This is a genomic window from Noviherbaspirillum humi (genome assembly GCF_900188095.1).
In the GTDB taxonomy this organism is placed as follows: domain Bacteria; phylum Pseudomonadota; class Gammaproteobacteria; order Burkholderiales; family Burkholderiaceae_D; genus Noviherbaspirillum; species Noviherbaspirillum humi.
Genome location: NZ_FZOT01000003.1, coordinates 172242 through 227354 on the forward strand (window position 1 = coordinate 172242; position 55113 = coordinate 227354).

General features: G+C 64.9%; 56 protein-coding genes and 2 tRNA genes (2 of these 58 running past the window's edge). 26 read left to right on the forward strand and 32 right to left on the reverse strand.

Annotated elements, in window-relative coordinates; genetic code table 11:
* Positions 1-4141 carry the 5' portion of a HAMP domain-containing protein gene (locus tag CHB88_RS07240; RefSeq protein WP_089398643.1) on the reverse strand. It extends 2162 nt beyond the left edge of the window, so only the first 4141 of its 6303 coding nucleotides appear in the window; the start codon lies at positions 4139-4141; its stop codon lies off the left edge, out of view.
* Between the two features lie 244 nt (positions 4142-4385).
* On the opposite strand from CHB88_RS07240, the gene CHB88_RS07245 reads away from it, so the two are divergent.
* From CHB88_RS07245 to CHB88_RS07260, 4 genes are all read left to right on the forward strand, one after another.
* Positions 4386-6008, forward strand: a complete 1623-nt coding sequence (locus tag CHB88_RS07245) for a response regulator (RefSeq protein WP_245844802.1) — start codon at positions 4386-4388, stop codon at positions 6006-6008.
* A 122-nt stretch (positions 6009-6130) separates the two neighbouring features.
* Entirely contained in the window at positions 6131-6475 is a 345-nt protein-coding gene (locus tag CHB88_RS07250; protein ID WP_245844803.1) for a hypothetical protein, read from the forward strand.
* On the forward strand, positions 6475-6732 hold the full coding sequence (locus tag CHB88_RS07255) for a DUF5985 family protein (RefSeq protein WP_089398645.1): 258 nt from the start codon (positions 6475-6477) through the stop codon (positions 6730-6732). Before CHB88_RS07250 ends, CHB88_RS07255 begins: the two co-directional genes overlap by 1 nt.
* 10 nt (positions 6733-6742) lie before the next feature.
* Positions 6743-7000, forward strand: a complete 258-nt coding sequence (locus CHB88_RS07260; protein ID WP_089398646.1) for a DUF5985 family protein — start codon at positions 6743-6745, stop codon at positions 6998-7000.
* Positions 7001-7093: 93 nt separating this feature from the next.
* Here CHB88_RS07260 and CHB88_RS07265 read toward each other — a convergent pair whose 3' ends face one another.
* The 3 genes from CHB88_RS07265 to CHB88_RS07275 form a co-directional block, all read right to left on the reverse strand.
* Complete coding sequence (locus CHB88_RS07265) at positions 7094-8881, reverse strand: histidine kinase famiy protein (protein ID WP_089398647.1); 1788 nt, start codon at positions 8879-8881, stop codon at positions 7094-7096.
* 327 nt (positions 8882-9208) lie between these two features.
* Positions 9209-9523, reverse strand: a complete 315-nt coding sequence (locus CHB88_RS07270; RefSeq protein ID WP_245844805.1) for a hypothetical protein — start codon at positions 9521-9523, stop codon at positions 9209-9211.
* A gap of 52 nt (positions 9524-9575) precedes the next feature.
* Positions 9576-9872, reverse strand: coding sequence for a hypothetical protein (locus tag CHB88_RS07275; protein WP_089398648.1), 297 nt, complete (start codon positions 9870-9872; stop codon positions 9576-9578).
* Between the two features lie 382 nt (positions 9873-10254).
* On the opposite strand from CHB88_RS07275, the gene CHB88_RS07280 reads away from it, so the two are divergent.
* Positions 10255-10521, forward strand: coding sequence for a hypothetical protein (locus CHB88_RS07280; RefSeq protein ID WP_176442361.1), 267 nt, complete (start codon positions 10255-10257; stop codon positions 10519-10521).
* Between the two features lie 130 nt (positions 10522-10651).
* Here CHB88_RS07280 and CHB88_RS07285 read toward each other — a convergent pair whose 3' ends face one another.
* Positions 10652-11077 carry a hypothetical protein gene (locus CHB88_RS07285; protein WP_143131160.1) on the reverse strand — a complete coding sequence of 142 codons (426 nt, stop codon included), beginning with the start codon at positions 11075-11077 and terminating at the stop codon, positions 10652-10654.
* Positions 11074-11358, reverse strand: coding sequence for a hypothetical protein (locus tag CHB88_RS24285; RefSeq protein WP_143131161.1), 285 nt, complete (start codon positions 11356-11358; stop codon positions 11074-11076). Before CHB88_RS24285 ends, CHB88_RS07285 begins: the two co-directional genes overlap by 4 nt.
* A 16-nt stretch (positions 11359-11374) precedes the next feature.
* Between CHB88_RS24285 and CHB88_RS07290 the strand changes: the two genes are divergently transcribed.
* Complete coding sequence (locus CHB88_RS07290) at positions 11375-12877, forward strand: alpha/beta hydrolase family protein (protein WP_176442362.1); 1503 nt, start codon at positions 11375-11377, stop codon at positions 12875-12877.
* An 89-nt stretch (positions 12878-12966) separates the two neighbouring features.
* On the opposite strand, the gene CHB88_RS07295 is transcribed toward CHB88_RS07290, so the two are convergent.
* From CHB88_RS07295 to CHB88_RS07305, 3 genes are all read right to left on the reverse strand, one after another.
* The gene (locus CHB88_RS07295) at positions 12967-14148 is read right to left on the reverse strand and encodes a D-alanyl-D-alanine carboxypeptidase family protein (protein WP_089398651.1); all 1182 of its coding nucleotides are present in this window, start codon (positions 14146-14148) and stop codon (positions 12967-12969) included.
* A 567-nt stretch (positions 14149-14715) separates the two neighbouring features.
* Entirely contained in the window at positions 14716-15381 is a 666-nt protein-coding gene (locus tag CHB88_RS07300; RefSeq protein WP_089398652.1) for an endonuclease III domain-containing protein, read from the reverse strand.
* Between the two features lie 223 nt (positions 15382-15604).
* Positions 15605-15680, reverse strand: a tRNA-Glu gene (locus CHB88_RS07305).
* Positions 15681-15994: 314 nt separating this feature from the next.
* Between CHB88_RS07305 and CHB88_RS07310 the strand changes: the two genes are divergently transcribed.
* A complete protein-coding gene (locus tag CHB88_RS07310) occupies positions 15995-16258 on the forward strand; it encodes a hypothetical protein (protein WP_089398653.1) in 264 nt (87 codons plus the stop codon).
* Between the two features lie 3 nt (positions 16259-16261).
* On the opposite strand, the gene CHB88_RS07315 is transcribed toward CHB88_RS07310, so the two are convergent.
* The 6 genes from CHB88_RS07315 to CHB88_RS07335 form a co-directional block, all read right to left on the reverse strand.
* A complete protein-coding gene (locus CHB88_RS07315) occupies positions 16262-16936 on the reverse strand; it encodes a hypothetical protein (RefSeq protein WP_089398654.1) in 675 nt (224 codons plus the stop codon).
* A gap of 51 nt (positions 16937-16987) precedes the next feature.
* Entirely contained in the window at positions 16988-17215 is a 228-nt protein-coding gene (locus CHB88_RS07320; RefSeq protein ID WP_089398655.1) for a hypothetical protein, read from the reverse strand.
* 99 nt (positions 17216-17314) lie between these two features.
* Positions 17315-17683: a hypothetical protein gene (locus tag CHB88_RS07325; RefSeq protein WP_089398656.1), complete on the reverse strand. Its 369-nt coding sequence runs from the start codon at positions 17681-17683 to the stop codon at positions 17315-17317.
* 145 nt (positions 17684-17828) lie between these two features.
* Positions 17829-20582, reverse strand: coding sequence for a sensor domain-containing protein (locus tag CHB88_RS07330; RefSeq protein ID WP_089398657.1), 2754 nt, complete (start codon positions 20580-20582; stop codon positions 17829-17831).
* Positions 20579-20734, reverse strand: a complete 156-nt coding sequence (locus CHB88_RS25105) for a hypothetical protein (RefSeq protein ID WP_176442363.1) — start codon at positions 20732-20734, stop codon at positions 20579-20581. The genes CHB88_RS07330 and CHB88_RS25105 overlap by 4 nt, the downstream gene beginning before the upstream one ends.
* Before the next feature lie 460 nt (positions 20735-21194).
* Positions 21195-22328, reverse strand: coding sequence for an aromatic ring-hydroxylating oxygenase subunit alpha (locus CHB88_RS07335; RefSeq protein WP_089398850.1), 1134 nt, complete (start codon positions 22326-22328; stop codon positions 21195-21197).
* A gap of 197 nt (positions 22329-22525) precedes the next feature.
* Between CHB88_RS07335 and CHB88_RS07340 the strand changes: the two genes are divergently transcribed.
* A complete protein-coding gene (locus tag CHB88_RS07340) occupies positions 22526-23479 on the forward strand; it encodes a LysR family transcriptional regulator (RefSeq protein WP_176442364.1) in 954 nt (317 codons plus the stop codon).
* 46 nt (positions 23480-23525) lie between these two features.
* Here CHB88_RS07340 and CHB88_RS24290 read toward each other — a convergent pair whose 3' ends face one another.
* The gene (locus CHB88_RS24290; protein WP_176442365.1) at positions 23526-23870 is read right to left on the reverse strand and encodes a CzcE family metal-binding protein; all 345 of its coding nucleotides are present in this window, start codon (positions 23868-23870) and stop codon (positions 23526-23528) included.
* Positions 23871-24061: 191 nt separating this feature from the next.
* Here CHB88_RS24290 and CHB88_RS07350 point away from each other — a divergent pair, with 191 nt between their 5' ends.
* Together CHB88_RS07350 and CHB88_RS07355 are read left to right on the forward strand one after the other, a co-directional pair.
* Entirely contained in the window at positions 24062-25216 is a 1155-nt protein-coding gene (locus CHB88_RS07350) for a DUF2863 family protein (protein WP_089398660.1), read from the forward strand.
* A 472-nt stretch (positions 25217-25688) separates the two neighbouring features.
* Positions 25689-26267: an NnrU family protein gene (locus CHB88_RS07355; RefSeq protein WP_089398661.1), complete on the forward strand. Its 579-nt coding sequence runs from the start codon at positions 25689-25691 to the stop codon at positions 26265-26267.
* 247 nt (positions 26268-26514) lie between these two features.
* On the opposite strand, the gene CHB88_RS25110 is transcribed toward CHB88_RS07355, so the two are convergent.
* Entirely contained in the window at positions 26515-26652 is a 138-nt protein-coding gene (locus CHB88_RS25110; protein WP_176442366.1) for a hypothetical protein, read from the reverse strand.
* A 14-nt stretch (positions 26653-26666) separates the two neighbouring features.
* On the opposite strand from CHB88_RS25110, the gene CHB88_RS07360 reads away from it, so the two are divergent.
* A complete protein-coding gene (locus CHB88_RS07360; RefSeq protein WP_143131163.1) occupies positions 26667-26903 on the forward strand; it encodes a hypothetical protein in 237 nt (78 codons plus the stop codon).
* Between the two features lie 211 nt (positions 26904-27114).
* Positions 27115-27375, forward strand: a complete 261-nt coding sequence (locus CHB88_RS07365; protein ID WP_089398663.1) for a hypothetical protein — start codon at positions 27115-27117, stop codon at positions 27373-27375.
* 241 nt (positions 27376-27616) lie between these two features.
* On the opposite strand, the gene CHB88_RS07370 is transcribed toward CHB88_RS07365, so the two are convergent.
* Positions 27617-28540 (reverse strand): LysR family transcriptional regulator, encoded by a 924-nt coding sequence (locus tag CHB88_RS07370; protein WP_342745492.1) that lies wholly within the window; start codon positions 28538-28540, stop codon positions 27617-27619.
* A 103-nt stretch (positions 28541-28643) separates the two neighbouring features.
* Here CHB88_RS07370 and CHB88_RS07375 point away from each other — a divergent pair, with 103 nt between their 5' ends.
* Together CHB88_RS07375 and CHB88_RS07380 are read left to right on the forward strand one after the other, a co-directional pair.
* The gene (locus tag CHB88_RS07375) at positions 28644-29621 is read left to right on the forward strand and encodes a Bug family tripartite tricarboxylate transporter substrate binding protein (RefSeq protein ID WP_089398664.1); all 978 of its coding nucleotides are present in this window, start codon (positions 28644-28646) and stop codon (positions 29619-29621) included.
* 39 nt (positions 29622-29660) lie between these two features.
* Positions 29661-30599, forward strand: a complete 939-nt coding sequence (locus CHB88_RS07380) for a 2-hydroxyacid dehydrogenase (RefSeq protein ID WP_089398852.1) — start codon at positions 29661-29663, stop codon at positions 30597-30599.
* A gap of 39 nt (positions 30600-30638) precedes the next feature.
* Here the strand turns inward: CHB88_RS07380 and CHB88_RS07385 are convergent, their stop codons facing one another.
* The 3 genes from CHB88_RS07385 to CHB88_RS07395 all read right to left on the reverse strand — a co-directional run bounded on the left by CHB88_RS07385 (position 30639) and on the right by CHB88_RS07395 (position 33918).
* Positions 30639-31466: a transporter substrate-binding domain-containing protein gene (locus CHB88_RS07385; protein ID WP_089398665.1), complete on the reverse strand. Its 828-nt coding sequence runs from the start codon at positions 31464-31466 to the stop codon at positions 30639-30641.
* A gap of 94 nt (positions 31467-31560) precedes the next feature.
* A complete protein-coding gene (locus CHB88_RS07390) occupies positions 31561-32832 on the reverse strand; it encodes an MFS transporter (RefSeq protein WP_089398666.1) in 1272 nt (423 codons plus the stop codon).
* 30 nt (positions 32833-32862) lie between these two features.
* Positions 32863-33918 carry a LysR family transcriptional regulator gene (locus CHB88_RS07395; RefSeq protein WP_089398667.1) on the reverse strand — a complete coding sequence of 352 codons (1056 nt, stop codon included), beginning with the start codon at positions 33916-33918 and terminating at the stop codon, positions 32863-32865.
* Positions 33919-34092: 174 nt separating this feature from the next.
* On the opposite strand from CHB88_RS07395, the gene CHB88_RS07400 reads away from it, so the two are divergent.
* From CHB88_RS07400 to CHB88_RS07410, 3 genes are all read left to right on the forward strand, one after another.
* On the forward strand, positions 34093-35706 hold the full coding sequence (locus tag CHB88_RS07400) for an FAD-dependent monooxygenase (protein WP_245844806.1): 1614 nt from the start codon (positions 34093-34095) through the stop codon (positions 35704-35706).
* 111 nt (positions 35707-35817) lie between these two features.
* Complete coding sequence (locus tag CHB88_RS07405) at positions 35818-36777, forward strand: Bug family tripartite tricarboxylate transporter substrate binding protein (RefSeq protein WP_089398669.1); 960 nt, start codon at positions 35818-35820, stop codon at positions 36775-36777.
* 172 nt (positions 36778-36949) lie between these two features.
* Positions 36950-37147 carry a hypothetical protein gene (locus CHB88_RS07410; RefSeq protein ID WP_089398670.1) on the forward strand — a complete coding sequence of 66 codons (198 nt, stop codon included), beginning with the start codon at positions 36950-36952 and terminating at the stop codon, positions 37145-37147.
* 183 nt (positions 37148-37330) lie between these two features.
* On the opposite strand, the gene CHB88_RS07415 is transcribed toward CHB88_RS07410, so the two are convergent.
* Entirely contained in the window at positions 37331-37639 is a 309-nt protein-coding gene (locus tag CHB88_RS07415; RefSeq protein ID WP_089398671.1) for a hypothetical protein, read from the reverse strand.
* A gap of 526 nt (positions 37640-38165) precedes the next feature.
* Here CHB88_RS07415 and CHB88_RS07420 point away from each other — a divergent pair.
* Positions 38166-38573 (forward strand): DUF2721 domain-containing protein, encoded by a 408-nt coding sequence (locus tag CHB88_RS07420; RefSeq protein ID WP_089398672.1) that lies wholly within the window; start codon positions 38166-38168, stop codon positions 38571-38573.
* A gap of 50 nt (positions 38574-38623) precedes the next feature.
* Here CHB88_RS07420 and CHB88_RS07425 read toward each other — a convergent pair whose 3' ends face one another.
* From CHB88_RS07425 to CHB88_RS07435, 3 genes are all read right to left on the reverse strand, one after another.
* The gene (locus CHB88_RS07425) at positions 38624-38953 is read right to left on the reverse strand and encodes a hypothetical protein (protein WP_245844807.1); all 330 of its coding nucleotides are present in this window, start codon (positions 38951-38953) and stop codon (positions 38624-38626) included.
* A gap of 104 nt (positions 38954-39057) precedes the next feature.
* A complete protein-coding gene (locus CHB88_RS07430) occupies positions 39058-39594 on the reverse strand; it encodes a DUF924 family protein (RefSeq protein WP_089398674.1) in 537 nt (178 codons plus the stop codon).
* 178 nt (positions 39595-39772) lie between these two features.
* On the reverse strand, positions 39773-40096 hold the full coding sequence (locus tag CHB88_RS07435) for a hypothetical protein (RefSeq protein ID WP_089398675.1): 324 nt from the start codon (positions 40094-40096) through the stop codon (positions 39773-39775).
* A 395-nt stretch (positions 40097-40491) separates the two neighbouring features.
* Between CHB88_RS07435 and CHB88_RS07440 the strand changes: the two genes are divergently transcribed.
* Entirely contained in the window at positions 40492-43695 is a 3204-nt protein-coding gene (locus tag CHB88_RS07440; protein ID WP_089398676.1) for an amidohydrolase family protein, read from the forward strand.
* Positions 43696-43963: 268 nt separating this feature from the next.
* The gene (locus tag CHB88_RS07445) at positions 43964-44149 is read left to right on the forward strand and encodes a hypothetical protein (RefSeq protein ID WP_089398677.1); all 186 of its coding nucleotides are present in this window, start codon (positions 43964-43966) and stop codon (positions 44147-44149) included.
* A gap of 93 nt (positions 44150-44242) precedes the next feature.
* On the opposite strand, the gene CHB88_RS07450 is transcribed toward CHB88_RS07445, so the two are convergent.
* From CHB88_RS07450 to CHB88_RS07460, 3 genes are all read right to left on the reverse strand, one after another.
* Entirely contained in the window at positions 44243-44833 is a 591-nt protein-coding gene (locus CHB88_RS07450) for a hypothetical protein (RefSeq protein WP_089398678.1), read from the reverse strand.
* Between the two features lie 191 nt (positions 44834-45024).
* Positions 45025-45357: a type 1 periplasmic-binding domain-containing protein gene (locus CHB88_RS07455; RefSeq protein WP_089398679.1), complete on the reverse strand. Its 333-nt coding sequence runs from the start codon at positions 45355-45357 to the stop codon at positions 45025-45027.
* Positions 45354-46592 (reverse strand): flavin-dependent oxidoreductase, encoded by a 1239-nt coding sequence (locus CHB88_RS07460; protein WP_089398680.1) that lies wholly within the window; start codon positions 46590-46592, stop codon positions 45354-45356. The genes CHB88_RS07455 and CHB88_RS07460 overlap by 4 nt, the downstream gene beginning before the upstream one ends.
* A gap of 542 nt (positions 46593-47134) precedes the next feature.
* Here CHB88_RS07460 and CHB88_RS07465 point away from each other — a divergent pair.
* The gene (locus CHB88_RS07465) at positions 47135-47605 is read left to right on the forward strand and encodes a hypothetical protein (RefSeq protein ID WP_089398681.1); all 471 of its coding nucleotides are present in this window, start codon (positions 47135-47137) and stop codon (positions 47603-47605) included.
* Between the two features lie 193 nt (positions 47606-47798).
* Complete coding sequence (locus tag CHB88_RS07470; protein WP_089398682.1) at positions 47799-48989, forward strand: MFS transporter; 1191 nt, start codon at positions 47799-47801, stop codon at positions 48987-48989.
* Between the two features lie 16 nt (positions 48990-49005).
* Here CHB88_RS07470 and CHB88_RS07475 read toward each other — a convergent pair whose 3' ends face one another.
* Positions 49006-49440, reverse strand: coding sequence for a MarR family winged helix-turn-helix transcriptional regulator (locus CHB88_RS07475; protein ID WP_176442367.1), 435 nt, complete (start codon positions 49438-49440; stop codon positions 49006-49008).
* A 261-nt stretch (positions 49441-49701) separates the two neighbouring features.
* Between CHB88_RS07475 and CHB88_RS07480 the strand changes: the two genes are divergently transcribed.
* Both CHB88_RS07480 and CHB88_RS07485 read left to right on the forward strand, forming a co-directional pair.
* Complete coding sequence (locus CHB88_RS07480; RefSeq protein WP_089398853.1) at positions 49702-50748, forward strand: cupin domain-containing protein; 1047 nt, start codon at positions 49702-49704, stop codon at positions 50746-50748.
* A gap of 9 nt (positions 50749-50757) precedes the next feature.
* Complete coding sequence (locus CHB88_RS07485) at positions 50758-51456, forward strand: fumarylacetoacetate hydrolase family protein (protein WP_089398684.1); 699 nt, start codon at positions 50758-50760, stop codon at positions 51454-51456.
* A 371-nt stretch (positions 51457-51827) separates the two neighbouring features.
* Here the strand turns inward: CHB88_RS07485 and CHB88_RS07490 are convergent, their stop codons facing one another.
* Positions 51828-53081 carry an MFS transporter gene (locus tag CHB88_RS07490; protein WP_089398685.1) on the reverse strand — a complete coding sequence of 418 codons (1254 nt, stop codon included), beginning with the start codon at positions 53079-53081 and terminating at the stop codon, positions 51828-51830.
* A gap of 274 nt (positions 53082-53355) precedes the next feature.
* Between CHB88_RS07490 and CHB88_RS07495 the strand changes: the two genes are divergently transcribed.
* The gene (locus tag CHB88_RS07495) at positions 53356-53625 is read left to right on the forward strand and encodes a hypothetical protein (RefSeq protein ID WP_089398686.1); all 270 of its coding nucleotides are present in this window, start codon (positions 53356-53358) and stop codon (positions 53623-53625) included.
* Between the two features lie 94 nt (positions 53626-53719).
* On the forward strand, positions 53720-54352 hold the full coding sequence (locus CHB88_RS07500) for a CDP-alcohol phosphatidyltransferase family protein (protein WP_089398687.1): 633 nt from the start codon (positions 53720-53722) through the stop codon (positions 54350-54352).
* Between the two features lie 125 nt (positions 54353-54477).
* Here CHB88_RS07500 and CHB88_RS07505 read toward each other — a convergent pair.
* Positions 54478-54553 (reverse strand) — tRNA-Ala (locus tag CHB88_RS07505).
* Positions 54554-54681: 128 nt separating this feature from the next.
* Positions 54682-55113, reverse strand: the final stretch of a protein-coding gene (locus tag CHB88_RS07510) for a hypothetical protein (protein ID WP_089398688.1). The gene runs 894 nt beyond the window's last position; 432 of the gene's 1326 nt are visible here — the last part of the coding sequence; its start codon lies beyond the right edge, outside the window — the gene reads right to left on this strand; it ends in the stop codon at positions 54682-54684.

Sequence of the window (55113 nt, forward strand, 5' to 3'; positions counted from 1 at the left end):
GTTCCACCTCCTGGTTCTTGCGCTCCACCTCGCTGTTCTGCTCCGACAGCAGGCGCGCCTTTTCCGCCAGCTCCTGGTTGGTCTGCTGCAATTCCTGCGCCAGGCGCTGCGACTGGGTCAGCAGGCTTTCGGTGCGGCTGTTGGCCTCGATGGTGTTGAGCACCACGCCGATGGATTCCATCAGCTGGTCGAGGAAGTCGATGTGGGTCAGCGTGAAGCGGTCGAGCGAAGCGATCTCGATCACCGCCTTCACTTCCTGCTCGAACAGGATGGGCAGCACCACGATGTTGGTCGGCGGCGCCGCGCCGAGGGCGGACGACACCATGATGTAATCGCGCGGCACGTTGGTCAGCCAGACGCGGGTCTTCTCCACCGCGCACTGGCCGACCAGGCCTTCGCCCGGCCCGAAGGAATCCGGCACCTTGCGGTTGGAACGGTAGCCATAGCTGGCGATGCGGTTCAGGCGCTGGGTCTGGTTTTGCGAATCCATCATGTAGAACACGCCGTGATGGGCGGACACCAGCGGCGCCAGCTCCGACAGGATCAGACTGCTCACCGTCTCCAGATCGCGCTGGCCCTGCAGCAGGCGGGTGAAGCGCGCCAGGTTGGTCTTCAGCCAGTCCTGCTCCGCGTTCTTCTGGGTGGTTTCCTTCAGGTTGCGGATCATCTCGTTGATGTTGTCCTTCAGGTCCGCCACCTCGCCGCTCGCCGCCACCTGGATCGAGCGCGACAGGTCGCCGCGCGTCACCGCCGTCGCCACCTCGGCGATCGCCCGCACCTGGGTGGTGAGGTTGGCCGCCAGCTGGTTGACGTTCTCGGTCAGGTCTTTCCAGGTACCGGAAGCGCCCGGCACGCTGGCCTGGCCGCCGAGCTTGCCTTCCACGCCCACCTCGCGTGCCACGGTGGTCACCTGCTCGGCGAACACTGCCAGCGTGTCGGTCATCTCGTTGATGGTATTGGCCAGCGAGGCGATCTCGCCCTGGGCCGCCACCGTCAGCTTCTTCTTCAGGTCGCCGTTCGCCACGGCGGTCACCACGCCGGCGATGCCGCGCACCTGCTCCGTCAGGTTGGCCGCCATGAAGTTCACGTTCTCGGTCAAGTCCTTCCAGGTGCCGCCGACGCCCTTCACCTGCGCCTGGCCGCCGAGCTTGCCTTCGGTGCCCACCTCGCGCGCCACCCGCGTCACCTCCGAGGCGAACGAGGACAGCTGGTCCACCATCACGTTGATCGTGTTCTTCAGCGCGAGAATTTCGCCCTTCACGTCAACCGTGATCTTTTTGGAGAGGTCGCCGTTGGCCACCGCCGTCGTCACTTCCGCGATGTTACGCACCTGGTCGGTGAGGTTCGACGCCATGAAGTTCACCGAGTCGGTAAGGTCCTTCCAGGTGCCGGAAGCGCCGGGCACGAAAGCCTGTCCGCCGAGGCGGCCTTCGGTACCCACCTCCCGCGCCACCCGAGTCACCTCGGATGCGAACGAACGCAGCTGGTCCACCATGGTGTTGATGGTGTCCTTCAACTGCAGAATCTCGCCGCGCACGTCCACCGTGATCTTCTTCGACAGGTCGCCGTTGGCCACGGCGGTGGTCACGTCGGCGATGTTGCGCACCTGCGAGGTCAGGTTGCCGGCCATGGAGTTCACCGAGTCGGTCAGGTCCTTCCAGGTACCCGCCACGCCCGGCACGTTGGCCTGGCCGCCGAGCTTGCCTTCGGTACCCACTTCCCGCGCCACTCGCGTCACTTCCGATGCAAACGAGGACAGCTGGTCCACCATCACGTTGATCGTGTCCTTCAGCTCCAGAATCTCGCCCTTCACGTCGGCGGTGATCTTCTTCGACAGATCGCCGTTGGCCACCGCCGTCGTCACCTCTGCGATGTTCCGCACCTGGCCGGTGAGGTTCGAGGCCATGAAGTTCACGTTGTCGGTGAGGTCCTTCCAGGTACCCGCCACGCCAGGCACGTTGGCCTGGCCGCCGAGCTTGCCTTCGGTGCCCACTTCACGGGCCACCCGCGTCACCTCCGAGGCAAACGAGGACAGCTGGTCCACCATCACGTTGATGGTGTCCTTCAGCTGAAGAATCTCGCCCTTGGCATTCGCGGTGATCTTCTTCGACAGGTCGCCGTTCGCCACCGCCGTCGTCACTTCCGCAATGTTCCGCACCTGACCAGTCAGGTTGCCGGCCATGGAGTTCACCGAGTCGGTGAGGTCTTTCCAGGTGCCGGCCACGCCCGGCACGTTGGCCTGGCCGCCGAGTTCGCCCTCGGTGCCCACTTCCCGCGCCACCCGCGTCACTTCCGAGGCGAACGAACGTAGCTGGTCCACCATCACGTTGATGGTGTCCTTCAATTCGAGAATTTCGCCTTTCGCATCGGCGGTAATTTTCTTCGACAGGTCGCCGTTCGCCACCGCTGTCGTCACCTCGGCGATGTTTCGCACCTGGCCGGTCAGGTTGCCGGCCATGGAGTTCACCGAGTCGGTCAGGTCCTTCCAGGTGCCGGCCACGCCGGTCACCTCCGCCTGGCCGCCGAGCTTACCCTCGGTGCCCACTTCCCGCGCCACCCGCGTCACCTCCGATGCGAAGGAGGACAGCTGGTCCACCATCACGTTGATGGTGTTCTTCAGCTGCAGAATCTCGCCTTTCGCGTCGGCGGTAATCTTCTTCGACAGGTCGCCGTTGGCCACGGCCGTCGTCACTTCCGCAATGTTCCGCACCTGGCCGGTGAGGTTCGAGGCCATCGAGTTGACGTTGTCGGTGAGGTCTTTCCAGGTGCCGCCCACGCCCGGCACGTTGGCCTGGCCGCCGAGCTTGCCTTCGGTGCCCACCTCGCGCGCCACCCGCGTCACCTCCGAGGCGAACGAGGACAGCTGGTCCACCATCACGTTGATGGTGTTCTTCAGTTCCAGGATCTCGCCTTTCACGTCGGCGGTAATTTTCTTCGACAGGTCGCCGTTCGCCACCGCCGTCGTCACGTCGGCGATGTTACGCACCTGGCCGGTCAGGTTCGACGCCATGAAGTTCACATTGTCGGTGAGGTCTTTCCAGGTGCCGGCCACGCCCTTCACCTGCGCCTGGCCGCCGAGCTTGCCCTCGGTGCCCACTTCACGGGCCACCCGCGTCACCTCCGATGCGAACGAAGACAGCTGGTCCACCATCACGTTGATGGTGTTCTTCAGCTGCAGAATCTCGCCTTTCGCGTCGGCGGTGATCTTCTTCGACAGGTCGCCGTTGGCCACCGCCGTCGTCACCTCCGCGATGTTCCGCACCTGGCCGGTCAGGTTCGAGGCCATCGAGTTGACGTTGTCGGTGAGGTCCTTCCAGGTGCCGGAAGCGCCGGGCACGAAAGCCTGGCCGCCGAGGCGGCCTTCGGTGCCCACCTCCCGCGCTACCCGCGTCACCTCCGAGGCGAAGGACCGCAGTTGGTCCACCATGGTGTTGATGGTGTCCTTCAATTGCAGGATCTCGCCGCGCACGTCCACCGTGATCTTCTTCGACAGGTCGCCGTTGGCCACCGCGGTGGTCACGTCGGCGATGTTTCGCACCTGCGAGGTCAGGTTGCCGGCCATGGAGTTCACCGAGTCGGTCAGGTCCTTCCAGGTGCCGGCCACGCCCGGCACGTTGGCCTGGCCGCCGAGCTTGCCGTCGGTGCCCACTTCCCGCGCCACCCGCGTCACTTCCGATGCGAAGGAGGACAGCTGCGATACCATGGTATTGGCGGTGGTGGCCGAGCGCAGGAACTGACCCTTGAGCGGCCGGCCATCGACGTCCAGCATCATGGTCTGCGACAGATCGCCCTTCGCCACCGCGCCGATGACCCGCGCCATTTCAGTGGTCGGCCGCACCAGGTCGTCGATCAGCACGTTGACGGAATTGACCAGGGTGGCCCAGCGCCCGCCCACCGGCGGCGTTTCGCAGCGCTCGGACAGGCGGCCGTCGCGGCCGACGATGCGGCTGACGCTGACGATATTGCGCGCCATCGCCTCGCTGTTTTCCATGATTTCGTTCAGCGTATCGGCAATCTTGCCATCCAGGCCGGCGAGGTCGGACGGCATCCTCACCGAAAAATCGCCTTTTTTCAAGGCCATCAATGCGGCGAGAAGCTGGCGGGAATCGAGCATTTGCGGGAGATCGGAGACGGTATTCATCGGGATAGGGGGCGTGATCGCGCCGCATCGCCGCTGGATTCGGCCACGTGTTTCGCCTGAATGCCAACGGTCTTGCCGCGCTTTGATTCCGGACAAATTGGGAAAGCCGCAATGGTAGCAATGCCTGTCACTGCGCAAGCATTGCCTTTTTTGCGTTAGATCAATGTTGCTTCGCTTTCATGCCACCATGCCGGCGGACATTGCTAGCCTTCGCAGTTGCTTCCAATCCCACGGCTTTTTGTTTGTGACCAATCAAAACCTTCCGAATGTACTGGTGGTCAATGACGACCCCGGCAGCCTGATCGGCCTGGTCGGTCTGCTGTCGCAATGGCAACAGGAACTCAACTTCCAGGTCTTCTCGGCGCGCTCGGGAGAGGAAGCGCTGCGCCACGTGCTGATGCACGAATTCGCCGTCATCCTGCTCGACGTGAACATGCCGAGCATGAGCGGCTTCGAAACGGCGGAAGCGATCCATTCGCGCAAGGCGTCGGCCTCCACCCCCATCATCTTCGTCACCGCCTACTCCGCGGACGAGATGAACCGGCTCAAGGGGTATGAACAGGGCGCGGTGGATTATTTGTTCACCCCCATCATTCCCGAGATCCTGAAAGCGAAGGTCGGCGTATTCGTCGCGCTGGCGCGCAACAAGCTTGAATTGAAGCTGCAAGCCAAGGTGCTGGACAAGAAAACCCGCGCGCTCACCGCCATCAACCAGCGGCTGGAAGCCGAGATCGACAAGCGGGAAATCGCCGAGCAGAAGAACCGGACGACGGAAGAATTCCTCGCCATGCTGGGCCATGAGCTGCGCAATCCGCTGAGCGCCATCAGCAGCGCGGCGACCCTGCTGAGCATGGACGGCGTCAATCATGCGCAGTCGACCAAGGCGCGGCAGATCATCCTGCGCCAGAGCGGACAGCTGACCCGGATCGTCGACGACCTGCTGGACCTGAGCCGGGTCATGTCGGGACGCATCACCCTCGCCAAGCGGCCGCTCGATTTTTCCAAGCTGGTCCATGCCTGCCTGGAGACGCTGGTGTTTTCCGGCAGGACGCGGGATTACCAGATCAGCATCCATACCGACATCGTTTTCGTGGACGCCGATCCGACCCGCATGGAACAGGTGATCACCAACCTGCTGGACAATGCGATCAAGTACACCCCGTCCGGCGGCGAGATCGATATCGAGCTGCGTTCGACCAACGAGGACGTCACCCTGTCGGTGCGCGACTCCGGCATCGGCATGTCGGCCGACCTGCTGCCGCGCGTCTTCGATGTGTTCGTGCAGGGCGAGCGGACGCTGGACCGGCCGCAAGGCGGCCTGGGCATAGGACTGTCCCTGGTGCGCCAGCTCGTGACCATGCACGGCGGGTCGGTCGAAGCCAGGAGCGACGGCATCGGGCGCGGCAGCACGCTGTTCATCCGCCTGCCGCAGATCTACCACCAGGCGGAAGCGCCCGAGGCAATGCCGGAGAGCGAATCCCCGGACACCTACCGCATCCTCATCATCGAGGACAACGTCGACGGGCGGGACATCATGTCGATGCGGCTCTCCTCCCTCGGCCATGTGGTCATCACCGCCGGGGACGGACCGAGCGGCATCGAGCTCGCAGCCAAGGAAAAACCGGATGTGATCCTGCTCGACATCGGCTTGCCCACGATGGATGGCTATTCGGTCGCCAAGGCCCTGCGCGCCAATCCCGCCACCTGCCACATGAGGCTGATCGCGCTGACCGGCTATGGCCTCGAGGAAGACCGCATCCGGTCGATCGAAGCCGGCTTCGACCTCCACCTGGTGAAGCCGGTCGATCATGAGCGGCTGCTGAAGGCCATCACGGCCAGTCCGGCGAAAGCGGCCCAGTTTCTCTGATCCTTCGGGCGATCGCATTCCCGCTTCACCCCGAATTGCCCTGTTCCACCCATGATTGCATGCCTTGATGTACCGGGAAAATGACCAGCAACAGCATCCCGGATGACGTAAGACGATTCATTGTGAATACCGTGCCCTCGATACCCCACCTGGAGGCGATGCTGCTGCTGCGCGACCGGCGACAGCCCTGGCCGGTGGCCAAGGTTGCCGAAAGGCTTTACACCACGGAGCAGAAAGCCAGGAAGCTCCTGTCGGATCTCGTCAGGAAAGGGATCGCCAGAGCGCGCGAGGGAGACCCCGACGCCTTCGAATACGCGCCAACCCCGGCCCAGCTGGGCGCCGTCATCGATGGCCTGGCGCGGGCTTATGCCACCCACCTCGTGGAAATCACCCATCTGATCCACGCCAAGAGCGCCAACCGGGCGCAGCGCTTTGCCGATGCCTTCAAGTGGCGGGAGGCGGGCTGATGGGCGCGATCGTCTATCTCCTCTGCGCCGGCACCGCCCTGCTCTGCACATTCCTGCTGCTGCGGGCCTACCTGCGCAAGCGCGCGCGCCTGCTGTTCTGGAGCGGGCTGTGCTTCGCCGGCCTGTCGATCAACAACCTGGTGCTGGTATTGGACCGGATCGTCTTCCCCGAGATCGATCTCTCCTTGTGGCGGCTGCTGGTGGCGCTGATCGCGATGCTGCCGCTGCTCTACGGCTTGATATGGGACGAGGAATGAGGAGGACACCATGAATCAGATGCTGGCAGGCGCCATTGCCATGGCCTGGCTCATTCCCGGCGTCTTCTTCCTGCGCTTCTGGACCGTGACGCGGGACAGATTCTTTCTCTTCTTCGCCGCCGCCTTCATCATCGAAAGCGCCAACCGGGTATTCTTCTGGCAGCAGGCGGACATCACCGAAGACCTGCAACCGTATTACCTGATCAGACTGGCCGCCTATGTGCTGATCCTGATCGCCATCCTCGACAAGAACCGCAAGCGCGACTGATGCCGGCGGGCCGCGGCCCGCTCTCTCCAGGCTCGACGGCGGCGCGTGCCGACCTTGACGCTTGCTGCAGAGCGAACCGCCGCTGCGAGCCCTTCACCCTTCATGACGGAAATCGCGCACCGGATTCCTGGGCGGATGGGCTTCGAGCTCGCTTCGCACCCGCTCCGCCAGGTCGGCGAATCGGAAGGGCTTGGGCAGAATGTTGAGCGGGCCTTCCGGAGCGGAACGCCCCCCGCCGGCAAGGGAAGCGGCGCCTGAAACGCTCGACAGGTCATCCATGTAGCCGGTGGCGATCAGCACCGGGATGTCCGGCTGCCGTTCCCGCACCCGCTGCATGAGCTGCAAGCCGTTCATCCCGCCCGGCATGATGACGTCGGTGAAGAGCAGGTCGACATTGCCGTACCGGTCGAGCAGGCCCAATGCTTCCTCGCCGCTGGCGGCGGCCAGCACGCGGTAGCCGAGCGACTGCAGAAAGTTCTGCGACAGCTCGCGGATGTCCTGGCTGTCGTCCACCACGAGAATGGTCTTGCGCTCCAGGATCGCCTGCACGTTCCAGTTCGGTCCGTTGCCCGCCTGCTGATCGGCCAGCCGTTCGGCCGCCATCTCGAATGCCGAGCGGTCGGACACCGGGAAGATCATGCGGATGGTCGTGCCCTTGCCCATCATGCTGTCGATTTCCAGGCGTCCATGGGATTGCTGCACGAAGCCGTGCACCATGGCCAGGCCCAACCCCGTGCCGGGACCCTTGGTGGTGAAAAAAGGTTCGGTCGCCCGGCGTGCCACTTCCGGCGCCATGCCCTCCCCTTCGTCGATGATGCAGATGACGACGTACACCCCGGGCTGCAGGCCATGCGCATCGATGCGTTCCTTGTCGGTCAGCACCGAGGTGCCGATCGTGACCCGGCCGCCCTGGGGCATGGCATCCCGCGCGTTGATCAGCACATTCAGCAGCGCCATTTCCAGATGCGTGGGATCGAGTTCGCAGGAGGGCACGCCCGGCTTCAGGTCCAGATGCAGGTCGACGCGCTCGCCCAAGGTCCGGATCAGCATCTCGCTGAACTCGACCACCAGCGCATTCAGGTTGACGCGCTTCGGTTCGAGACGCTGCTTGCGGGCGAAGGTCAGCAGTTGCTGGGTCAGCTTGGAAGCCTTTTCGATGGCCGACTGCGCGCGCTCGATGGCCTTGACGGCCCCTTCGTTATTGCCCTTCAGCAGTTCCAGCGCCATTTCCTGGTTGCCGGATGCCACCTGCAGCAGATTGTTGAAGTCGTGCGCCAGGCCGGCGGTCAACTGGCCGATGGCTTCCATCTTCTGCGCCTGCAGATACGATTGCTCCGATACCCGGCGGCGGGTGATGTCGAGCTGGGAAGCGAAGTAGTAGAGCAGCTTGCCGTTCTGATCGAAGATCGGTCCGATGAAGAGCGCGTTCCAGAACGGTTTCCCCGACGCCTTGTAGTTCAGGATGTCGACCGCCACCGCGCGCTGTTCCGACAGCGCACTGCGCACTTCGGCCACCGTCGCCGGATTGGTTTCCTTGCCCTGGAGGAAGCGGCAGTTGCGGCCGATGACCTGCCCCTCTTCATACTCGGTCAGATCGAGGAAGGCCCGGTTCACGAACACGATGGGATTGTCCGGCTGGTTGGGGTCGGTCACCACCATCGGCATGCGCGTCATCTGCACGGCGGCGAAGAAGATATTGCCGCGGTCGCCCAGGCCTGGCTCGGTGATGAAGCTCGTCTGCCAATGCCGCATCCCCGGATTGCCCATCGGACTGAAGCTGTTGCCTTCTACCTCGCCGGCAGCGGGAATGCCGGCACTTTGTCCTTCGCCCTGCTCGTCGACAGGCTTGTCGCCGATATCTTTTCCACTGCCAATTGCCATTGTTTCGCCTTGACCACTTCTCTAATTAACTCTTTCTACGACCGTGATGCGTGCAGCAAGTTTTTTGCAAAAGCGGAATCATAGCGAGCAGCGTGGCGAGATGCCGCATGAGAATCGACACAAAGATGGCAAAAACCCGTCCCGTTGATTTCCATCAATCGATTCCAGGCAAAGGGAAGAGGGTTTATTGGCGGCTTTACGGACAGCAAGGGGTTACGGGCGAAGCAGGCTCATTAGCTCGAGCCGGTCACTGCATGTTCCCGACTGGCTTCCGTGGGAAGAAAGCCGATGCGGGGCGGAGTCGCATGCGCCCCGCCCGCGCTGTCATCAGCCGAAGTTGATGTTGTTGTGGCCGCACTGGCTGGGGGCGACGTTGGCAGTGGTGCCGCAGACGAAGGCGGCGTTGTTGCCGTTGTTGACCACGGTGTTCTGCTGCTGGCCGAGCTGCTGGCTGGCGTTGAAGGTGGTGGCCGACTTGTCCAGCGACACGCTCGGGCCGCCGTAGGACGGGGCGCAGTAGGACGGCATGGCCGGCAGGCAGGAAGGCATGCTCCAGCCGCAGCCGCCGACGACGGCGGACAGGGCGTCGGCGCCGAGTTCGGTGGTGGCAACGGGCAGGTCTTTGAGGATGAGGGTTTTCATGATGGCTCTCCTGGGCTGATGCGTGAATGGGATTAAGGGTGTAGGGGGTGGATCAATGGAAGTTGATGTTGTTGCTGCCGTTCTGGGTCGGGGTGACGTTGGCCGTGATGCCGGAGGCAAAGGCGACGTTGTTGCCGTTGTTGACCAGGGTGCCCTGGCTTTGCTGCAGCTGCTGGGAGGCTTTGAAGTCCAGGCTCTTCATGTCGAAATCAAAGCTCGGGCCGGCGTAGGACGGCAGGCAGCCGACCGGAATGCAGCTGGCAAAGCCGGTGCCGCCGGAAACTGCCGCCATGGATGCGGCGTCGAGTTCGGATTCGATATGCAGGTCTTTGAGGATCAGGGTTTTCATGTCGGTTCTCTCTTCGTTTGGATGGTTGGGATGGCGAGTGTTGTTGTCTCACTCGGGGTTCTCTATTGCAGCGACCGTGCCAGCCCGCGCCGGCCCCTGATTGATAGGGCCAAGTCATTGAATATTCGAAGTTTTTCAAGGGCGCGTTCCGAGCGCCGACGAAAAGTGCAGTGGCGGGCGGCGCTCGTCTGTTGGTCGGGCGCCCACAGGCGGCTGGCGGATGTTGGCGTGCCAGCGCCATGCGATCCGCACGATGCAAGCGACATGACAGGCGGACAAGCTTGAAGACGCCTCTGCCGCAGACGCTATTTCCTCATGGAACTAAGCGCCCATCCGCGACTCTGATGGCTCTCGATCACTGAATCACTGAAGAGGGAAATGCATGGTTCTCGGCGTAATACGAAACAGGAAAGACTCGAAGCGGCGCGTGCCGGTCCATATCTTCGATGCCGGCATCGGATACCGGATCGAAGCCTGGGTAGTGGGCGAACGCATCTCCGAAGTGGAAGTATCAAAGCATGCGGACAACGGCGACCTGTGGATCATCGTTGAACATGGTCAGGTTGGCGCCGGCGAGGCCTTCGTCAGCGCGCAAGCATGGAACGCGCGCTATCAGCATTACAAGCGGAGCATGATCGCGGCGGCGTGAACCGTCGGCCTTCATGTGAAGAAGGTCCGCGCCAGGATGGTCGCGGACCTGCCAACGCGAAGCGCCCGGCTTCGCCTCATCATCCTACCTTTTGGACCGCGCCTGGTCCGCCATCCCCAATCCCGCGACGTCAATCCGCCTCATCGCCATCGATGGCGAAAATGTTCATCCTGGCCACGCACAGCGCGATGCGCATGTCATCCGCCTGCGCCAAGGCCTGCAGGTAGTCCACCTCTTCTGCCCGAAGCGATGACTTCGTGATATCGAACAGGCGCGGATCGGACAGCAGCAGCTTGAACTTGGCGCCGATCCGTCCGCCGAGATAAAGCCAGGCGGCAATGAGCGTCTTGAGCCGCACCGGGTCCGGCAGCGCGACGCCGAATGCGCGGAAGAAGGCTTCGAAGCGCTGCCTCTCCTCGGGCGCGGCGAAATGGTCCTCCGCGCCGCCTTGCTGCATGCCGTCCAGCGGCAGCGGCAATGCCAAAGCATCGAGTATCCGTTGCCGGCGCTGGGCGATACGGCCGGAAGATGGGGAAGGCGAAGCGCGGGAGTTCATCGGGCGGTTCGGCGTGACTGAGGAAAGCCGAGAATCAGAACGACAGGCTCTTCAGCTTGGCAGAAAAGCATGAACGGGTCAAACCGTGGCGCTCCCCAACCGAGATGAACGAGAAAAATGAAACATCGTTTCATTTTTCTGCGAACCGTCAATTGCGGCCGGCTCATGGACGATTCCATGTCAATCATCGCTGCGGCGGCGACATTAGGATAAAAACGCGGCAATGCGAAGCGAGGTGTGCTGAAGCAGCCGCGGATCGCGTTTAGCGCGACTTTATCCATGACAGAGGAGACGCACGTGAAGAGAACGGCTTTGAGTGTTGGCGGCCTGGCCCTGGGCGGCATGATCATGATGACCGGATGCGGAGGATCGCTCGATGGCGCTGCCGCGGATGCCACGAGCGCCGCCAGCGTCAGCCTGGCCGCGCAGCGAAATGTAATGGAAGAAGCTCGGGAGCAGAACTCGCGCACGTTCGTCGCGCCGGATCCGGCCAAGGCAACGGACTATGAGGCCGCGGCGAATGGCAGCCCCGGCTTCAAGGCCCTCGCCGGCGCCACCGTGGAGACCGACCGCTGGGCGGGCGTGCTGAACGGCGCCGCCTATCGCATCGAAGTGCCCAGGAACTGGAACGGCAAGCTGGTCATGTATGCGCACGGCTATGTGGGAACCGTCGGGAACCTGTTGGTGACGATGCCCTCCATACGCCGGCACCTCATCGAACAGGGCTACGCCTGGGCCGCGTCCAGCTACAGCAAGAATTGGTATGACGTGCGCGCCGGCGTCGAAGACACCAATGCGCTGGCGCTCAACTTCAAGAAGATTGCCGCCGAACGCGGCCGCGTGGTGAGGGCGCCGCACAAGACCTACATCATCGGCCACTCGATGGGCGGCCACATCACCGGCGCGGCGATCGAAGAAGAGACTTACAAAACCGTCGTCAACAAGCAGAAATACGATGGCGCGGTGCCGATGTGCGGCGTGCTGGGCGATACCGAGCTGTTCGATTACTTCGGCGCCTATCAGATGGCGGCGCAGGCGCTTGCCGGCTATGCGAACACGCCGAGCACCGGCTTCAGCGCGATCGCCGGCAGTGTCATGGGCAGCCTCTTCACCACGTTCACCACCGCCCCCACCGATCAGGGCATGAAGCTGAGGCAGGTGGTGAAGCATCTCACCGGCGGCGAAAGGCCGATCTTCAGCGAAGGCTTCGCCAATAGCGGATTGCAGTCGGTGGTGTGGGGCACCTTCGGCCGCGATGGCACGGTGAACGGCATCCTCAACAAGAGCAGCGTCGACACGCGTCGGTTCGTCTATCAGCTCGACGACGATCCGGGGCTGTCGGCGGAAGAACAGACCTTCAACGACCTGGTGCAGGACCTCACCGGCGACCCCGACGCGAACCGCCTGCGCAGCGACGGCCTGCGCTGGATCCCGAAGGTGAATGGCCAGTTCAAGGTGCCGGTGGTGAGCATCCATACCCTGGGGGACATGTATGTGCCCTTCAGCATGGAACAGATCTATCGCAGGCGGGCGGAGGCGAATGGCAACGGCAACCTCCTGGTGCAGCGGGCGATCCGCGCGCCCAGCCACTGCGACTTCACGATCCAGGAACAGGTGGATGCGTTCGAAGCGATGATCAACTGGGCCGAAAACGATGTGAAGCCGGCCGGCGACGATGTCGTCACGCCGAGCACCGTGGCAGACAGCCGGTATGGCTGCGCCCATACCAGGCCGGCAGTGCAAGGCGTGGACAGCGCCGGCGTCGTGGCCACGCGCCAGCGCATGCCCGCCTGCTCCTGATCGCCGCATGCCGGGAAGGCTGCGCCCGGCGCGGCTGAAATGAAAAAAGCGCCGGCATGCCGGCGCTTCTCTTTTGCTGCTGCGTGCGATCAGGCGAACCGCAGGCGGATCGAATCCCAGATGCGGGCGAAGAAGCCGGCTTCCTTGACCTCCTCCAGCGCCACCACCGGCACTTCGCCGATCGGCTTGCCGTCATAGCTGATCTTGACCACGCCGACCTTGCTGCCCGACGCCAGCGGGGCCATCAGCTTGTCCTGCAGGACGACCTCCGTCTTGACCTTGTTGCCGGCGCCCTTGGCGAAGGTTTCGTAGCGGTCGGCGGCAATACCCACCTTCACCGTCTGCTGGGTGCCCTTCCACACCACCGGCGTGCCGACCTGCTGGCCCTTGCTGGCGACCTTGACCGCCTCGAAGTTGGAGAAGGCCCAGCCCAGCAGCTTGCGGCTTTCCTCGCCGCGGGCATGCGGCGAGGCGGTGCCGGTCACCACCGAGATGACGCGGAAGTCGCCGCTTACGCCCGGACGCTTGGCCGAGGCGATCAGGTTGTAGCCGGAACCGGTCACATAGCCGGTCTTCATGCCGTCCACGGTCGGATCGGTGTACAGCAGGACGTTGCGATTGCCCTGCTTGATCTTGTTGTAGGTGAATTCCTTGATCGAGTAGATCTTGTACTCTTCGGGGAAGTCGTGGATCAGGCGGGCGGCCAGGATGGTCAGGTCTTCGGCGGTGGAGTAATGATCCGGATGCGGCAGGCCGGAGGCGTTCATGAAGTGGGTGCCCTTCATGCCAAGTTCGCCCGCCTTCTTGTTCATCATGGCGGCGAAGGTTTCCTCGCTGCCGGCCACGGCCTCGGCCAGCTGCACGGCGGCGTCATTGCCGCTCTGGATGATCAGGCCATAGGTCAGGTCCTTGATGGACACCGGCACCTTCGGATCGATGAACATCTTGCTGGACGACTTGTCGACCCGATAGGCATTGAGCGACACGTTCACCATCTGGTCCCACTGCAGGCGCTTCTCGCGAATCGCTTCGAACACGAGATAGGCGGTCATCACCTTGGTCAGCGACGCCGGGATGATGCGCATGCCCGGTTCCTGGGAAGCCAGCATGCGGCCGGTGCTGGCGTCGAAAACGGTCCAGCTCTTGGCGGCCGCGACCGGCGCCGGCACGGTTTGCGCGATGGCCGGCAAGGCCAGCGCCGCGATGGCGCCGCAGAAGGCGGTGCGCGCCGCGAAGGCGCCGAACGAATGGGAAAGACGGAAGATCTGCATGTTTTTCAATAGCGTCAAGGGTGCCGGAGGCACAGGAGGATGCTCAAGCGGCCGCCGCGCGGCACGGAGTCGAGAGCGTTAAAAGGGTTAGTCCAACTCACCCCGGCATCATAGCGGATCATGCCGGATGCAAACAATCGGTTGCTTGAAAAATGCCCTGCCTGCGAGGCATTTGCGCTGATTGAATGATGAACTGGCAAGCGAATCCCGGCGATCGGTGACAAGATGACAGCGGGATGGCAGGAATGGCATGCAGGATTTGAAACTGCCGGAGATAGCGATTGCACAATTTGATTGCATGCGCTGCTGATCGCTGCTGCGGTAAAGCGCTCCGGAGCGTGTTGTCAATCCAAACAGGGGGCGCGTGCGGCCGCCTGCTTTAACACCTCGGCCAGCCGGACGAACTCGCGGCTTATGGCGGTCGGAACGGCACGGCGCCGACCGCGGTAAGGACAGGGCCGATTTCCGGCCGGAATTTGATCCCGCACAAACGACCCTGCGGCTTCCGCAGCCCTTCCCTGTCGGGCCTCGCCCGGCCGGCAGCGCGGCGTCGCAACCTCAATCCGGCTATCGATGCCTGCCGACGCCCACCTGCTGGCACATCGACAGCACCGGGCAGGTCGAGCAGTGCGGGAGATTGCCGGTGCAGATGTGCTTGCCGAAAGGCACAAGCAAGCGGTTGATTTCTATCCAGTATTCGCGCGGCAGCTTGGCTTCCAGCGCCGGCAGGGACTTCTCGGGCGTGGCGGCGTGAATGTAGCCCCAGCGCGTGGTGACACGATGGACATGCACGTCCACGCTGATGAAGGGCGCCCCGCAGGCAATTCCCAGCACCAGGTTGGCGCACTTGGGGCCGACGCCGGCGAAGGAGAGCATCACATCCCGGTCGCAGGGCAGCTCGCCGTCGAACTCCTCGATCAGCCGGCGCGCGATGGCGAGAATCTGGCCCGCCTTCCGCTCGTGGAAGGTGCTGGCGCCGATGAGGCGGTCCAGCTCTTCGTAGCTCAGGCGGGACATCTCGGCCGGCGAGCGCGCGCGTTCGAACACCTTGCGCGACACCGGCAGGGTGACTTCGTCGAAGGTCCGTATCGAGATGATGCAGGCCACCAGCTGTTCGAAGGCCGAGGCGTAGCCTTCCTCCGCCAGCTGGAACAGCGCCGCCTTCGGCCAGGGCTCGACCGCGGTCCGAATGCGCCGCATGGCGTCGTCGATATCGAAAGGCTGCTTGTCCATGAGGCGCTCCGGGCCGGCTCGTATGAAACGAGAGACCTGCGCGACGCCGGAAAAATCCCGCCGCAACGGGGGATGGCGCAAGCGCTGCGACCATGCCAATACCGGCGGCATGAAACTGCTTGTCGGGGCGGGCTTGCGCCGCGGGTCTGGGGAATGGAATGCTGGTGCCGCGGGAGCGATGGACGAGGTGGTCTGCGCTTGGGCGTCTGGCCTGGAAGGAAGCTGGCGTCTCCACGGGGATTCGAACCCCGGTACTCACCGTGAAAGGGTGATGTCCTAGGCCTCTAGACGATGGAGACGTCGAGGCGATTGCGAGCCCGGCATTCTACTGGATAGTCGGAATTTTGCAAGCTTCCGCGCAAGGCGCTTCTTGCCGGGTCGAACGATGCCGGCGCGATGCGAGGCGGCGCCGAACGGATCGAGTGCACCTGCCGCCATGGTCCGCGATTGATCGGCGCCACGAGGGACGTTGATTGCCGCGATGCAGGCTGCGATGCCAGCCCGAGGCGCGCTTTAAGCGGTTATCATGGTCCAGCCCTGCACCGGCATGAATCGCGCTATGCAACGATTCCCCCGCGCGCATCGCGCTTCACTGGCAAACAACCGGATCACTATGGCACTAGACATTCAGGCAGTCGAACAGCTGATCAAGGAAATCGAACTCACCGACCCCATCGACTGGGGCATGCTCAACATCGATGAGGACGATGCCACCCGCCTGATCGCCCTGTCGGTGGTGGAGCATTACGAGCAGAACATCCGTCCGATGTCGGAGAGCGAACGCGAATACATCTTCGTCGCCTCGCTCGCCAAGCTGACGCTCGAGAACTTCGTGCTCAACCTGAAGCTGGCGAAGGCGACGGGAAAGGCGGGTTGACGATCAGGCGGCTTCCTGCCGCGCATTGGCATGCGACAGCTCGATGAAGCGCGCCAGCAGCGTTTCGTCGAAATGGTGCTCGTCGCGCGATACGCCGGTCGCCACCAGGATGGCGGACAGCAGCGGCGCGAACTGCGCCACGTTGTCGCAGGTCATGCCGCTGGCGATCGCCAGCTTTCCATCCACGGCGGCGCTCATGGCCCGAATTTTTTCCAGCGGCGCCGCGATGCCGGTGCCGCTGCCGCTGGTGGTGGGCATGAATCCAGCCTCGAGCGCGAAACGCGCCGCGGCCGGCGGATCCGGCTCCGGCTTCTGGTACTTGAAGGCGACGCAGGCGAAGATGCCCAGGCCCGGATGCTCGGCCGCCACCTGCATCAGTTCGCGGCCGAGCTCGGCGATGCCTTGCGAATCCACGCCGCAATAGTCGGCCCACAGCATGTCCAGCCCGAGCGCCGGCACCATCCGCGCCAGCTCCGCCACCGGCCGGTCGTCCATGTTCAGTCCGACCTTCCTTTCAGGATAAGCCCGCTTGATCGCCGCCGCCACCGGCGGCAGCTCGGCATCGCGGCCGTCATGGGAAATCAGGAACACGCCGTCGGCGCCGGCATGAAATGCAAGGCGGGCTTGTTCGAGCGAGGTGTCGCCGTCGAGATGATGGATGACCGGATAGATTTTCATGGTGGCTGCCGAATGGAGGTCGCGCGGCTGCTTCGCCGCCGGATGCAGGTATCAGTTGATGCGCTTGATGCGCTGGCCGTAGATGCCGTACACCACTTCCTCGCCATCCACGGTGCCGACCAGGGCCCAGCCGCTGCCGATCTTCTTCGGCGCCAGTTCCGCGCCGATCTCGGCGCCAACCAGCCTGGCCCATTGCGCGGCCGCGCCCTGGGCCTTGAACAGTTCATGGTCGCCGGCGACCACCGTGGAATCGAAAACGGGCTTGAAGAATACGCTCATGGAAACGGGTCCTTTCTGATGGCGCGGCCAATTGCCGGCGCAATAGCCGCCGATTGTAAGCCAACCGGATGCGTAAAGCGCGTCAGCAGCGGCGGCGCCTCAGAGGATGCGCGGCACGGCGTCGACGGGCAGCGGCTCCACCTCGCGCCATCCTGAGGCGGCGATCATTTCGTTGGCCTGCGCCGGCTTGCGTCCGAGCGAGCGGTCGAGCGACAGGGTGATGTGGAAGACGCGGCCATCGGGGCGCTGCGTCCTGCCGTTCACCGTCACCACCAGCGCTTCCAGGGAAGCGTCGCATGCATAGCCGACGACCGTGATCTCGGCCGGCTCGGGCAGACGGGTCTTGCCGGGCGGGACGCCGAAGCGCTCCGTTACATGGTGGCAAGCGACGTCGCCGAACCTGGGTGGAAAGCGTTCCAGGATGCGCCTGCGGGATTCTTCGGTCAGCAGGTAGGCGGTATAGGCCATGCAGATGCTTTTGGACTGTTTGACGATGGTTGGTTGCCGCCTACTCTACCCCGGCGGCGCCATGCGGCCAAGTTGATGCTGTGCGCTTGCCAGCCCATGCCGGCCGCAAGCCCTTGCCGGTCAGGCAGCCGGCGCCGCGCCGCGCTCAGTTTTCGCCATCGGGCTCGGCGAGCGGCCGGGGAAAGCGCTTGCCGGCCAGCTCCCGGAAAGCCGGCTCCGGCACCGGCCGGGAGTAGAGGTAGCCCTGGTAGGCATAGCAGCCGTGCCCCCACAGGAAAGCCTGCTGCTCCAGGGTTTCCACGCCTTCCGCGATCACTTCCAGACCGAGCGTGTTGCCGAGGGCGATGACGGTGCGGGTGATGGACGCATCGTTCTGGTCCGCCAGGACGTCGCGCACGAAGGACCGGTCTATCTTCACCTGGTCCAGCGGCAGCTGCTTGAGGTAGGACAGCGACGAGTAGCCGGTGCCGAAGTCGTCCAGCGAGAAGCTGACGCCATGTCGCTTCAGGGCGCTCATCTTCTCCACCGTGTCTTCCATGTTCTTCGCCAGCACGGTCTCGGTGATTTCGATCTTCAGCCGGCGCGGGTCCGCCCCGCTGCGCGCCAGGAGGTGCAGCAGGTGCTCGACGAAGTCGTGGCGCCGGAACTCGTAGATGCTGACGTTGACCGCCAGCGTCAGCGCCTGAAGGCGCGGATCGGCGCGCCACGCCGCCAGGGCGCTGCAGGCGCTGCCCAATACCCACTGCCCGATCGGCACCATCAATCCTGTCTCCTCGGCCAGAGGAATGAATATTTCGGGCGAAATGGTGCCTTTCTTCGGATGCTGCCAGCGCAGCAGCGCTTCGGCGCCCGTCACCCTGCCCTCATGATCCACCTGCGGCTGATAGTGCAGCAGCAGCTCGTTCCTCGCCGCCGCGAAGCGCAGGTCGGCCTCCAGCTCCAGCCGGCGGTTCAGGGCCTTCTGCATCTTGGGATCGAAGAAGCGGATGCAGTTGCGGCCTTCCGCCTTGGCCCGGTACATCGCCAGGTCGGCTTCCTTGAGCAGCATGTCGGCGGTCTTCTCCGTGCCGTTGAACAGGGTGATGCCGATGCTGCCGCTGCACAGATGCTCATAGCCGTTCAGGTCGAACGGCTCGGCCAGCGCCTCGCACAGGCGCCTGGCCAGCATTTCCGCCCTCGCGGCGGCGGCGGGCGCGCCGCCGGCCAGCTCTTCCAGCACCACCACGAATTCGTCGCCGCCGAAGCGCGCCACCGTGTCGCTGCCGCGCATGCAGCGCGACAGGCGCGCCGCCGCCTGCTGCAGCAGCGCATCGCCCTTGTCATGGCCGAGGGTATCGTTGATGGTCTTGAAGTTGTCCAGATCGATCAGCAGCAGCGCGCCGGAGCGGCCGACACGGCCGTTCACCGCCGAGGCGTGCAGCAGCCTTTCGTACAGCAGCCGCCGGTTCGGCAATTGCGTCAGCTGATCGTAGAAAGCCAGCTGGTGAACGGCGGCCTCCGCCTTCTTGCGCTCGGTGATGTCGCTCAGGGTGGCCAGCACCAGCTTCGGCGAACCGTCCTCGTTCCGGATCAGCATCATGCGGTATTCGACGGTGAACCTGCCGCCGAACTTGTCGCGCATGTCCCTCTCGAAGATGCATTCGCCCAGCGCGACGATGCGCTGGGCGTTGTTGGCAAAGCTGACCGGATCGTCATCCTCATGCAGAAGGTCGCGCGCCGATGCGCCCACCGCTTCCTCGCGGGTCCAGCCGAACATCCGCTCCGCGCCCTTGTTCCAGAACAGGATGATGCCGTCGAGCGTGCGGGTGAAGATGGCGTCGCGGGTATTGTCCAGCAGCGAGGCTTGCTCGCGGAAGCGGGCTTCGTTTTCCTTCAGCGCCTGCAGGGCGCGCTTGCGCTCGATGGCGACACTGGCGATATGGCAGCAGGAATGCTGCAGCGCCAGTTCGGAGGCCTCGGGTTCGCTTGGGCTGCGGGCATAGATGGCGAAGGTGCCGAGGATGGTGCCGGCGGCCGAAAAGATCGGCATCGACCAGCATGCGCGCAGGCCGTGCGCCAACGCCGGCTCGCGCAGTTCGTGCAGGTCGTGCCAGAGCGGATCGTTGGCGATGTCGGGCGCCACCACATGACGCCCCATGTAAGCCGACGCGCCGCACGAACCGGCGTACGGTCCGATCCGCAGGCCGTTGAGAACGGCGGTGTAAGCAGGCGGCAGGCTGGGCGCAGCCGCCAGCCGCAGTTGCGTTTCGCTGTCGTCGAGCAGCAGGATGGAGCAGAGATAGCGCGGCGCGTAGGACTCCAGCATGCGGATGACCGCTTCCAGGATTTCCGGCAGGGGCGCATCGATGGCGATGCGTTCCAGAATGGCGGCCTGTTCCAGCTTGAAGGTTTGCAGGCGCCGCAGTTCGGCATCGCCGCTCTCTTCCGGCGAGTCTTGCGCCGCTTCGCTCTGGCGCCGGCTGTCGGCCAGCCGGCCCGACACCATCACGGCGAAGTCGCGGACCGCGGTGTCGGCGCGGCCGTGCGCGAAGACATAGCAGCCGCCCAGCTCGCGCCCATCGTCGGCGCGCAGCCGGATCGGCTCCAGGGTGACTTCCAGCAGGTCGCCGCCGAAGCAGCGCAGCATCGCGCGGCAGGATTGCGCAATGGCCCGGCTTTCCGGGGAAGGCCCGTCGGCGCCATCGGCCGGCGCTTCGAACAGGCTCGACACCATCCGCCCGGCCAGTTCGCCGGCGGGGTGGCCGGTCATGCGTTCGAGGGCGGGATTGGCCACTTCGATGCGGCCATCGGCATCGAACAGCATGATGCCGTCCCGCGCGCGGTCGATCAGTTCGCGGCTGCCCGAGATGCCCGCCCATTCGGCAGGCATCGGCCCGGCCGGCGGCGTCCTGGCATTCACGAGGCGCCCCGCCTGTCTTCGCGCATCGCACGCATCCCATCATCGGCCACGCGCAGGTTGCCGATTCGCATCAGGACACGCCCGATCGGCTGCAGACGGAAAAAGGGCAGGACGAACGGCATCCTTGCCCGTAGGGTGGCCTTCTTCGGCATGCGCTTTCCTTTTGATGGTTTCTCCGCGCGGCCGGATGAACGCGGACTACATCGATCCGGCAGCGGGGCCTTACCTGACAAAGGAACAATATCGTCGCGCGGTTTTATCGCGTCAATCGCTAGTTTATGGGAAACGCGCTCCCGCACGGCGATGCGAATGAATGATGGCGCCCGTGCTTCCGGGGTTGCGCTGCAGGCTACATGAGATAACGAGCCGGCCTGCCGGGTGGGGCGTGCCTCCAGCGGCGATGCAGGACGATGCAAATCGCCAGGCTACGCTCATGCAGCGGCTTCTGTCCGGTCGAACGCCGTGAAGCGGTGCGTGCCGCGAGGAGACCACAGGGGCGAAGACGCCCGGCGCCGCCGGGATTCGATCAAGCGGGGGTTGCGCAACGAGGGCGATGCGCCGCAGGCCGGAAACCGTTGCGCCCGCACCGCAGCGCCCGCCCGGTTGCCGATATCAAGCCGCCGCAGGCTGCTGCACGGCTGGCGCCGCCACGGCGCTTTCCTGCGTTGCGGGCGCGGCTGCCATCGCCTCTTCATTCGCCAGGCGCAGCAGGATCTTGCGCATCGCGATGCCGGGCCGGTCCGGTCCGAAGCTGAGTTCCTCGAAGGGCTCGGTCTCCTTCTCCACCGTTTCCTGGATCCAGTTCAGCGCGTCCACGTCTTCCTGGTAGGCGGTGGTGGACGACTCCAGCAGGAACCTGTCGGCGTCCGCATCGTCGAGGTTGCAGTCGCGGCTGTTGAACCACCAGTAGTGGATGGAGCCCTGGGTCTCCGGGGTGTAGATGTGGGTGATGGTGAAGCGGTACTCTTCCTTCTCGCCTTCGCGCGGCTCCTTGTTCACGATGCGGGCATGGGCATAGTGCAGCGCCGGGCTGGCGAAATAGCCGTCGGAGTAGCGGTCCACGTTCCTGTCGGTCAGGCGCATCGGCACGCCATAGATGTCCGGCGGCGGCGAATCCAGCAGGCTGCGGTACAGATGCACGACGTCGCCCTCGACATGCACCTCCATCTTGGACTTGGAATACTGCGGCGTGCCGATGCCGGTCTTGGCATGCAGGATGGGGAAGTGGGTCTGATCCAGCAGGTTCTCGTGCATGGCCACGTAATTGGTCTTCACATGGAACTGGCCGTTCACCGTCTTCCATCCCGGATCGCTCAGCCAGGGCGTCTGCGGGATCAGGGCCGGGTCGGCCTTGGCCGGATCGCCCATCCAGATCCATACCAGCGGTCCGCGCTCCGCCACGGGGTAAGACGCAATGCGGGCATGGGTGGGCGCGTTCGGCAGCGAAGGCATGAACACGCACTGGCCCTGGGTATTGAAGTTCATGCCGTGGTAGCCGCATACCACGTTGTCGCCATCGAGCCGGCCCTTGGAAAGGGGGAAATTGCGGTGCGGGCAGCGGTTCTGCATGATCACCGGCTTGCCGTCCTGGGTGCGGTACATCAGCACCGTCTTGCCGAGCAGGGTGCGCTCTTTCAGTTCGCGGCCGATTTCGCCGGCGAGCGCGGCGACGTACCAGCAATTCCTGATCAGCGGGGTGGTATGGTCGGCCATCTGCTGCTTGCGGGCCGGTGCGTTCTGCGTCATGTTCATCTCCTCGTCGGCGGGCTGGCGCCCTCGGTTTCATCAAGCCTGCGCGGTCTGCTGACGCCTGCCATGCCGCTCCCGTCGGGCAAGAGGCTGAAGCGGGACAGACCCCACTGTGATGACGTCATTTTATTAAGGAATTATTTGCCATGGTTGTGCCAATATTGAGTATCACTGAACTCGATTCGGCACAAATCATGGATTCCCTCCTCAATATCAAGACTTTCGTGCTGGTGGCCCGCTACGGCGGCTTCAGCGAGGCGGCGCGCCAGCTCGACGTGGTGCCCTCGGTCGTGGCCAAGCGCATCGCCCAGCTGGAAAAGGCGCTCGGCACGCGGCTGTTCGAGCGCACCACCCGCACCGTGCGCCTGACCGAGGCAGGAGAGAAGCTGAGCGCCCGGGCCGGCGTGCTGGTGGCCAGCTTCGAGGACCTGCTGCAGAGCGTGGAACGGGACGAGAGCCGGCTGGCAGGACACATCCGGCTGGTGGCGCCGACCACGCTGACGATGCTCTATCTGGGGCAGGTACTGGACGATTTCCTCGCCCGCCACGACCGCATCACGCTCGAAATCGCGCTGCAGGATGATTCGGTGAACCCGGCCGAACGCGGCTTCGACCTCGCCATCAGCGGCAGGACGGCGAGCTATGAAGGCGTGGTGGAGATTCCGCTCTGCCCGACGCGGGTGGTCGCCTGCGCCGCGCCGGCCTATCTGGGCGACCGCGGCCGGCCGGCGCATCCGGCGGAGTTGAGCGACCATGCCTGCCTCGCCTTCAAGCCCTCCGGCCTGAACTGGGCTTTTCAGAGCGCCCGCGGCCTGATCCACGTCGACATCGCGCCGCGCCTGCTGGCCGACGACAACATGACGCTGCTGCGCGCCGCCGTGGCCGGCCTCGGCATCGCCATCCTGCCGCTCTACATCGCGCGCAACGCGCTCGCCAGCGGGGCGCTGGCGCCGGTGCTGGACGGCTACCCGCCGCAGGAGAACTGGTTCAAGGCCTATGTGCCCAAGCGGAAGCGCCAGGTGGCGCGGGTGGCGGCGCTGGCGGATTGGCTGTCGGCCAGGCTGCAGGCGGCCGACTGGATCGATGCGGTTCCGGCCATCGCGGACTGGCATCCGCAGGCGCCGCGACGGCCCGGCCGGCAGCCTTGATGCCTGCCGCTGCGGATGGCGCGATGCGACCGGTGCCCGATGAAAGCTAATTCCTGGAACGGGAATCGCGGCCGAAGAATTTGCGGTAAGGCGAGACATATGCGGTGACCTGGTGATCCACCATGCCCGGCGGCAGCACCCGGTCGAGTTGGACCGGCCAGTAGTTCGGATCGTCGAAACTGTAGACGAAGGAACGGCCGCCGCTGACGAAGGTCACGTGGTCGCCGAGGGCCACGTTCACGGTTCGGGTGGCGGGCGTCAATTCGAGCGCATACATCGCTGAATTGCTGGGCGAGTCGATCACGGCGGCGCGGTCGGGAGCGGCGCACGCGCACAGCAGGATGGCGCATGTAGCCAGGTTCGCCATCCGAAGAAGGTGGGGGTAAGTCATGTCGGCTCCGAACGGAGTGTCGGTACATGCTTGGATGCGCCGGCTCGCGGGCAGTTCTGCCGGGCCAGTCGCGCTGGCCGCAGTCAGCTGAAATGGTTTAGGATGAGCCCCTTTTTCCGCAACCGGCAAGGGGGCGGCCGGAATTCCGGCCATCTTCCCGCGTCTCACGCCTATCCTCCGAAAACATCTCCATGAGCAAGAAAAAACAGCCGCCCACTTCCGAGTCCAGCCCCGCCATCGATCCGCGCAATGAATCCCTGGCCGATCAGCTGGTGGCGCTCGCGCTCGACCTGCGCGACACCGGCGACTATGCAGTGCTGAGCGACGACATGAAGAAGGCGCGGGCCGAGCTGCGCAAGGCGATCCGCATCTGCCTGAAGGAGCAGCGCGAGCCGGCGCTGGCCGAGGCGCTGGAGCGCACCTACGAGGAAGACCTGCAAGCCCATGTGGTGCTGCGCGCAAATGTGGAAGCGCTATCGCAGAACGTGATTTTCCGCCGCGACGGCGGCAAGGATGTGGAGGTGGATGCCTTCGTCGTTCCCCTGCTGGTCCAGACCGCCGGCGGCCTGCGCAGCGACCAGTGCTTCCAGGACGAGGAAGCCTTCGAGCGGCTGCGCGACAGCTTCCAGGAAGAGGGCCTCGAAAGCCGGAAGGCGCGGGTGGTGCTGGTGAGCCATGCCTACCATCCGGAAGAGATTCGGCGCATCGGCTATTGCCAGCTGCATGCCATGGTGCATGAAGCCAGCGACGCCATGAGCCGCAAGCGGGCCACGGCGGCGGATGCGATCGCCCGCAGCCTGAGCGGCTGGCCGCCGTCGGAGTTCGCGCCGGAGGACAAGGCGCTCGAATTGCGCTTCCTGCTCGGCTTCTCGCTGAAGGCGCTGGACGATCCCTTTTACCAGGTGCCGGAAAAGGAGGCGGCGGCCGACCGTTATTTCGAGGGGCGCGCCGAGCGCTTCCGCCAGTGGTCGCAGCGGGTGACGCCGCTGCTGCAGCGCTGCCTGGTGACCGACGGGCGCGAGGCGCGTATCGATTTCCTCTACCAGGATCTTTTCCACGGCGGCAAGGCCGCCGCCCAGGCGGAGCTGGACATGCTCGGCCTGCTGGCGGAGGTGCAGCAGATGCTCGAAGCCGGCGGCGTGACGGCCGAATCCGCCCGAGCGCAGCTTGAACTGGCGGAAGGCGACGACGGCCCGGTGCTGCGGGTGAGCTTGGCCGCGGCGGACGGCGCAGCGCTCGGGGAAGTGGAGCAGCCGCTGGATCCGGCGCAGGCGCCGGAAGGCGCGATTGCCGACATGGAGGACGCCCTGATGTCGATCGGCATTGCCAGCATCCAGGTGGTGTAGCGCAGGACGGCAGGAAGGATGCCAGAGGGATGCTTGCGAAAGCGGCATTCTATTGGGAGCCGCATCCAGACTGGCTGCGAAGCGGTGTGAACCCGCTTACCCACAATGTTATCAACAGGAAATGTGGATATCCCGATGTCTTTTATAAGACATCCTTCAATTGATAAGAATAGATAAAAAAAAGGCCCGGTGGCCTTGCGGCGACCGGGCGAATCCAATTCAAGAGAATCAGAGGAGACAGGGGAATCATAGCCCAGCTCAGTTATATTTCAAAATAACAATTCATGATTACAGGCATTCATTCCGAAAATAACTATGGCTTTTACTGTTTTTGAATATTCCTCATGACAGTTGGCCTCGCCATGCGTTAATTTCTCACACTGTCATTGCAATTTATGCATCTTGGCAAAGACATTTGCCTTCGTGAGCTGGGGCGGATGTTGGACCGAAGCCAACAGGAAAGGAACCGGCGATGGAAACGTTTCTGCTCGGACTGGCCATTTTCGTCGGCATCCATTCGATCCGTATCGTCGCCGACGGCTGGCGCAGCCGGCAGATCGAACGCTTTGGGGCCGGCCCATGGAAGCTCGTTTATTCAGTCGCTTCTCTGGTGGGGCTGATGCTCCTGGGGCGCGGCTACCAGGCGGCGCAGCAGGCATCCACCGTTTTCTGGATGGCGCCGCCGGGCCTGCGGCATGTGACCGCGCTGCTTACGCTCGCAGCGTTCATCCTCGTGGTGGCGGCCTATGCCAGCAACAATGCAATCAAGCGCCGCGTCGGCCATCCCATGGTCCTCGGCATCGCCCTGTGGTCGCTCGGCCACCTGCTCGTCAACGGATCGACCGCGGAGATCATCCTATTCGGCGGCTTTTTCATCTGGTCGACGGCTTCCTTCATCGCCGCGCACCGGCGCGACCGTGAAGCGGTGGCGGCGGATGCGCCAAACAGCGCGGCGGCGACCGCCGCGACGCTGATCATCGGCGTGGCCGCGTGGGCGGCATTTGCCTTCTGGCTGCATCGGGTGCTGATCGGCGTACAGCCGTTGCCCTGAAGCGGGCGCGTTTTACCCAAACCCCGGTGGACTGCCGCCCCCTGTTCGGCGACGCCCCGGGAGCGCGTGAGGATCGGGTTTTCAGGGAGGATGTCGTCGAAGGCGTTTTCCACAGATTTTGTGGATCAGCCTGTGCATAAGCCTTGGGCAGGTAAGCCAAGTCCTTCTGGCAAAAGGGTTATTTGCGGCAGCGCGAAGAACGGTCCGTACCGGGGAAAGCAGGGATCGCGGGGCGTGACGGCGTGGATCAGAACAGGCGGCTCAAGGCAGCGAGGCCATACTCGACACCTGCTGAAATCTCTTCGAAAAACAGCAGCAGGGTCGAAATTCCGACGTACACGAAATCGTCCTTGTCGGTGTTTCCCTGCATGTCAAGTTTTCCCATGATGCTCCCCCCTCTTGCAAATCCTGGAAAAGACGAACCGGTTGCGTGACGCGCGGGCCGCCGGCGGCCCTGTGTGCATCTCGAAGCAAGAAGAAGGCCTGCGGCATTACGTCCGGAACGGCGCGTCGAAAAAAGTGGTTCCGGTCCCTGCCATCGCGATGCAATCGTTGCCCATCATGATGCAGCAGGCCCGCACCCTCGGATTCGCGCGGGATGGCGCAAGGGCAGGTCCGGCCGACATACTGGATTAAATCAAAGGGCAGTCCCGCGATACTGGCACGCCGGTCCGCCGTGTGCAATAACACGTAATGGGTATGCCGACCCCGGCATCGTCGCCACCATGCCGGGCAGCGGCATTGCCGCAAGGCGGTTTCATTGTGTAACGCCGCTGACAGAATGTTAAATGCAGCAACCTCGCCCTCTCCCATCCCTCACAATCGTACAACCGCTGGAGGAGCCATCATGAAACGAGAGGAAATCCTGGGCCGCCTGAAGACGCTGCATGTGGTCGGAGGCGATCTTGAAGGCATCGTGCAAGCCTATGCATCCGCCATTTCGGATCTGCAGGAGAAACTGCCCGCGTCAAGCGTGAACGATCTGATAGTGCTGACCGCCGCCCTGTATCGGGAAGCGCGCCACCATGGCGGCGACGAAGCCCATCTGCCGAGCTTGTTGAGGGATGCCTATTCCACCACGACGGCGCTGGGACGGCGGTTGATGTGAGGGAGCGGCACGCCGGCGCGTGCCGCGGCGAAGAAGCCCGCCGCGACGGGTGGGCTTGAATCTGGTGCTGGTATTATTGCCGACCGCCAGCTCCGGTGGACTTCGTATCTCTGACAACGAGTGCCGCAATCATAGGCGCTCGCAGACTGTGCGGCTTATGCCGGATCAATGAAAGGCCGCTTTCTCCGCCCTGCGCGGCGCGGCGTATCCGAGACGCACGTGTGCGCCGTCGCCACTGGCTTCAGATCTTCGCGCCAGTCATGTGCTGCGCCTTGCCCGGGCCGCGCAGATATTCGCCGGCGAAGCGCCGCACCACATCGAGCGCTGGATTGCGGTGCGCGGGATGCCACGCCAGATAAAACTCCGCAAACATATCCCGTCGCCACAACGGCCGGAACGTCACCTTCTCGAAGCCGAGCCGCTGCGCCGACGCCGGCACGATCGCCATGCCGATGCCGGCGCGCACCAGCGCCAGGATGGTGTGCGTCTGGGCGATGTGCTGCACATAGCGCGGACTGATGCCGGATGCCGCATACAGATTGACGATGCGGTCATAGAAGTACTTGCCCTCCTTCGCCGCGTACATGATGAAAGGCTGATCGGCCGTGTTCTTGAGCTGAATGCGCGCCTTGGCGGCAAGCGGATGTCTGTCGGGCAAGGCCAGCAGCAGCGGCTCCCGCACTGCCAGCTCGTAGGAAAACGCGGTCTCAACCCCGAGCGGCCGCACCAGCGCAAGGTCAATCGCATGGGATGCGAGCGCATCGAGCTGGTCCGCCGACACCATCTCTCGCAGCACGATGTCGATGTCGGCAAAGCGCTTCTGCGCCGCCGCGATCAATTCCGGGATCAGCGCATAGCCGGCCACCGCGGTATAGCCCAGCACCACCTGCCCCGCTTCCCCGCCCGAGACGCGGCGGGCATTCGCTGCCGCCGCCTCCGCCTGCGCCAGCAAGGCGCGCGCATCGCGGTAGAAAGACTTGCCGGCCGCCGTGAGATGCACGCTGCGGCTGGTGCGCTCCAGCAGCGTCACGCCGACGGCGTCTTCCAGCAACTGGATCTGCCGGCTCAGCGGCGGCTGCGTCATGAAGAGGCGCGCGGCGGCGCGGCCGAAGTGCAGTTCCTCGGCGACGGCGACGAAGCACTTCATCTGGAACAGCTCGATCACCGATTCAATTCCTGAATTAAAAGATTCATTTTATAGCTTAGACTATTATCGATGCGCTTCCTATAATCGGTCCATCTATTCATTACATCAGGAGACGACCGGCATGAAGCGCACCTTCCTCATCACCGCAGCCGTGGCGGCCGCCAGCTTCACGGCCCTCGGCCCCGCCCATGCGGATGCCCGCTATCCGGCCAAGCCGGTGACCATGGTGGTGCCCTTCCCGCCCGGCGGCGGGACCGATGCCGGGGCGCGGCTGATCGCGCAGCAGCTCTCCAAGCGCTGGGGCCAGTCGGTCATCGTCGAGAACAAGCCGGGCGCGGCCGGCAACATCGGCGCCGAGGCGGTGGCGCGCGCCGCGCCGGACGGCTACACCCTCCTGGTCGGCAATGTCGGCACCCAGTCCATCAACCAGTCGCTGTACAAGAAGCTGTCCTTCAATCCGGATACCGCCTTCGCGCCGGTTTCGCTGATCGCCGAGCTGCCGCTGGTGATGCTGGTCAATCCGAACGTGCCGGCGAAGTCGCCGAAGGACATGATCGCCCTCGCCGCCGCCAAGCCCGGCGAGATCGCCTACAGCACCTCCGGCGCCGGCAGCGCCATGCACCTGGCGGCGGAACTGTTCGCCGATGGCGCCGGCGTCAAGCTCATGCACGTGCCGTACAAGGGCGGCGGCCCGGCGGTGCAGGACGTGCTCGGCAACCAGGTGCCGATGACCTTCGCCACCGTGTTCGAATCCAGCGGCCACATCAAGGCCGGCAAGCTGCGCGCCCTGGCAGTCACCGGCGACAAGCGCAGCCCGGCGCTGCCCGAGGTGCCGACCATGGCGGAGGCGGCCATCCCGGGCTACAACTCGATTTCCTGGATCGGCGTGCTGGCGCCGGCCGCCACGCCGCCCGCCATCGTCGACAAGATTTCCGCCGACATGCGCGACGTGCTGAACCAGCCGGAAGTGAAGGAGCGCCTGCTCGGCCTCGGCGCCACGCCGGCCGGCAATACGCCTGCGCAGTTCCGCGCGGTGATCGAGGCAGACAAGCGCCGCTATGGAAAGCTGATCCGCGACAAGAGCATCTCGCTGGACTGATCCGCTTCGCCCCACGCTCCAAACTTGAAGGGCAACATCATGAACAAGACCATCCTCCAGCACGGCAGATTGTTGCCCAGCCTCGAAGCCGCGCTTGCCGGCGAGTTCGACATCCATCCGCTCTGGGCCGAGTCCGACCCGCAGGCCTTCCTCGCGCGGCACGGCGGACGCTTCGCCGGCTTGGTGACTTCCGCGCAGGTGGGCGCGGATGCCGCACTGATGCGAGCCCTGCCCTCGCTGAAGGTGATTTCCAGCTTCGGCGTCGGCTTCGACAAGATCGACGTCGATGCCGCGCGCAGCCTCGGCATCCGCGTCAGCAACACGCCCGACGTGCTCAACGACTGCGTGGCCGACCTGACGCTCGGCCTGATCATCGATGCGGCGCGAGGCCTGTCCGCCGCCGATCGCTTCGTGCGCCGCGGCGAATGGCAGCAGGGCCGCTTCCGCCTTGCCACCCGGGTCACCGGCAAGCGGCTCGGCATCGTCGGCCTGGGCCGCATCGGCCGCGCCGTCGCCAAGCGCGCCGCCGGCTTCGACATGGAGATCCGCTACACCAACTCCCGCCCCGCCGAGAACGCGCCCCATGAATTCATGCCGGCACTGCGCGACCTCGCCGCCTGGGCCGACTTCCTGGTGGTGACGGTGGCCGGCGGCGCCGGCACGCATAAGCTGATTTCCGCCGACATCCTGTCCGCCCTCGGCAGCAAGGGCTTCCTGATCAATGTCTCGCGCGGCACGGTGGTGGATGAGGAAGCGCTGGTGCGGGCGCTGGCGACCGGCGGGATAGCGGGCGCCGGCCTCGATGTCTTCGTGGATGAGCCGAACGTTCCGCCGGCGCTGCTGGAACTCGACAACGTGGTGCTGCTGCCGCACATCGCCAGCGGCACGCATGAGACGCGGCAGGCGATGGCCGACCTGGTGCTGCAGAACCTGCGCGGCTATTTCAACGAGGGTGCGCTGGTGACGCCGGTGGCTTAGGCGACGCCGGTGGCTTAGGCCTCGCCACGCCCATCATGCTCAAGGCGAGGGCGCCAGCGTGCCGCGCAGCCCGGCACGCTTGGTGGCCGCTTCCAGCTCGCCGTTTGCCTGCACATCGCGGATGAAGGATTCGAGGTAGGGCTTGCCGGCGGAGCGGCCTTTCGGTATCGCCGGCGCCAGGTGCTCTGCGCCCCAGCGGCCGTCGAGCACGCGAGTGCCCGGCGCCCGCTCCGCCATCTCGAACAGGATGCCCTTGTTGGTGGCGAAGGCATCAATCTCCCCGGCCAGCAAGGCGTTCCTGGCCGCATCCAGATTGGGAAACGTCCTGATCCTGGTCTGCTTCAGGCGCGCGCCGAGCACCCGTTCCGACGAACTGCCCTGGCTGACGCCTATCGTGGCGCCGGCCTGGTCCATCGCCTCCACGTTGCCGATGCGCGAACCGGGCCGGGCCAGCACGCCGAGTTCCAGGTCCACCAGCGGCCGTGCGAAATCGACCAGCTTCGCCCTTTCCTGGCTGGCGTTAGTGATGGTGAAATCCGCCTCGCCGCGCTGCAGGGCGGCGACCACTTCCGCGACGCGCGGATAGACCACGACTTCCGACGGCACGCCCATCGTCCTGGCCAGCGCCCGGCCGATGTCGACGGTGACGCCCCGCATGGACTCCGGCGCCGCCGCCTCCACCAGCGAGGTCGGGCTGCCGGGATAGACCGCCACCCTGAGCGTGCCGGTGGGCGCCAGCGCCGCGCGCTCGGCATGCGGCGCATGCGTGGCGCATCCGGCAAGGAGAGCGCCCGTTGCCAGCAGGCCGAGGATGAAACGCCGCCTGGGAGCGGCGGAAGCCGGATGGCAAGCCGGTATCGCTTTCATGCGTTTCCTCGTCCTTCTTGGTCGATGGATCCGGCGGGATGCGCCGTGATCGATTGGCAGTGGCCGTTCAAGCGCGGCCCCTTCGGTGCGGCCGTCACGCCCTGCCCGCCTGAGCCGCCAGCGGCGCCGCCCGCAGCATGAAGCCTTTTTCCGGCAGGCGCAGCGAGAGCACGGCAGCCGCCAGCAGCAGGCCGCCCGAGGCGCCGAAGGCGATCCAGTGGCTGCCGAAGGTTTCGAAGCCCCAGCCGCCGAGCCAGGAGCTGAGCATGGCGCCGATCTGGTGCCCGAGGTAGGCGGTGCCGTAAAGCGTGCCGACCAGGCGCACGCCGTAGACGTCGGCCAGGATGGCGGAGGAGGAGGCGATGCTGCCGGCCCACACCATGCCGCCGATGGCGGCGGCGAGATACAGCTCCCAATGGGTGCCGACCAGCAGCAGCGCGAAAAAGCCGAGGCCGCGGATGAAGTAGATGGTGGCGAGGATGTTCCGGCGCGGCAGGCGGTCGGAGATGCGGCCCAGGATCAGGGTGCCGAAGATGGCGACGAAGCCGATCACGCCGATGCCGTAGGAACTCGTCATTGCATCGAAGCCATGGTCCATCAGCATCGGCACGCCATGGGTGCCGAGCAGGTTCATGCTGAAGCCGCAGGCGAACAGGCCGAGGAAAATCTTCCAGAACGGCCCGGTCTTCACCGCCTGGCCGAAGCGCAGGGAATCCGCCGCCGTCGCCTTCGCATTGCCTGCGGCGGCGATCTGCTCGGGCAGCAGGTCCGCATGGCGAGGCGCCTCGTCGCGGATGACGAACAGCGCCGATGGCAGCACGACCGCGACGAAACCGGCGGCGAAGCCGAGCAGCGTGTGCTGCCAGCCGAAGGCGTCGATGGCCCAGGTCAGCACCGGCGTCATCACCGCCATGCCGGCCATGGAGCCGGTGGAGAGGAAGAACAGCGCCATGCCGCGCTGCCGGGTGAACCAGCGGCTGATGACGGGCGTCAGCGCCACCGGGCTGGTGAAGGCGAGGCCGACGGACATCGCCACGCCGAAAGACAGCAGGAACGTCGCCGGCGTGCGCGCCATGACGGTCCAGACGGTGGCGGCGACGACGATCGCCGCGCCGGTCAGCAGCACCGCGCGCGTGCCCCAGCGTCCGACGAGGTAGCCCGCCAAGGGCATGGCCAGCCCGTAGCACAGCATGCCGATGGCGATGATGCCGGCCAGCAGGCTGCGGCTGAAGCCAAGGTCCTGCGCCATCGGCAGGAAGAACGGCCCGATGCCGAGCCGCATGCCCACCGTGAGCAGGGTGAGCAGCGTTGCCGCCGCGACCACGTTCCATCCGAAATACCAGCGGCTGCCCGTTGCCGTGCGCATCGTTCGTCTCCTTGTTGCGATGCCTCGATATTACCCAACTTGCCCTGCGCGCGTGCGGCGCGGGCGGTGGCCGAATGCAGCCGCCGGCCTTGCTTTCCTTTCCTCTTCGGGCAGCAGGATCATGCCGGACGCGGCCTCGCGCGAGACGCGGCGCAGGTGGTCGCGGAAGAAATCGGCGAAGCCGGCGGCGGCCGGCGACAGGCTGCGGCCGGTCCGCGCATGCAGCGCCACCACCCGGTCCAGCTGCGGCCGCAGCAGCGGGCGGCCTTCCAAGCCAAACGCTTCAGCAAGGGGCCGCACATACTCGGCGGCGAAGGTGATGCCGAGGCCGGCCCGCGCCATGCTGAGGGCGGCGGTGATGTTGGTCACCCAGCGCCGGGTGATGCCGGCATCCGCCAGGGAACGTTCGACGACGCCGGCGCCGAGATGCTGCCTGATCGCCGGCACCATGCGGGTGGAGAAATCCATGGCGGGAATGATCAGGTCGGTGCGCAGCATCTGTTCCCACTCGATGCGCGGCTTGCGCGCCAGCGCATGGCCCGGCGCGCACCAGGCCCGCACCGGGCTCCTGAACAGCGGCTCGGAACGCACCGCCGATCCCTGCTCCGCATCCTGCAGCGACTCCGGGCCGATGATGTAATCCACCTCGCCGTTGCGCAGCGCATGGAACATGGACGACGCGAGCGTGATCACCAGCTGCACCTCGATGCCGGGCCGCGCCTCGCGGTAGGCGGCGATGGCCGGGACGATCAGCGAGCAGGCGGTGGCTTCGGTGGCGCCGACGCGCACGACGCCGCGCTTGAGCATGGCGATGTCGGAGGCGTTCTGCACCACGTTGCGAAACTCCTCCAGCAGCTTCAGCGCCAGCCGATGGAATTCGCGTCCCGACTCCGACAGCACCACCTGGCGCGTGGTGCGGTCCAGCAGCCGGAAGCCGATCTCTTCTTCCAGCTCCTTCACCGTCAGGCTCAGCGCCGACTGGGTCGAATGCAGCGCCGCGGCGGCGCGGGTGAAGCTCTGGTGCTCGGCGACGGCGACGAAGGCGCGCAACTGCTTCATCGATACGTTCATGCTGGCCGGGTTCACTTTTTCACCGTGATGGTTGGTTTCGAAGATTCATATGATATTCCGAATGAATTGATTTGAATTATTCGTTTGCCTCGACCATGGCGTTCTTGGTCTAATGCGTTCATCGAAACGAAAGAATGCATCCCGACGGCCATGCATCCCGGCCGCCGGCAGGCGTTGGAGGAGACTAAATTGACACTGAAGACAGACGTGCTGATCGTCGGCGCCGGGCCGGTCGGCCTGACACTGGCGATCGACCTCGGCAAGCGTGGCATCGACTGCATGCTGATCGAGAGCAAGGAAGCGCCGCAGTTTCTTCCCAAGATGGAACGGGCCAATGCCCGCACCATGGAGATGTACCGCCGCATCGGCCTGGCGGACAAGATCCGCGCCGCCGGCCTGCGCGGCGACTGCCCGATGGACGTATATGTCGCGCTCAGCCTGAAGGAGCCGCCGCTGCTGCGGCTGCGCTATCCCTCGGTGGATGAAGCCAAGGCGGACTGCCGCGTCACCAACGATGGCAGCTCGCCGCTGGAACCCTACCAGCTGATCTCCCAATACTCGCTCGAGCCGCTGCTGAAGTCGGTGGCGGAAACCCTGCCCTCGGTGCGGGTACGCTACGGCAACGAACTGACCGGCTTCGAGCAGGATGCGGATGGCGTCAGCGCCACCATCACGCGCGGCGGCGAGAGCCAGAACGTGCGCGCCACCTATATGGTCGGCTGCGACGGCGGCGCCAGCTTCGTGCGGCGCCAGCTCGGCATCAAGCTGCGCGGTGAAGGCGGCCTGATGGAACTGCGCCAGGCGCTGTTCTACTGCCCCGACCTGTTCGAGCGGCTGCCGCACGGCAACGGGCCGGGACGCGGACGCCACTATCACATCGCCGACGACAAGGCCACCTTCCTCATCATGCAGGATTCGACCAAGCACTGGACGCTGCATGCGGTGGTCGGTTCCGACGAGGAGATGAAGGCGCAGTTCGAGAAGGCGGTCGGCTTTCCGGTGGAGTACGAGATGCTGTCCTGCGCGCCCTGGCGCCAGAACCTGCTGCTGGCCGACCGCTACCGCGACCGGCGCGTGTTCCTGGCGGGCGACGCCGCCCACCTCGTCATCCCCACCGGCGGCCTCGGCATGAACACCGGCGTCGGCGATGCCTTCGACCTGTCCTGGAAGCTGGCCGCCACGCTGCAGGGCTGGGGCGGCGCGAAGCTGCTCGATTCCTACGAGCACGAGCGGCGCCAGGTCGGCGAGCGCAATATCGGCGCCTCCCGCTATGCGTCCATCGGCCGCCGCAAATGGCGCTCGATGTACCGCCCGAACATTCGCGACAACACGCTGGAAGGACGGCAGACGCGCGAGATCCTGGCCCGCACCGCCGACGTCGAGCAGCGCAAGACCAACGAGATGATCGGCGCCGAGATGGGCTACCGCTACGTCGATTCGCCGATCATCATGGATATCCCCGGCGGGCCGGAGCACCTGTTCCGCGAATATGTGCCGACCACCTGGCCGGGAGCGCGGCTGCCGCATGTCTGGCTGGACGATGGCACGGCGTTGCAGGACCGCATCCCTGAAGGCTACACCCTGCTGGTGCTCGGCGGCAGCCGCGCCGACGTCGCCGGACTGCAGCAGGCCTTCCAGTCGCTGCAGGCGCCGTTCACCGTGCTGAACATGCCGGACCAGGTGGCGCGGGAAATCTACGGCTTCGACCTGATCCTGCTGCGTCCCGACATGCATGTGGTCTGGCGCGGCCAGCAGCCGCCGGAGGATCCCGCCTTGGTGGCGAAGGTGGCCACCGGCCGCTGATGCCGCGGGCGGCAGGCGTCCGGCGCGAAACGGGCCTGGCATCCTGTATCGGCGCATCGTTCAGGCTTGAGCGATGCGGCAGCGCATGTGGGCAATCAAGAGGAGACAGACATGGATAGGCGAAGAAGAGACGTGCTGCGACTGGCCGCCGCGACCGGACTGATGGCCGCCGGCGCGGCGCGCGCGCAGTCGAACATGCTGCGCATGGTGGTGCCGCTGACGCCGGGGACGACGCCCGACACGATCGCCCGCGCCATCGGGCCGGTGGTGCAGAAGCGCCTGAACATGAACTACATGGTCGAGAACAAGCCGGGCGCCTCGGGCATGATCGGCATGAAGTACGTCGCCCAATCGAGCGATCCCGCCATGCTGATGGTGGTGCCGGCCACCACCGTCACGCTGCCTCTCTTCTACAAGGGCGTGGACTTCGATGTGCTGCAGAGCTTCACCCCGGTCACGCAGGCGGTATCGAGTTCCTTCGTGCTGGCGGTGCACAAGGATGTGCCGGCGCGGAACCTGCAGGAGTTCATCGCCTGGGCCCGCGCCAGGTCCGGGCTGTTCTATGCCTCCCCCGGCAGCGGTACCCACCACCACCTGTTCATGGAACTGCTGCTGCAGGCGATCGACGTCAAACTGGAGCATGTGCCCTACAAGGGCTCCGCGCCGGCGGTGAACGATTTCCTCGGCGGCCAGGTGCCGACCATGTTCCTGCCGATCCAGGTGGCGGTCCCGTTGCGCAATGCGGGCCGCATCAAGATCATCGGCGGCTCGCTGCGCGACCGGCATCCCGGCTTTCCGGAAATCCCCTCGCTTCAGGAACAGGGCGCGAAAAACTACCATGCCGATCCCTGGTTCGCCGTCTGGGGCACGCCGAAAATGCCGCCGGATACCGTCGAGGCCTATCGGCAGGGGATCATCGCCGCGCTCAACGATGCGGCGGTGAAGGAAAACCTGTCGAAGCAGGGCCTGATCATCAAGACCAGCACGCCGTCGGAGTTGCTGGCCATGACGAAGGAAGAATCGGCGATGTGGAGCCGGCTGACCAAGGCCATCAACATCAAGCCGGAGTGAACGCGACCGACGGCGAAGTCTCGCTGCATGTCCTCGAAGCCTGGCCGCATGCTCCTCGCCATGTACGGTAGATGACATAGCCGGATCGGCGCCGACGCTTCGAGGCGGCGGCGGGGATGCACCGGGATGTGGCATGGAGATTGCTGCTTCTTCTGCAAACAGGAGATCAGCGATGAAGATTAACCGTGCGAAATACTATCCGGTGAACCTCGATACCAAGGAAGTCCTGCTGGCCCCTCAGGATGACGAACAGGCGGTGCGGGACAAATATCACGGCCTGACGGTGCGCTACCTGGCCATCCGGGGCGAGAAGCTGTTGAAGCACAAGTGCTATCAAGCCTTCAATTACATCGAGGTGAAGGCGGCCTGAACAGGAAAGCAGGTTGCCGCCGGCCGAAGCGCACTCCGCAGGCGCGGATCGGCACGCAGCGAACGCCATGCGCAGCCGCCTGCCGCTTCAAAGAAGACCCTCCCTTCACCACCCAACCCCGCGCGCTTGGTAACTTTTATCAACGCATGCTGTAGTAAGCACCCATTGTCTTGCTCGTGACGGTCAGCGCCGGAAGCCGTGGCCCGGCCGGTTCGGTGCGCCCTGATGCGAATGCCACGCGCCGCCATGCGGATGGAAGTGATGGTGATGCGGCCAGGCGCGATAGAAAGGCGCCGGGCGAAAGGCAGGCCCATAAGGCGCATAAGGGCCATAGGGCCCGTAGTAGGGTGCCGCATAGGGATAGCCGGAACTGATGACGGCGCTGCCGTACGCCGGCCCGCTGTCGACCGGAACGGCGACGCACCCGGCGAGCAAGGCCGGCATGGCGAGTGCCAGCCAGGCTTGGCGCCGTCTCGGAGCACGCATCGTCATGTCCCCTCCGTCGGTGTCCACAATCGTCCTTCATTCATTAAAGGCAGCAGCGCAGGTAGCGGCAAGCCGGTTTTTGTAACGATTTATGCAGAGGCGCCTTGCTGCGCATGGTCGGCAATGCGGCTGGCGCGGCCATCATTCGTGCCGACGCTTCGCGGAAGAAGAGCATCAGGCACGTGAATACCGCTTATGCGATCCCTGTATTGGACAGGCCCGACACCCGCCTTTAAGATGCACTTGTCTCCTCTGATTCTCCTTGAATTGGATTTGCCCGGCCCCGCAAGGCGCCGGGCTTTTTTCTTTGCGCTCGGGGAATAGGGGCAGGTTTCCGCATCCGCCTCATGCGCGCGCAACATCGGGTCGCCATTTCCGCCGGAAATGGCCCATATGGAAAATATCAATTAGCAACACCTGAAGCCCGCACGTATATTACGGCGGTGACGAGAGCGTCCGCCGGCCCGTGCCTCGAGACTGCCGGCAACCCTCGATCCATCGCACTGCGCGCTCAACCCGACCTAGCCACGCCATGAACCTGACCACCCCCGTCCTGGTTTTTCCCGCCATCTCGTTGCTGCTGCTGGCCTACACCAACCGCTTCGTGGTGCTCACCCAGGTGATACGCCATCTGCACAACCAGAACCAGAACAATCTCACCGAGACCGTGGCGCGCCAGATCGCCAACCTCGGTCTGCGCCTGCGTCTCATCAGGCGCATGCAGGCGCTCGGCGTGCTCAGCTTCATTCTCGCCGCCAGCGCCATGTTCCTGCTGTTGCTCGAGTTCGAGCGCACCGCCCAATACCTGTTCGGCGGCAGCGTGGTGCTGCTGATCGGATCACTGTTCTTCTCGCTGTTCGAGATCCTGATCAGCACCAATGCGATCGAGATCGAACTCAAGGTGATCGAGGCGAAGATGTCCCGCGGCGAGCTGGGCTGACCGTGTTCCCAGATGCCTGATCAGTATTTGTTTGATATGTGCGCAGCCACTTAGCTGGTCTGGATCCGCGCCGAGGCATGCCGGGTGCAGCCCCGCACCACGTTTTCGAGGAACCGTACCGCCTCCGACATCGAGCCGCCCTGGGCCGGCGGCAGCATCCTGGCCAGCGCCGGCTCATGGATGATGCGGTCGAGGCCGTAGGCCAGGTCGCGCGACACATCTCTCGCCATGCAGCCGTCGCTGTTGTAAAGCAGATCGTAGATGCCGACCGCTTCCCATAGCGGCACCAGGCCCGGGCTGGTGGTTTCCGAAAAAACGATGGCCGGCTGATCGAACGGGGGCTCGCCCGCCTCGCGCACGAGCATGAACTTGAAACTCAATCTGGTCCTTCTTTCTGTTGGGTGCGTTGGGGGTGCGTTGGGGTGCGCTGGACTATTTTGCCCAAAGCCGGGCCATCCTGCCGGCGCCGAGGCAAGCGGCCGCGTCAGAAGCGCGAACCGGGCTGCTTGAGGAACGCGATTTCTTCCTCGGTCGATGGGCGCCCCAGTATGTCGTTGCGATGGGGATAGCGCCCGAACCGGTCGACGATGGCCTTGTGCATCAATTCGAACCGCAGGTTGTCCTCCGGCGCGAATTCTCGGAAGAGGCCCTCGGCCAGCTGATGGATTTTCCGGGATTCGCTGTGCATGTAGGGCATCAACAGGAAGGCGCGTTCGATGTCGGCCAGCGCTTGCAGCGCACCGTGGGCCACGGCTTCCTGAGCCAGCGCCAATGCCATTGCATCCTGGGCGAAGGCAGCCGGCGTGTCGCGATGGATGTTCCGGGAAAACTGGTCGAGCACGATGATTTCCGCCAGCCGGCCGCGCGGCGTGGCGCGCCAGCCGAACAGTTCGCCCTGCCGCGCCTGGTCGAGCAGCGGCAGGAAGCGTTGCCTCAGCAGCGCATCGAATGCCGGGTCGGCCGACCACCAGGACTTGGGCGAGGTTTCCTCGAACCAAAACTTCAATACTGCTTCATGCATGCCGGCTCCAGTGGGAATCATCGGGAAATATCGAACATGGCAGAGGATCAGGGCAGCATCGCCGATGCGTCCTGCCAGCTTTTCGTGGTTAGGCAGTGTCGCCGCTGGCAGCGGGATGGAACGCGCAGACGAAAAAAAGCCCGCATCGCGGGCTTGCATTTCGGACCGCAGCCAGGAATCAGCCCTTGGCCGAATCCGATTCGCACTTTTTCATGAAGGAGTTCTTCGCCGCGCCGGCCAGCGGCTTGCCATTCTTGTCGACCGCCTTGGCGGCGCAGCTCGACTTCCCGCCGCCTTCGCATTTCTTCATGAAGGAGGTCTTGGCGGCGCCGGCCAGCGGCTTGCCATTCTTGTCCACGGCTTTCGCCTCGCAGCTGGTCGCCGCGGCCGAATCGCCCTTCGCTGCAGCCGCGTCGCCCTTCGTTGCCGCCGACGGCGCTTGCGCCAGGGCCAGTCCGGACGACAGCATCAAGCTCATGGCAACCAGAATCATTCTTTTCATCACATGTCCCTCCTAGTTTTTCGTGAATGGCGATGTGCCAGTTCCTCTAACGACCCCGACTATTTACGGTTGACATGATCTCGCAACCGCATCACGCGCGCAGGCATAACCGAAGCAAAAAGCCACGATGTTTGAGCTGCAGCAATCCGCTGAAAGCTTGAGGCTGCTCTTGGTGGCCAGCAGTCGCTTGCGTTCAATCCGCTCGCACGCAACACAACGGCGCTCATGGCGCGATGAACTCGGGACAGAAATGAGGGCGACATGCAGCGCGGCGGGCCATTGCCGCGATTGCGGCGTCTCAACCGGGTGGAAGAAAGATTTGAAAAGCCCGAGGCGCGATCGATAGTGAAGACAGGGGGAGAGATCAAGAACATACCCATTGGACGGAGACATCGATGACAAAGCAAGCCTCTCACCCGGGCGGCGCGGCCATGCCCGCGCCGCTTCCCCTGCTCTCACGCGAGACGAAGGCGCCCTCGGCCATGCGCCTCAGGCCGCTGGCGCTGATCGTATCGACCGCAGCGCTGCTCGCTGCCTGCGGCGGCGACGACAAGGGCAATGCGTCGAGCGCGAACACCGGCACGGCCACGCGCGATGCGCAGATTGCCGCAGTCGACGAGCTGAACACGCTGACGGGCAATACCCGCAATGTGACGGTCGAACTGCGCGAGGGCACCAACATGGCGGTGGCGCCGTCGCCCGATGGGCAGAAGCTGGCCTTCACCGCGCAGGGCGCGCTGTGGCTGGTGCCGATCGCCGGCGGCAACGCCGTCCGGCTCACCGGCTGGCAGCTCGAACCCACCGCTCCGGTATGGTCGCCTGACGGCAATACCATCGTGTTCCAGAACTATGCGCCCGAAGGCAATTACCACCTGTGGGCAGTGGATGCGAACGGCGCCAACCCGAGGGAACTGACCACCGGCCCCTTCGACGACCGCGAGCCGGCCTGGCTGCCCGATGGCAGCGGCCTGGTGTTCGCCTCCGACCGCAGCGGCGACGGCCAGTACAAGATCTGGAGCTTCAAGCTAAACGGCGGGCAGTACGAGCAGATCACCAAGGGCAACGGCGCGGAGAGCAATCCGATCGTGTCTCCCGACGGCAAGCAGCTCGCCTTCGCCGACACCGGCAAGCTCTACACCGTGGCGCTGGCCGGCGGCACGCCGGTCCAGGCCGGCACCGGCACCATCCCGGCCTGGAACCGGGACGGCAGCGGGCTCATCTATCAATCCGAAGCCAAGGGCCTGAACGTCGGCGGCCAGGACGTCGTGAGCAACGAGGACCTGTTCCCCTTCCCGGTGCGCTGGCTGCCCGACGGCCGCTTCGTGTATTCGGCCGATGGCAAGATCCGCATCCGCGATGCCAGCGGCGGCAGCCGGACCGAAGTGCCTTTCACCGCCAATCTGACGGTGCGCCGCCCGGTGATCTCCGCCACGCGCGACCGCGGCTTCAATGCCCTGGGAACGCGCCAGGTGATAGGCATCAGCGCCCCGACGATTTCGCCTGACGGCAACAGCATCGCTTTCGTCGCCCTCAACGATGTCTGGGTGATGAAGATCGGCGAGGCGCCGGTGAGATTGACCAACGACACCGACCGCGATGGCAATCCGCAGTGGACGCCGGATGGCAGCGCCGTCTATTTCTCGTCGGAGAAAGGAAATGCGGGCGCGCTCGCCATCGACCAGATCGACATCGCCACCAGGCAGCGCACCCGGCTGGCGTCCATCACCGGCAAGTCCATGGTAACGCCGAAGATGTCGCCCAGCGGCGACCGCATCGCCTACTCCACCCTGTCCGGCCAGCTGGAACTGTGGGACGTGGGCAGCAAGACGGCCCAGGTGATCATCCCGTCGGTCAGCACCCAGGTCAGCACGCCTTCCTGGACGCCGGACGGCGGCAAGGTGATGGTGGTGGACAACGAGCGCATCAACAACCGCTTCCGCGAAGGCTACAACAAGCTGCGGGTGATCGACATCGGCAGCAAGAGCGCGAAGTTTTATGCGGTGGCCCCGGCGCCGAAGCAGATCGCGGAGCGCGACGAAGGCGCGGCCGTGCTGTCGCCGGACGGCCGCAAGGTGGCCTTCATCATGGATTCGGTGCTGCACGTGATGCCGGTGAAGGCGGATGGCTCGCCCGACGGCGATCCGAAGGCGATCACCAGCGAAGTGGCCGACCTCCCGTCCTGGGCCGGCGATTCATCGACCATCCTGTACAAGTCCGGCACCAAGCTGAAGACGATCCAGGCCGACGGCAGCGGCGGGCGCGACATCCCGGTCAGCATCCAGTGGCGCCAGGCGGTGGCGACCGGCACCACCATCGTCCGCGCCGGCCAATTGTGGGATGGGGTGAGCGGCAGCCTGCGGCGCGACGTGGACATCGTCATCAAGGACAACCGCATCAGCGCCGTCCGCGACCACCAGGCCGATGCCGAACGCACCGCCGACAAGTACGTCGATGCGTCCGACCTGACCGTCATGCCCGGCATGTGGGATCCGCACATCCATCCGCTCACCCTGTACCAGGGCGGGCAGTATGGCCAGATCGCCGCGCTGATGCTTGCCTACGGTATCACCTCCACGCAATCGGTGGCCGGCCCGATCCATCAGAGCGCCGAGATCCGGGAAGCGCTGGAGGCAGGCAATCTGATCGGACCGCGGCTGTTCGTCTCGCCGCCGCTGTGGGAGGGCAACCGCCTGTTCTACAACTTCGCTCGCACCCTGCGCACGCCGGAGATCGCGGACAAGGAGATCGCCAAGGCTAGCGAGTTCAGCGCCGACTTCCTCAAGTCCTACGTGCGTGCGCCGATCCCGATCATGACGAGGATCGCCCAGGCCGGCCTGAACAACGGCATTCCGACCGGCACCCACATGCTGTCGCCGGGCGCAGCCACCGGCATAGGCGGCACCACGCACCTGTCGGCGACGCAGCGCATGGGCTATGGCTGGTCGAAGTCGGTCAACGGCATCACCTACCAGGATGCCTATGATCTCCACGCCAAGGGAGATTTCCACCTGATCGACACGCTGTTCTCCGCGCAGGCCCTGGCCGGCCAGGATGCGAGCATCGTCAGCGACGACCGCTTCATCCTGGTGCCGCCGAATTTCGTGAACGGCTTGCAGACGGCGACCCAGCCGACCGCGGTCCAGCTCGACACGATACGCAAGGATGCGCAGCAGCAGGCCAAGGTGCTGAACGCCGGCGGACTGGTGGCCAACGGCACCGACTCGCCGCTGGTGGTGCCGGGCATCTCGGTGCACCTGAACCTGCGCGGGGCCGGCCTGGTGATGTCCAACCTGCAGGCGCTGCAGACCATCACCATCAATGCCGCCAAGATGAGCTACCTCGACAAGGACCTGGGATCGGTCGAGGTCGGCAAGCTGGCGGACCTGGTGGCGGTGCGGGGCAATCCGCTGCAGGACCTGACGGCGGCGGCGAATGTCGAGATCGTGGTCAAGAATGGCAATGTCTATCCGCGCGCGCAGATCCTGGCGCCGTTCAAGACGCCGGCGGCCATGGCGGCGCGCAAGAAAGCCCTCCTGGCCTACCAGCAGATGTGCCGCAAGGATCCGGCGCAGTGCGAGTCCGGCATGCACGCGGACTGACCTCGGCATGCGTTGGAGCCGGATGGCGGCGCTGCTGCAGTCCGGCTCGCAACCGTTTCATATGGGCTTGCGGGAACGCGGACCGGCGCCAGGGTCCGCGTCCGCTTTTCATCCCTCGCCTGTCGCTGCCGATTCCCGGACTATTTTTACCGCTCGCTTGTCGCCCAGCAAAGCCGGCCCCGGTTTTTTCAGGCGTTCGTCAGGTTCGGGTTCCATCATCGCCCTATTGCCGCTCCGCCATGCGGGCAGATGACATGAAGAGGCGAACATGAATCGAAACACCTTGGCGCTCGCATTGCTGGTTCTGGCAAGCCTGGGCTGCCAATCGCTGCTGACCGACCCGGTCAACTCCGCCGTCAGGCATGCCCGCAGCGGACCCGGCATGCCGACCTACGCCGCCGGAGAGAATTGTTTCCAGCACCAGGCTTGCCGAACGCAACTCGGCCAGATGTGAACCCGCCGAGCGAGGCGGGTGCCCGAGGGCGTCAAGCAGCACCTATATGCAATCCATGACGCGCCCCATCAAGCGGCATGGTCGAACCCGGTCTCAGGGTGAACGCGGCGCAGGCATGGTCTGCCGCTCCGGATCGGGCAGGCGCACTTCATCGATGGTTTCCACCTGCGAGGACGCCACCGTCGCCGACAGCGGCTCTTCTTCGAAGGTGGCGGGCGAAGCGGCATCCTCGTCCGGCTCGGGAAACAGGTCCGCATCGGCATCGCCATCGGCGGTCTGTGCCCTTTCCCGGCGGCGGCCGGCATGGAGGAAATCCTGGATGCGCTGCAGCCAGGCTTGCTTGTCGGCAGCGCCGGACTCATCCGCGCCGGCGAAGACGTGCCGCTCGCCGAACAGCTGCTGCGCCTCGTAGGCCGGCAGGCCGAACACGGCCGCCATGATGCCGGCCGGGCTGGTCAATCCCGGTTCGCCATGCAGCAGCAGCCGGCTGCCATCGGGCGACAGGGACAAGCCCAGCGCCTGGAATTGCGGATGCTGCGCCAGCCAGCCCTCGGGCGCACAGACGGTGCCCTCGGTCAGCGATGGTCCGCGCGCAGCGCATGCCGGGCCGAAACGGATGCGGTCGGCGGGAATGCCGTCGATGATCGCGTAGGCATCGCGCAGCAGGTCGTCGGAAGTGTTCATCGTTTTCTCCTCCAAGCAATGCGGCAGCATGGTTTGACAGCGACGTAAAGTCCGCTATCCGTATGGCCGCTTTGTCTTTGCAATACGAGACGAGGCACCTTCAGACACGGCAGGAAAACGCGGCGGCCGCTTCCGCGCGGAATGATTCCGAGCGGACAGGCCGCTTCATCCCTGCTCCGGCTGCGCATCCTTCAGCACGCCGATGACCTCGTGCCGCCATTGAGCTTGCGCACCGTCTCGGCAATCATGCCCATGGTGTCGTGGGCCGCCACGGCGGCGAAAGTCGCCGGCAGACGCTGCGGATTGGCGGCGGCATAGGCTTTCGGGAACGCCTTGCTGGCTTCGTCGTCCGGCGTGGCCGCATGGTCCGGTACCGTCACCGCGCCCTGTGTCGGGATTCCGCTGGCCATGTCGCTCACGCCGAGGAAGCGGATGCCGGCCTCGAACGGCTTGCCAGGATTGGCGAAGGGGCTGGTGCGGGCGACCTTGCGCAGCCCGGCGCTTTCATTTGCCGCGGCCGTCATTTCGCCGCGCCGACGGTGTGCTTGTCGAAGCCGGCCAGCTGCTTGTAGCGCAGCGAAATGGCTTCCAGCTGTTCCTGCGGGATAACGTCGTTGATGTGCGCGAAGCCGTTCGGCGCGCGCTCTTCCGCCAGCTGCATCACCTGCTCCGGGCCGTTCATCCGGTTGCGCAGCACGATGCCGGCGGTGCGGGGCAGGCGCTCCGCCTCGTACTCGCGCAGCGCATAGGAGATGCTCGGCTCGCCGGCGAGGCAATCTGCCAGGTAGCGCGCATCGAGGATGGCCTGGGCGCTGCCGTTGGAGCCGATGGGGTACATCGGATGGGCGGCATCGCCGAGCAGCGTCACCCGTTCGAAGGTCCAGCGCGGCAACGGGTCGCGGTCGACCAGCGGGAATTCATACACTTCCTCCGCGCCCTGGATGACGGCGGGGATGTCGATCCAGTCCCACTTCCAATCGGCGAAGGGTTGGTCGAACACCGACTTGTCGACCTTGCGGTTCCAGTCCGAGGCGGGCAGCTCGCCTTCCGGCACGCGCAGCTCGGCGATCCAGTTGATCAGGGAGCGGCCCTCGCGGCGCAGCGGCTCGGAGATAGGATAGGCGACGAATTTCTGGTTCTGATGTCCCGCCATGAACATGCTGCGGCCGTCGAGGAAAGGTTCGGCCTCGGTCACCGCGCGCCACAGCATGCGCCCCGAGAAGCGCGGCAGGTCGCCGGTTGGATAGAGGAACTTGCGCACCGCGGAGTGGATGCCGTCGGCGCCGACCAGCACGTCGGCCTCCACCTTGACTTCGCTGTTGTCGGCGCGGCGGGTAAAGGTGGCGACGACCTTGTCGGCCACCTGCTCGAAGGAGGCAAAGGCGTGGCCGGCGTAGATGCGGTCGGCGCCGATGCGCCGGATGGCGCTGTCGAGCAGCGTCATCTGCAGCTCGCCGCGGTGGATGGAGAACTGCGGATAGGCATAGCCGGCGGCGCGTCCGCGCGCCTCGCGCCAGATTTCCTGACCGAGCTTGTTGTAGTAAGCGAGGGTGGACGTTTCGATGCCCTTGCCGGCCAGGGTTTCCTCCAGCCCGAGGTCGCACAGGTGCTTGCTCGCATGGGGCAGCAGATTGATGCCGACGCCGAGCGGCCTGATTTCCGACACTGCTTCGTAGATTTCGACGGCGATGCCCTTTTCCTGCAGCATCAGCGCCAGTGTCAGGCCGCCGATGCCGGCCCCCGCGATGACTACCTTCATGTTCTCTTCCTCGACACGCCCCGCGCGTCCTCTTCGATTGACCCGATTCGCCTGATCGCGGCGCTGCCCAGGCGGGAAGGTCCAGGCAGAACATCCCTGCCAAGCGAGCCGGCTCGCCGCGATGGAACCCGTCGTTATACTTCATGAACTGTCTTTTACGCAACCAGGGACGCCTCGCTGAAGCGCAGGCCGGGGCTCGTTCGGGCATTTGGCCTTCTGCGTTCACGGCGGCATGAGTCGTCGAAGCGCGCCGCCGAAATACTCAACCGGCCATGACTGCATTTTTGGTCGAAGCCATCAGGAACTGACTGTTCCCTGCATCCGCCTAGTCCTCGCCTGGCCGCTCGCGGCGCGGGTCGTTTATCGATGAGCCTCACTTGCTGCCCGTGCAGGTGAGGATCCTCCCTTGAATTAGGTAAGTGGTCGGATTGCCATAAGGGCTGAAGCGGCCTGTCGGCGGTTCGGCCCGTTCTTTGTCTGGATATAACACCGTTGCTATTAACCACACGATATTGTGCATGGCCATTCCTGCAGGTAAGCTTTTGTCCATGCTCATCCCGAGCAACCACTTTCCCGCCATGAAGATGCCCTCTCTCCCCAACCGTCCCCTTTCCCTCGCCAAATGCGTCCTCGCCTTCGTCCTGGTGGCCGGCTCGCTTGCGGCCTTCGCCGCATCAACGGACCGGCGCGCAGCCAGCCCGGCGAAGGATGCCACCGTCTGCGACAGCTGCGGCACGATCGCCAGCGTGAAAACCTACCGTCGTCCTGCGGGCCACGGATCCCAGCAGGTGACGGATGGCCGCACAACGAACGGCTACGTCGGCAAGATCGCCGCCAGCCCGAAGCGTTCGCGCTCGGTGACGCGCATCAAGGTGAAGATGGACAATGGCGCCTTTCAATCCTTCTTCGAGGATGGCACCAGCCAATGGACCCCCGGCGAAAAAGTCGTGGTGAGCAACGGCAAGCTGGTCAGCCAGGGCGGTAAGGACGCAGCCGTGAAGAAGTCGATCTGAGCGCTGCATGAACGCCATTCGCGCCACGGTTCATACCACGCTGTAACTTCCTTCCTTCACGCACCGGCGCGCGCCCTGCGCCTGCGATGCCTCCCTTCTCCCTCTATACTTGTCGGTGGAGACCGCCTCAGGCGCCCTGCTGCTTCCAGCATGGCGGGAGACGAACACGATCACCACCAGAGGCCCAAGCCCGATGCTCAACGATGCCACCCATTCCGCCGCGCAGGCGTCCGCCTCGCTTATTCGCGTGGCGCCTTTCTTCATCAGTTCCTTCGTCTGGAATGCGGCGCTGGGCATGACCTTCATCCTGATCCCGCTGTATGCCCGCTCGCTCGGCATGTCGGGCGTGCAGATCGGCAGCCTGATCTCGCTGCCGATCGTGGTGCACATCGGCTTCAGCCTGATCGGCGGCGCGCTGGCCGACCGCCTCGGCGGCCGCAACCTTTGCATCATGGCTTGCGCCATCACCGCCATTGCGGCCTTGTGCTTCCTGGCCGCGGACGATTTCGCCTCGATGCTCGCCATTCAATTTCTGATGGTGATCGCCCGCTCCACCTTCTGGACCGGCAATCTGGCGCTGGTGACCCTGCTGCCCGGCGATCCCGGCCGGCAGATGGGCCGCTTCACCATCGCCACCAACGGCGGCCAGATCGCCGGCAGCACCATTGCCGGCTATGCGGTGGCGCTGTCCGGCTATGCCGCCGGCTTCGCCATCATGGCCGGCGCCGGGATGATTGCCCTGCTGTTCACCATCATCTATCGGCCGGCGGCGACGGCCGCGCGCAAGGCCGGCGTGTCGGCGTTCGCCACCTACCGCCAGCTGCTCGGTTCGCGCCCCATCCTTTACAGCATGTATGGCGCCTACCTGTCGGCGCTGCCGATCGCCCTGCTGTTCTCCTTCTATCCCATCCTGCTGACGCAGCAGGGGCTGCATCCGGATCTCGCCGGCCTCCTGATCGCGCTGCGCGGCATCGGCGCGATCGCTGCCGGCTTCTTCCTCGGCCGCTTCATGAACGACGTGGAGCACGTCAGGCTGCCGCTGCTGTCTTCGCTGGCGATGGCGGCGCTGGTGGCGCTGACGGCGGTATCGACGCAGCCGCTGGTCATCGGCGTCTTCATGTTCCTGCTCGGCGTGGCCACCGCCGTGGTGACCGCATACGTGTACACGCTGATCCGCCACATCAGCTCGCAGGAGACCCGCGGCTCGGCGATGGCGCTGTTCAACGTCGGCTTCGGCATTTCCCTGCTCACCACGCCGGCGCTGATGGGCGTGATGAAGGACCACATCGGCATTCAGAGCGCCTTCATCATCATCGGCGGCTTCACCTTGTTGTGCAGCCTGCTGCTGGCGCCCCTGCACCGCTGGGCGATGCGGCCGGACTGAGTTTCTGCCCCGCCGCTCACTTGGGCGGCGCCACATTGTCCTTCATGCGCCGCAGCAGGCGCCGCAGAAACTCGGTCTCGTCCGCCGTGAATCCCGCCAGCGCCTTGGCCTGCACCTTCTCCGCCAGCGGCACGAGCGAAGCCACCAGCGCGATGCCGGCGTCGGTCGGCAGAACGTCGGTGGCGCGCCGGTCTTCCATGGACGGCTGGCGCAGCGCCAGTTCCTTGCCTTCCATCGCGGTGAGCATGCGGGCCAGGGTGGGCGGCTCGATGCCCGCCGCTCCAGCCAGGTCGCCGAAGCGGATGCGGCCATGGTGCGCCAGCACGGTGGCGATGCGCCATTCGGGCAGGGAAATGCCGCGCTCGGCCAGGCCCACGCTGAACTCGTCGAATATCGCCAGGTGGCTCTGATGGATCAGGTAGGGGATGTAAGTCGTGAGATCGAATTCCAAAGTTCCATTTGGAGCATTATTTGACGCATCATTCTGCATATTTAGCTTTCCTTCCGTTATTTTTACCCGCATTTTCGCCCGCAAATCGGAATCATGCTTTTTCCAGCCTACGCTCATTCTGCCAATTTTTATTCCAAACGGAAGAAACAGGTGCTATATTAATCGCCGAATTAAAACATAAGCGACCCTTTTGGCATGGCTGGCCCGGCGAATCTGCAAGCGCAGAATGCCGGCGCATCGGCCGCATTCAAGGAGAGACAGATGACATCCTCACTCGGACGTGTTGAAGACCTGCCGGTCGATTACGTCGACGGCCTGAAAAGCCGGAACCTGCTGCCGCTGTGGCCGGCGCTGCGCGCCGTGCTCCCGTACGGCAAACCCTCGCGCAAGACCCTGCCGCAGCTGTGGAAATACGCCGACGTGCGCCCCAACCTGATGCTGGCCGGCGAACTGACTCCGATCGAAAAGGCCGAGCGCCGCGTGCTGGTGCTGTGCAATCCCGGCCTCGGCCTGGAAAACATGCAGGCCACGCCCTCGATCTACATCGGCCTGCAGCTGATCCTGCCGGGAGAAAACGCGCCCAACCACAAGCACACGCCGTCGGCGGTGCGCTTCGTGGTCGAGGGGCGCGGCGGCTATACCGTCGTCAATGGTGAAAAGCTGCCGATGGAAAAGGGCGACCTGATCCTCACCCCGCCCGGCCTCTGGCACCAGCACGGCCACGACGGCACCGACCCGGTGATCTGGCTCGACGCCCTCGACCTGCCGCTGGTCTATGGACTCGAGGCCTCCTACGCCACCGAGGCGCCGCTGCAGGACATCACCGACCCGCACAATTCCTCCGTTTCCCGCTTCCGCCAGGGCGGCGTGGTGCCTTACGCTTCCCTCGCCCGCCAGCGCGCCGACTATCCGCTGCTGCGCTTCCCGTGGAAGGAAGTGCGCCAGACCCTGGCCGACATCGCGCGGACCACGCCGCTCGGGCAGCCAGTGCATGTGGCCTACGTCAATCCCGAAACCGGCCAGGAATGTCTGCCGACGCTGGGCTTCTCCGCCCTGATGCTGCGTCCGGGCGAGGAAGTGCGCCTGCCGCGCCGCTCCGCCTCCGCCGTGCTGCACGTGGTCGAAGGCGAAGGCAATGCCTTCATCGATGACATGGCCTGCGGCTTCGCGCAGGCCGACACCATGGCGGTGCCGACCCATGCCGAGCTGCGCCTGTCGAATGCCTCGAACAAGGAGCCGGCCTTCCTGTTCATGGTCGACGATGCCCCGCTGCATCGCAAGCTGGGTTTTTACGAAGTGTTTGCTTAAGGAACAATCATGTCCCAATACCTGTTCGCCCCCGCCCCCGTCGTCGCCGCGCCTGTCCGCGGCAGCAGCCAGACCTATCCGATCCGCCGCATCTTCTGCGTCGGCCGCAACTACGAAGCGCATGCCAAGGAGATGGGCGTGCAGGTCGACCGCGAGGCGCCCTTCTACTTCACCAAGAGCGCGCATACCTATGTGCCGTCCGGCGCCACCGTGGCCTATCCGCCCGGCACCGCCAACTACCACTATGAGATGGAACTGGTGGTGGCGATCGGCAAAGAAGGCTTTCGCATCGACAAGGACAAGGCCCTGGAGCATGTGTACGGCTATGCCTGCGGCCTCGACATGACCCGGCGCGACCTGCAGCTGGTGGCGCGCGAGCAGCGCCGCCCGTGGGACCTCGGCAAGGACTTCGAGGAGTCCGCCGTGCTGGGCGAGATCGTGCCGGCGGCCGAGAGCGGCCACTTCAGCCAGGGCGCGATCGAGCTGCGGGTCAACGGCCAGACCAAGCAGGCTTCCGACCTGACGCTGCTGATCCACGCCGTGCCGGAAATCATCGCCCACCTGTCGGGCTATTACCACCTGATGCCGGGCGACCTGATCTACACCGGCACGCCGGAAGGCGTAGGCCCGGTGGTGTCCGGCGACCTGATCGAAGGCAGCATCGCCGGCCTGGGCGGCATCTCGCTGAAGATCGGCGACAAGGCTTAAGCGCCTGTGGCGGGCGCCGGCCGGCGCCCGACGCATGCGGCTGGCAGCGCTCGTCTTCACGCAAGGCGAGAAGAGCATGTCGCGTCATCTTCCATAGAGGTACAGGATTTCGTCGACACGCGCCGCTTCTCCGGCCAGCGGATGCTGATGTCCCGCGCTGCTTCAGCGTCGTCGCCATCGACGGCTTCGACGCCGCCATCATCGGCTTCATCGCTCCCTCGCGGCGCGGATCACGCCCCGCGCGGCGCATCTACCGTCACGTCGGCGCATGATCGAGACCCTGAAGCCCAATGGGCCAGGGACTTTTTCGTTCTTCTGCCTCTGGTCAGGCCCGGCGATCATGGTTGACGCGGCCGGTCGTCGATGATCGTTCAGCTCCGCTCGGTCGCCGATGCTGCCGGCGATTCTCTACCCGCCGCTGCATCCCTGCGCGCGCGGCGCAGATAGAGCGCGCCGACCAGTGCCGCCGCGATGCCGGAAGCGGCGCCGACGCCGAGCGCCCAGCGCGGCCCGAAGCGGTCGGCCACCCAACCGACCACCGGCGCGCCGAAGGGCGTGGCGCCAAGCAGGATGGCGAGCAGGATCGCCATCACGCGGCCACGCATGCCGGGCTCGGTCGTCAGCTGCACCACGCTGTTGGTGGAGGTGGTGAAGGTCTGCGCCGCCACGCCGATCAGCACCAGCGCCGCGCCGAACAGCCAGGCATTCGGCATCAGGGCCGCCAAGGTGCAGCCGATGCCGAATGCCGCCGCCGCCGCGACCAGGCGGGCGACATGCGGTTGCCCCCGCATCGCCGCCATCAACGCGCCCGTCACCGAGCCGATCGCCATGGCGGAGGACAGCACGCCGTACTCGCTGGCATCGGCGCGAAACACCGTGACCGACATGGTGGAAATGAAGATGGGGAAATTCAGGCCGAAGGTGCCGATCAGGAACAGCATGAACAGCACCACCTTCAGGTCGGGCCGGTTCCACACATAGCGAAAGCCCGCCGCCAGCCCGCCGCGGGACCGCGCCGGCCCTTCCCTGCGGTTCAATTCATGCAGCCGCAGCAGCATCAGCGAACCGATCACCGCCACATAGGAGGCGGCATTGATGATGAACACCCATCCGGTGCCGACCGAGGCGATCAGCGCGCCGGCGACCGCCGGCCCCACCATGCGCGCGGCATTGAACGACGTGGAATTCAGGGCCACCGCGTTGGAAAGGTCGGCCTCGCCCACCAGCTCCGAGACGAAGGTCTGGCGCGCCGGCGCATCGAAGGCGCTGACGATGCCGAGCAGCAGCGCGAAGCCGTACACATGCCAGAGCTGGGCCACGCCAAGCAGCGTCAGCAGGCCGAGGCCGAGCGCCAGCAAGCCCATGGCGGACTGGGTCACCATCAGCACCTTGCGGCGGTCGAAATGATCGGCCGCATAGCCGGTCAGCGGCAGCAGCACCAGCTGCGGGCCGAACTGCAGCGACATCACGATGCCGACCGCGGTGGCGTTCTCCTGCGTCAGATGAGTTAGCACCAGCCAGTCCTGGGCGGTGCGCTGCATCCATGTGCCGACGTTGGAGACCAGCGCGCCGGCGGCCCAGACACGGTAGTTGAACCGGGCCAGGGAACGGAAAGTGCCTTTCATCAAATCATCCTTGGTTCTTGACGCATGCGATGCATTATCCATGCGGACACAGGTCAGTGTGCGGCGCGGCGGGAAAGTTCCGGCCCGCGGCGCGCCCGGAGATCGGGCAAGCCCATCGTCTCCCATGCCGCCGCAACGCGGCTTCAGAAACAGGAAAATGCGTGCTGCTCAAGGCAGGCAAAGGCGCGGCCGCATTCGGCTTCCCTTGTTTGTCAGAGATCATTTCAGCTGCCCGCGCGGATGATATAACTCTGCCAACGGTCGGGGGATAGCAATGCAAGATTTCGAGTACGAACTGGAGTGGGATGGTCCGGGCGCTTACGTCCTGGTGCCGGCCACCGTTCACTATGGCGAGGCGATGTGGGACCAGGTGCCGATTCCGCTGCCCATCACGAACAGCGTCGCCGAACTGGAGCATGAACTGGAAGAGCATCTGTACGTGCTGGAAGCGCTCGGCGACGGCATCACTTCCATCTGGCGCAAGGGCGGCGTCATCTACAAGTCGGCCACCGAGTGGCCGCTGACATGGCTGCCGCATCCGTGAGCGCGACGACCCTGCATGCGACGTCCCGTCGCCGGCGGGCGGCGGCGAAGCAGCGCCTGTGCCGCCATCCCAACCCTTGCAGGAATTGATGCCCATGTCCGATCCGAGCGGCCGCCCCAGGCACTTCTCCATGATCCGCGGCTTCCACCTGGCGGACTTCTTCACCCTCGGCAATGCGGCCTGCGGCGTGATCGCCATCTTCTTCGCCATGCGCCATGCCGCCAGCCAGGATCTGCGCGATTTCTTCCTCGCTGCGGCCATGGCGCCCGCCGCCTTCATCTTCGACGTCCTCGACGGCAAGATCGCGCGCTGGCGGCGGCAGCATTCGCCGCTCGGCCGCGAACTGGACTCGCTCGCCGACGTCATTTCCTTCGGCATCGCGCCTGCCGCGCTCGGCTTCACCGCCGGCCTGGACGGCGCCGGCGACTGGATCGCGCTCATCTACTTCGTCTGCTGCGGCGTGAGCCGTCTGGCCCGCTTCAACGTCACGGCGGAAACCTTGTCGGAGGGCGGCGACAAGGTTGCTTATTTCGAAGGCACCCCGATCCCGACCAGCGTGCTGCTGACGGCGGTGCTGGCCTACTGCGCCTGGCAGGGAAGATTGCAGGATCAGCTGGTTGGCGGCGCATGGGAGATCGGCGGCATCGTGCTGCATCCGCTGGCCTTGCTGTTCGTCCTGTCCGGCACGCTCATGATCAGCAAGACGCTGCGCATTCCGAAGTTCTAGCGCGGACGAGGTGAAAGCGATGAAGAAATGTCTCGCGGCGATTGCAGCGCATCTTCTTCACGTCTGGAGTGCACGTCAGGAGCGCAAATGAAAAACGCCGTCGCATGGACGGCGTTTTTGTATCCTGGTGGAGGTAAGCGGGATCGAACCGCTGACCTCTTGCATGCCATGCAAGCGCTCTCCCAGCTGAGCTATACCCCCGGATGACTGCTTCATCGTTCGAAGCGGCGCGAAGTGTACCACGACGATTCCGGCTTGCCTAGGGCGCGCTTCGCGGATCTTGAACGCCTGGCCAACGCAGCATCGGCGCATGATGCCGCCGGCCTTCCTTACTGCCGCGGCGTCTTCGGGAAGCGGTTCTGGCGCCGCTTCTGCTCGCCGCCCTGGCCCTTGTTGTTATTGTTGTTGAACTTCTTCTTCGGCCAGGAGCGGCCGGCGGCATTCATCGCGGCGGGGTTGTCCAGCCAGGTGCTGAGCTGGTCGCGGATGCGGCCCATGCCGCCCGTCACGCGCAGATAGCGATGGCCGTAGGTGCGGCGCAGGAATTCATCCGCCTGCACCGGCACGCCTTCACGCTGGCCGAGGATGCGCTGGCACTCCTGCAGCACCGGCGCGTTCTGCATGGCGTCGGTGGCCACCGACGACAACTCGAACTGCGGGAACTGCTGGCGCAGGTCCTCGAAGTCGCGCCCATCCATGCCGATGATCGCGATCTTCGGCTTGAAGCTGCTGTTGGGCGACGGCGGCAGCTTGGGATCGAA

Excerpts from the sequence above, each read along its gene's own strand:
- CHB88_RS07255 (WP_089398645.1), top strand. The coding sequence starts at position 6,475 with ATGGGCGCGATCGTCTATCTCCTCTGCGCCGGCACCGCCCTGCTCTGC.
- CHB88_RS07260 (WP_089398646.1), top strand. The coding sequence starts at position 6,743 with ATGAATCAGATGCTGGCAGGCGCCATTGCCATGGCCTGGCTCATTCCC.
- CHB88_RS07265 (WP_089398647.1), bottom strand. The coding sequence starts at position 8,881 with ATGGCAATTGGCAGTGGAAAAGATATCGGCGACAAGCCTGTCGACGAG.
- CHB88_RS07270 (WP_245844805.1), bottom strand. The coding sequence starts at position 9,523 with ATGAAAACCCTCATCCTCAAAGACCTGCCCGTTGCCACCACCGAACTC.
- CHB88_RS07275 (WP_089398648.1), bottom strand. The coding sequence starts at position 9,872 with ATGAAAACCCTGATCCTCAAAGACCTGCATATCGAATCCGAACTCGAC.
- CHB88_RS07280 (WP_176442361.1), top strand. The coding sequence starts at position 10,255 with ATGGTTCTCGGCGTAATACGAAACAGGAAAGACTCGAAGCGGCGCGTG.
- CHB88_RS07285 (WP_143131160.1), bottom strand. The coding sequence starts at position 11,077 with ATGAACTCCCGCGCTTCGCCTTCCCCATCTTCCGGCCGTATCGCCCAG.
- CHB88_RS24285 (WP_143131161.1), bottom strand. The coding sequence starts at position 11,358 with ATGGATAAAGTCGCGCTAAACGCGATCCGCGGCTGCTTCAGCACACCT.
- CHB88_RS07295 (WP_089398651.1), bottom strand. The coding sequence starts at position 14,148 with ATGCAGATCTTCCGTCTTTCCCATTCGTTCGGCGCCTTCGCGGCGCGC.
- CHB88_RS07300 (WP_089398652.1), bottom strand. The coding sequence starts at position 15,381 with ATGGACAAGCAGCCTTTCGATATCGACGACGCCATGCGGCGCATTCGG.
- CHB88_RS07310 (WP_089398653.1), top strand. The coding sequence starts at position 15,995 with ATGGCACTAGACATTCAGGCAGTCGAACAGCTGATCAAGGAAATCGAA.
- CHB88_RS07315 (WP_089398654.1), bottom strand. The coding sequence starts at position 16,936 with ATGAAAATCTATCCGGTCATCCATCATCTCGACGGCGACACCTCGCTC.
- CHB88_RS07320 (WP_089398655.1), bottom strand. The coding sequence starts at position 17,215 with ATGAGCGTATTCTTCAAGCCCGTTTTCGATTCCACGGTGGTCGCCGGC.
- CHB88_RS07325 (WP_089398656.1), bottom strand. The coding sequence starts at position 17,683 with ATGGCCTATACCGCCTACCTGCTGACCGAAGAATCCCGCAGGCGCATC.
- CHB88_RS25105 (WP_176442363.1), bottom strand. The coding sequence starts at position 20,734 with ATGCCGAAGAAGGCCACCCTACGGGCAAGGATGCCGTTCGTCCTGCCC.
- CHB88_RS07335 (WP_089398850.1), bottom strand. The coding sequence starts at position 22,328 with ATGACGCAGAACGCACCGGCCCGCAAGCAGCAGATGGCCGACCATACC.
- CHB88_RS07340 (WP_176442364.1), top strand. The coding sequence starts at position 22,526 with ATGGATTCCCTCCTCAATATCAAGACTTTCGTGCTGGTGGCCCGCTAC.
- CHB88_RS24290 (WP_176442365.1), bottom strand. The coding sequence starts at position 23,870 with ATGACTTACCCCCACCTTCTTCGGATGGCGAACCTGGCTACATGCGCC.
- CHB88_RS07350 (WP_089398660.1), top strand. The coding sequence starts at position 24,062 with ATGAGCAAGAAAAAACAGCCGCCCACTTCCGAGTCCAGCCCCGCCATC.
- CHB88_RS07355 (WP_089398661.1), top strand. The coding sequence starts at position 25,689 with ATGGAAACGTTTCTGCTCGGACTGGCCATTTTCGTCGGCATCCATTCG.
- CHB88_RS25110 (WP_176442366.1), bottom strand. The coding sequence starts at position 26,652 with ATGGGAAAACTTGACATGCAGGGAAACACCGACAAGGACGATTTCGTG.
- CHB88_RS07365 (WP_089398663.1), top strand. The coding sequence starts at position 27,115 with ATGAAACGAGAGGAAATCCTGGGCCGCCTGAAGACGCTGCATGTGGTC.
- CHB88_RS07375 (WP_089398664.1), top strand. The coding sequence starts at position 28,644 with ATGAAGCGCACCTTCCTCATCACCGCAGCCGTGGCGGCCGCCAGCTTC.
- CHB88_RS07380 (WP_089398852.1), top strand. The coding sequence starts at position 29,661 with ATGAACAAGACCATCCTCCAGCACGGCAGATTGTTGCCCAGCCTCGAA.
- CHB88_RS07385 (WP_089398665.1), bottom strand. The coding sequence starts at position 31,466 with ATGAAAGCGATACCGGCTTGCCATCCGGCTTCCGCCGCTCCCAGGCGG.
- CHB88_RS07390 (WP_089398666.1), bottom strand. The coding sequence starts at position 32,832 with ATGCGCACGGCAACGGGCAGCCGCTGGTATTTCGGATGGAACGTGGTC.
- CHB88_RS07405 (WP_089398669.1), top strand. The coding sequence starts at position 35,818 with ATGGATAGGCGAAGAAGAGACGTGCTGCGACTGGCCGCCGCGACCGGA.
- CHB88_RS07410 (WP_089398670.1), top strand. The coding sequence starts at position 36,950 with ATGAAGATTAACCGTGCGAAATACTATCCGGTGAACCTCGATACCAAG.
- CHB88_RS07415 (WP_089398671.1), bottom strand. The coding sequence starts at position 37,639 with ATGACGATGCGTGCTCCGAGACGGCGCCAAGCCTGGCTGGCACTCGCC.
- CHB88_RS07420 (WP_089398672.1), top strand. The coding sequence starts at position 38,166 with ATGAACCTGACCACCCCCGTCCTGGTTTTTCCCGCCATCTCGTTGCTG.
- CHB88_RS07430 (WP_089398674.1), bottom strand. The coding sequence starts at position 39,594 with ATGCATGAAGCAGTATTGAAGTTTTGGTTCGAGGAAACCTCGCCCAAG.
- CHB88_RS07435 (WP_089398675.1), bottom strand. The coding sequence starts at position 40,096 with ATGAAAAGAATGATTCTGGTTGCCATGAGCTTGATGCTGTCGTCCGGA.
- CHB88_RS07440 (WP_089398676.1), top strand. The coding sequence starts at position 40,492 with ATGACAAAGCAAGCCTCTCACCCGGGCGGCGCGGCCATGCCCGCGCCG.
- CHB88_RS07445 (WP_089398677.1), top strand. The coding sequence starts at position 43,964 with ATGAATCGAAACACCTTGGCGCTCGCATTGCTGGTTCTGGCAAGCCTG.
- CHB88_RS07450 (WP_089398678.1), bottom strand. The coding sequence starts at position 44,833 with ATGAACACTTCCGACGACCTGCTGCGCGATGCCTACGCGATCATCGAC.
- CHB88_RS07455 (WP_089398679.1), bottom strand. The coding sequence starts at position 45,357 with ATGACGGCCGCGGCAAATGAAAGCGCCGGGCTGCGCAAGGTCGCCCGC.
- CHB88_RS07460 (WP_089398680.1), bottom strand. The coding sequence starts at position 46,592 with ATGAAGGTAGTCATCGCGGGGGCCGGCATCGGCGGCCTGACACTGGCG.
- CHB88_RS07470 (WP_089398682.1), top strand. The coding sequence starts at position 47,799 with ATGCTCAACGATGCCACCCATTCCGCCGCGCAGGCGTCCGCCTCGCTT.
- CHB88_RS07480 (WP_089398853.1), top strand. The coding sequence starts at position 49,702 with ATGACATCCTCACTCGGACGTGTTGAAGACCTGCCGGTCGATTACGTC.
- CHB88_RS07485 (WP_089398684.1), top strand. The coding sequence starts at position 50,758 with ATGTCCCAATACCTGTTCGCCCCCGCCCCCGTCGTCGCCGCGCCTGTC.
- CHB88_RS07490 (WP_089398685.1), bottom strand. The coding sequence starts at position 53,081 with ATGAAAGGCACTTTCCGTTCCCTGGCCCGGTTCAACTACCGTGTCTGG.
- CHB88_RS07495 (WP_089398686.1), top strand. The coding sequence starts at position 53,356 with ATGCAAGATTTCGAGTACGAACTGGAGTGGGATGGTCCGGGCGCTTAC.
- CHB88_RS07500 (WP_089398687.1), top strand. The coding sequence starts at position 53,720 with ATGTCCGATCCGAGCGGCCGCCCCAGGCACTTCTCCATGATCCGCGGC.